The sequence below is a fragment of the Amycolatopsis sp. NBC_01286 genome (assembly GCF_035982555.1).
Taxonomy (GTDB): Bacteria; Actinomycetota; Actinomycetes; order Mycobacteriales; family Pseudonocardiaceae; genus Amycolatopsis.
Window position 1 is genome coordinate 3,783,106 of the sequence record NZ_CP108428.1, and the last position, 57,671, is coordinate 3,840,776.

General features: G+C 71.4%; 50 protein-coding genes and 1 riboswitch (2 of these 51 only partly in view). Of the genes, 35 read left to right on the forward strand and 15 right to left on the reverse strand.

Annotated features, from left to right (window positions below; genetic code table 11):
* Together OG570_RS18345 and OG570_RS18350 are read left to right on the forward strand one after the other, a co-directional pair.
* On the forward strand, positions 1-954 hold the final stretch of the coding sequence (locus tag OG570_RS18345) for an SMC family ATPase (RefSeq protein WP_326957901.1). 1,998 nt of this gene lie to the left of the window's left edge; 954 of the gene's 2,952 nt are visible here — the last part of the coding sequence; its start codon lies beyond the left edge, outside the window; it ends in the stop codon at positions 952-954.
* Between the two features lie 21 nt (positions 955-975).
* The gene (locus tag OG570_RS18350) at positions 976-1,167 is read left to right on the forward strand and encodes a DUF1737 domain-containing protein (RefSeq protein ID WP_326957903.1); all 192 of its coding nucleotides are present in this window, start codon (positions 976-978) and stop codon (positions 1,165-1,167) included.
* Here the strand turns inward: OG570_RS18350 and OG570_RS18355 are convergent.
* The gene (locus OG570_RS18355) at positions 1,164-2,603 is read right to left on the reverse strand and encodes a DNA-3-methyladenine glycosylase 2 family protein (protein WP_326957905.1); all 1,440 of its coding nucleotides are present in this window, start codon (positions 2,601-2,603) and stop codon (positions 1,164-1,166) included. The two genes, OG570_RS18350 and OG570_RS18355, sit on opposite strands and share 4 nt — an antisense overlap.
* A gap of 114 nt (positions 2,604-2,717) precedes the next feature.
* Here OG570_RS18355 and ychF point away from each other — a divergent pair, with 114 nt between their 5' ends.
* The 6 genes from ychF (at position 2,718) to OG570_RS18385 (ending at position 5,983) form a co-directional block, all read left to right on the forward strand.
* Entirely contained in the window at positions 2,718-3,800 is a 1,083-nt protein-coding gene (ychF, locus tag OG570_RS18360) for a redox-regulated ATPase YchF (protein ID WP_326944324.1), read from the forward strand.
* Positions 3,801-3,888: 88 nt separating this feature from the next.
* Positions 3,889-4,470: an ArsR family transcriptional regulator gene (locus tag OG570_RS18365; protein WP_326957907.1), complete on the forward strand. Its 582-nt coding sequence runs from the start codon at positions 3,889-3,891 to the stop codon at positions 4,468-4,470.
* Positions 4,470-4,937: a hypothetical protein gene (locus OG570_RS18370; RefSeq protein ID WP_326957909.1), complete on the forward strand. Its 468-nt coding sequence runs from the start codon at positions 4,470-4,472 to the stop codon at positions 4,935-4,937. Before OG570_RS18365 ends, OG570_RS18370 begins: the two co-directional genes overlap by 1 nt.
* Positions 4,934-5,317 (forward strand): hypothetical protein, encoded by a 384-nt coding sequence (locus OG570_RS18375; RefSeq protein ID WP_326957911.1) that lies wholly within the window; start codon positions 4,934-4,936, stop codon positions 5,315-5,317. Before OG570_RS18370 ends, OG570_RS18375 begins: the two co-directional genes overlap by 4 nt.
* Positions 5,314-5,607, forward strand: a complete 294-nt coding sequence (locus OG570_RS18380; RefSeq protein WP_326957913.1) for a DUF1330 domain-containing protein — start codon at positions 5,314-5,316, stop codon at positions 5,605-5,607. Before OG570_RS18375 ends, OG570_RS18380 begins: the two co-directional genes overlap by 4 nt.
* A 10-nt stretch (positions 5,608-5,617) precedes the next feature.
* Entirely contained in the window at positions 5,618-5,983 is a 366-nt protein-coding gene (locus tag OG570_RS18385) for a winged helix-turn-helix transcriptional regulator (RefSeq protein ID WP_326957915.1), read from the forward strand.
* A 409-nt stretch (positions 5,984-6,392) separates the two neighbouring features.
* Here the strand turns inward: OG570_RS18385 and OG570_RS18390 are convergent, their stop codons facing one another.
* Positions 6,393-6,677, reverse strand: a complete 285-nt coding sequence (locus OG570_RS18390; RefSeq protein ID WP_326957917.1) for a 4a-hydroxytetrahydrobiopterin dehydratase — start codon at positions 6,675-6,677, stop codon at positions 6,393-6,395.
* A 32-nt stretch (positions 6,678-6,709) separates the two neighbouring features.
* Positions 6,710-6,819, forward strand: a riboswitch (TPP riboswitch).
* A gap of 21 nt (positions 6,820-6,840) precedes the next feature.
* Between OG570_RS18390 and OG570_RS18395 the strand changes: the two genes are divergently transcribed.
* The 3 genes from OG570_RS18395 (at position 6,841) to OG570_RS18405 (ending at position 10,576) form a co-directional block, all read left to right on the forward strand.
* Positions 6,841-7,890, forward strand: coding sequence for a thiamine ABC transporter substrate-binding protein (locus tag OG570_RS18395; protein WP_326957919.1), 1,050 nt, complete (start codon positions 6,841-6,843; stop codon positions 7,888-7,890).
* Between the two features lie 110 nt (positions 7,891-8,000).
* On the forward strand, positions 8,001-9,563 hold the full coding sequence (locus tag OG570_RS18400; RefSeq protein WP_326960068.1) for an ABC transporter permease: 1,563 nt from the start codon (positions 8,001-8,003) through the stop codon (positions 9,561-9,563).
* The gene (locus OG570_RS18405; RefSeq protein ID WP_326957921.1) at positions 9,563-10,576 is read left to right on the forward strand and encodes an ABC transporter ATP-binding protein; all 1,014 of its coding nucleotides are present in this window, start codon (positions 9,563-9,565) and stop codon (positions 10,574-10,576) included. The genes OG570_RS18400 and OG570_RS18405 overlap by 1 nt, the downstream gene beginning before the upstream one ends.
* A gap of 42 nt (positions 10,577-10,618) precedes the next feature.
* Here the strand turns inward: OG570_RS18405 and OG570_RS18410 are convergent, their stop codons facing one another.
* Genes OG570_RS18410 through OG570_RS18420 form a run of 3 tightly spaced genes read right to left on the reverse strand, consistent with a single transcriptional unit; the run spans position 10,619 to position 13,556 of the window.
* Entirely contained in the window at positions 10,619-11,497 is an 879-nt protein-coding gene (locus OG570_RS18410) for an ABC transporter permease (RefSeq protein WP_247057573.1), read from the reverse strand.
* Positions 11,494-12,468 (reverse strand): ABC transporter ATP-binding protein, encoded by a 975-nt coding sequence (locus OG570_RS18415; RefSeq protein WP_326957924.1) that lies wholly within the window; start codon positions 12,466-12,468, stop codon positions 11,494-11,496. Before OG570_RS18415 ends, OG570_RS18410 begins: the two co-directional genes overlap by 4 nt.
* Positions 12,465-13,556 (reverse strand): LolA family protein, encoded by a 1,092-nt coding sequence (locus OG570_RS18420; protein ID WP_326957927.1) that lies wholly within the window; start codon positions 13,554-13,556, stop codon positions 12,465-12,467. The genes OG570_RS18415 and OG570_RS18420 overlap by 4 nt, the downstream gene beginning before the upstream one ends.
* Before the next feature lie 144 nt (positions 13,557-13,700).
* On the opposite strand from OG570_RS18420, the gene OG570_RS18425 reads away from it, so the two are divergent.
* From OG570_RS18425 to OG570_RS18435, 3 genes are all read left to right on the forward strand, one after another.
* Positions 13,701-14,417 carry a response regulator transcription factor gene (locus tag OG570_RS18425; protein ID WP_326957929.1) on the forward strand — a complete coding sequence of 239 codons (717 nt, stop codon included), beginning with the start codon at positions 13,701-13,703 and terminating at the stop codon, positions 14,415-14,417.
* Positions 14,417-15,727, forward strand: a complete 1,311-nt coding sequence (locus OG570_RS18430; RefSeq protein ID WP_326957931.1) for a sensor histidine kinase — start codon at positions 14,417-14,419, stop codon at positions 15,725-15,727. Before OG570_RS18425 ends, OG570_RS18430 begins: the two co-directional genes overlap by 1 nt.
* Before the next feature lie 310 nt (positions 15,728-16,037).
* Positions 16,038-16,427 carry a (deoxy)nucleoside triphosphate pyrophosphohydrolase gene (locus OG570_RS18435; RefSeq protein ID WP_247057562.1) on the forward strand — a complete coding sequence of 130 codons (390 nt, stop codon included), beginning with the start codon at positions 16,038-16,040 and terminating at the stop codon, positions 16,425-16,427.
* A gap of 51 nt (positions 16,428-16,478) precedes the next feature.
* On the opposite strand, the gene OG570_RS18440 is transcribed toward OG570_RS18435, so the two are convergent.
* The gene (locus OG570_RS18440) at positions 16,479-17,684 is read right to left on the reverse strand and encodes an IS30 family transposase (protein ID WP_326957933.1); all 1,206 of its coding nucleotides are present in this window, start codon (positions 17,682-17,684) and stop codon (positions 16,479-16,481) included.
* Between the two features lie 67 nt (positions 17,685-17,751).
* The gene (gene trpS, locus OG570_RS18445) at positions 17,752-18,717 is read right to left on the reverse strand and encodes a tryptophan--tRNA ligase (protein ID WP_326944310.1); all 966 of its coding nucleotides are present in this window, start codon (positions 18,715-18,717) and stop codon (positions 17,752-17,754) included.
* Positions 18,718-18,891: 174 nt separating this feature from the next.
* On the opposite strand from trpS, the gene OG570_RS18450 reads away from it, so the two are divergent.
* Positions 18,892-19,191: a YciI family protein gene (locus tag OG570_RS18450; RefSeq protein ID WP_247057558.1), complete on the forward strand. Its 300-nt coding sequence runs from the start codon at positions 18,892-18,894 to the stop codon at positions 19,189-19,191.
* Here OG570_RS18450 and OG570_RS18455 read toward each other — a convergent pair.
* Positions 19,188-19,340, reverse strand: a complete 153-nt coding sequence (locus OG570_RS18455) for a hypothetical protein (RefSeq protein WP_247057556.1) — start codon at positions 19,338-19,340, stop codon at positions 19,188-19,190. The two genes, OG570_RS18450 and OG570_RS18455, sit on opposite strands and share 4 nt — an antisense overlap.
* Before the next feature lie 193 nt (positions 19,341-19,533).
* Between OG570_RS18455 and typA the strand changes: the two genes are divergently transcribed.
* From typA to OG570_RS18480, 5 genes are all read left to right on the forward strand, one after another.
* Entirely contained in the window at positions 19,534-21,459 is a 1,926-nt protein-coding gene (gene typA / locus OG570_RS18460; protein ID WP_326944309.1) for a translational GTPase TypA, read from the forward strand.
* 362 nt (positions 21,460-21,821) lie between these two features.
* Positions 21,822-23,558 (forward strand): ABC transporter family substrate-binding protein, encoded by a 1,737-nt coding sequence (locus OG570_RS18465; protein WP_326960070.1) that lies wholly within the window; start codon positions 21,822-21,824, stop codon positions 23,556-23,558.
* A gap of 284 nt (positions 23,559-23,842) precedes the next feature.
* The gene (locus OG570_RS18470; RefSeq protein WP_326944308.1) at positions 23,843-25,651 is read left to right on the forward strand and encodes an ABC transporter family substrate-binding protein; all 1,809 of its coding nucleotides are present in this window, start codon (positions 23,843-23,845) and stop codon (positions 25,649-25,651) included.
* Between the two features lie 189 nt (positions 25,652-25,840).
* Entirely contained in the window at positions 25,841-26,857 is a 1,017-nt protein-coding gene (locus OG570_RS18475; protein ID WP_247057550.1) for an ABC transporter permease, read from the forward strand.
* Positions 26,850-27,779 carry an ABC transporter permease gene (locus OG570_RS18480; RefSeq protein ID WP_326944307.1) on the forward strand — a complete coding sequence of 310 codons (930 nt, stop codon included), beginning with the start codon at positions 26,850-26,852 and terminating at the stop codon, positions 27,777-27,779. The genes OG570_RS18475 and OG570_RS18480 overlap by 8 nt, the downstream gene beginning before the upstream one ends.
* Positions 27,780-28,160: 381 nt before the next feature.
* Here the strand turns inward: OG570_RS18480 and OG570_RS18485 are convergent, their stop codons facing one another.
* Complete coding sequence (locus OG570_RS18485; protein ID WP_326944306.1) at positions 28,161-29,939, reverse strand: ABC transporter ATP-binding protein; 1,779 nt, start codon at positions 29,937-29,939, stop codon at positions 28,161-28,163.
* Positions 29,940-30,052: 113 nt separating this feature from the next.
* Between OG570_RS18485 and mshB the strand changes: the two genes are divergently transcribed.
* The 3 genes from mshB to OG570_RS18500 are packed head-to-tail and all read left to right on the forward strand — an operon-like array spanning position 30,053 to position 32,074.
* The gene (gene mshB, locus OG570_RS18490; protein WP_326957935.1) at positions 30,053-30,898 is read left to right on the forward strand and encodes an N-acetyl-1-D-myo-inositol-2-amino-2-deoxy-alpha-D-glucopyranoside deacetylase; all 846 of its coding nucleotides are present in this window, start codon (positions 30,053-30,055) and stop codon (positions 30,896-30,898) included.
* A complete protein-coding gene (locus tag OG570_RS18495; RefSeq protein WP_326957937.1) occupies positions 30,895-31,287 on the forward strand; it encodes a hypothetical protein in 393 nt (130 codons plus the stop codon). The genes mshB and OG570_RS18495 overlap by 4 nt, the downstream gene beginning before the upstream one ends.
* Complete coding sequence (locus OG570_RS18500) at positions 31,280-32,074, forward strand: hypothetical protein (protein ID WP_326957939.1); 795 nt, start codon at positions 31,280-31,282, stop codon at positions 32,072-32,074. The genes OG570_RS18495 and OG570_RS18500 overlap by 8 nt, the downstream gene beginning before the upstream one ends.
* Before the next feature lie 9 nt (positions 32,075-32,083).
* Here OG570_RS18500 and OG570_RS18505 read toward each other — a convergent pair whose 3' ends face one another.
* On the reverse strand, positions 32,084-32,788 hold the full coding sequence (locus tag OG570_RS18505) for a site-2 protease family protein (protein ID WP_326960072.1): 705 nt from the start codon (positions 32,786-32,788) through the stop codon (positions 32,084-32,086).
* A gap of 318 nt (positions 32,789-33,106) precedes the next feature.
* On the opposite strand from OG570_RS18505, the gene OG570_RS18510 reads away from it, so the two are divergent.
* Complete coding sequence (locus OG570_RS18510) at positions 33,107-33,394, forward strand: WhiB family transcriptional regulator (RefSeq protein ID WP_247063648.1); 288 nt, start codon at positions 33,107-33,109, stop codon at positions 33,392-33,394.
* 313 nt (positions 33,395-33,707) lie between these two features.
* The gene (locus tag OG570_RS18515; protein ID WP_326957941.1) at positions 33,708-36,986 is read left to right on the forward strand and encodes a glycosyltransferase family 2 protein; all 3,279 of its coding nucleotides are present in this window, start codon (positions 33,708-33,710) and stop codon (positions 36,984-36,986) included.
* Positions 36,987-37,671: 685 nt separating this feature from the next.
* Here the strand turns inward: OG570_RS18515 and OG570_RS18520 are convergent.
* Positions 37,672-38,136 carry a metallopeptidase family protein gene (locus tag OG570_RS18520; RefSeq protein WP_247057535.1) on the reverse strand — a complete coding sequence of 155 codons (465 nt, stop codon included), beginning with the start codon at positions 38,134-38,136 and terminating at the stop codon, positions 37,672-37,674.
* A 79-nt stretch (positions 38,137-38,215) separates the two neighbouring features.
* On the opposite strand from OG570_RS18520, the gene OG570_RS18525 reads away from it, so the two are divergent.
* The 5 genes from OG570_RS18525 (at position 38,216) to manA (ending at position 42,684) form a co-directional block, all read left to right on the forward strand.
* Complete coding sequence (locus OG570_RS18525) at positions 38,216-38,572, forward strand: DUF3499 domain-containing protein (RefSeq protein ID WP_326957944.1); 357 nt, start codon at positions 38,216-38,218, stop codon at positions 38,570-38,572.
* Between the two features lie 80 nt (positions 38,573-38,652).
* Entirely contained in the window at positions 38,653-40,008 is a 1,356-nt protein-coding gene (locus OG570_RS18530; RefSeq protein ID WP_326957945.1) for a phosphomannomutase/phosphoglucomutase, read from the forward strand.
* Positions 40,009-40,097: 89 nt separating this feature from the next.
* On the forward strand, positions 40,098-40,322 hold the full coding sequence (locus OG570_RS18535; RefSeq protein WP_247057529.1) for a Trm112 family protein: 225 nt from the start codon (positions 40,098-40,100) through the stop codon (positions 40,320-40,322).
* On the forward strand, positions 40,306-41,400 hold the full coding sequence (locus OG570_RS18540) for a hypothetical protein (RefSeq protein ID WP_247057526.1): 1,095 nt from the start codon (positions 40,306-40,308) through the stop codon (positions 41,398-41,400). Before OG570_RS18535 ends, OG570_RS18540 begins: the two co-directional genes overlap by 17 nt.
* 54 nt (positions 41,401-41,454) lie before the next feature.
* Positions 41,455-42,684, forward strand: coding sequence for a mannose-6-phosphate isomerase, class I (gene manA / locus OG570_RS18545; RefSeq protein ID WP_326951657.1), 1,230 nt, complete (start codon positions 41,455-41,457; stop codon positions 42,682-42,684).
* Between the two features lie 773 nt (positions 42,685-43,457).
* Here manA and OG570_RS18550 read toward each other — a convergent pair.
* A complete protein-coding gene (locus OG570_RS18550) occupies positions 43,458-46,409 on the reverse strand; it encodes an AfsR/SARP family transcriptional regulator (RefSeq protein ID WP_326957948.1) in 2,952 nt (983 codons plus the stop codon).
* Positions 46,410-46,645: 236 nt separating this feature from the next.
* On the opposite strand from OG570_RS18550, the gene OG570_RS18555 reads away from it, so the two are divergent.
* From OG570_RS18555 to OG570_RS18565, 3 genes are all read left to right on the forward strand, one after another.
* Positions 46,646-47,563 carry a cation diffusion facilitator family transporter gene (locus tag OG570_RS18555; RefSeq protein WP_326957950.1) on the forward strand — a complete coding sequence of 306 codons (918 nt, stop codon included), beginning with the start codon at positions 46,646-46,648 and terminating at the stop codon, positions 47,561-47,563.
* 81 nt (positions 47,564-47,644) lie between these two features.
* Complete coding sequence (locus tag OG570_RS18560) at positions 47,645-49,180, forward strand: amino acid permease (protein WP_326944298.1); 1,536 nt, start codon at positions 47,645-47,647, stop codon at positions 49,178-49,180.
* A gap of 270 nt (positions 49,181-49,450) precedes the next feature.
* Entirely contained in the window at positions 49,451-50,125 is a 675-nt protein-coding gene (locus OG570_RS18565; protein ID WP_326944297.1) for an LPXTG cell wall anchor domain-containing protein, read from the forward strand.
* Positions 50,126-50,191: 66 nt separating this feature from the next.
* Here the strand turns inward: OG570_RS18565 and OG570_RS18570 are convergent, their stop codons facing one another.
* The gene (locus OG570_RS18570; RefSeq protein ID WP_326960074.1) at positions 50,192-52,450 is read right to left on the reverse strand and encodes a hypothetical protein; all 2,259 of its coding nucleotides are present in this window, start codon (positions 52,448-52,450) and stop codon (positions 50,192-50,194) included.
* Between the two features lie 105 nt (positions 52,451-52,555).
* Here OG570_RS18570 and ahcY point away from each other — a divergent pair, with 105 nt between their 5' ends.
* Complete coding sequence (gene ahcY, locus OG570_RS18575) at positions 52,556-54,028, forward strand: adenosylhomocysteinase (protein WP_247057517.1); 1,473 nt, start codon at positions 52,556-52,558, stop codon at positions 54,026-54,028.
* Positions 54,029-54,539: 511 nt separating this feature from the next.
* Complete coding sequence (locus OG570_RS18580) at positions 54,540-54,680, forward strand: hypothetical protein (RefSeq protein ID WP_326957952.1); 141 nt, start codon at positions 54,540-54,542, stop codon at positions 54,678-54,680.
* 58 nt (positions 54,681-54,738) lie between these two features.
* Here OG570_RS18580 and OG570_RS18585 read toward each other — a convergent pair whose 3' ends face one another.
* Both OG570_RS18585 and OG570_RS18590 read right to left on the reverse strand, forming a co-directional pair.
* A complete protein-coding gene (locus tag OG570_RS18585) occupies positions 54,739-56,325 on the reverse strand; it encodes an ABC transporter substrate-binding protein (RefSeq protein ID WP_326957954.1) in 1,587 nt (528 codons plus the stop codon).
* Positions 56,326-56,353: 28 nt separating this feature from the next.
* On the reverse strand, positions 56,354-57,671 hold the 3' portion of the coding sequence (locus OG570_RS18590) for a hypothetical protein (protein ID WP_326957956.1). It continues 542 nt past the right edge of the window; the window shows 1,318 of its 1,860 coding nt (coding positions 543-1,860); the start codon falls outside the window, past its right edge; the stop codon is at positions 56,354-56,356.

A 57,671-nucleotide genomic window follows, 5' to 3' on the forward strand; every position in this document is an offset into this window, starting at 1 on the left:
GTCGCCGAGGCACGGACGGCGGTCACCGGCGCCCGGGAACGGGTCGCGCAGCAACGCACGCTGGTCGACGCGGCGGTCGCGGCCAAGGGCTTCACGTCGCTGAAGAAGGCGCGCTCGGCGATGCTGCCGGACGAGCAGATCGAAAAGCTGGAACAGGGCATCGCCGAGGCGGAAGCGACCGCGGCGGGCGCGCGGGCGCTGCTGGCCGAGCCCGACCTGTTCGGCATCTCGCCGGACGACGTCGCGGACGTCGGCCGCGCGGCCGACGCGGCCCAGCTGGCGCGGGCGCGCGCCGACTCGGCGTACGCGGCGCTGCGCGTCGCGGCTGCCCAGCACGAAGAGCTGACCCGGCTGGCGGGGCTGCTGCGCAAGACGCTCGCCGGGCTGGCGCCGGCCGAAGCGGAGTACGCGGAGCTGCGCGCGCTGGCGGACGTCGTCAACGGGCGCGGGCAGAACAGCCGGAAGATGTCGCTGCGCTCGTACGTGCTGGCGGCGCGGCTGGAGGAGGTGGCGGTCGCCGCCACGCACCGGCTGCGCACGATGAGCCAGGGGCGCTACGCGTTCGTGCACTCGGACGCGGCCGGCGCGCGCGGCACCCGCGGCGGCCTCGGCATCGACGTGCTGGACGACTACTCGGGCACCATCCGCCCGGCGAAGACGCTGTCCGGCGGCGAGTCGTTCCTGGCGTCACTGGCGCTGGCGCTGGGGCTGGCGGACGTCGTCGCCGGCGAGACCGGCGGCGCGCTGCTGGACACGCTGTTCGTCGACGAGGGCTTCGGCACGCTCGACGCCGAGACGCTGGACGTGGTGATGAACATCCTCGACGAGCTCCGCGCCGGTGGCCGGGTGGTCGGGCTGGTGTCGCACGTCGAGGAGCTGCGGCAGCGCATCCCGACGCGGCTACGGGTCCGCAAGGCCCGCACGGGCTCGACAGTGGAGGTGCGCGCGGGCTGAGCACTCGGCCAAGATGAAGCCATGACGGACCAGCCGCCCGAGGGCCTGCCCCGCTACCGCCTGCTCACCGGCCCGGACGACGCGAAGTTCTGCCACCGGGTGAGCGAAGCCCTGGAACTGGGCTACCACCTACACGGCTCACCGGCGGCCACCTTCGACGGCGACCAGGTGATCGTGGCCCAGGCCCTGCTGTGGCGGGGCGAGCAGGGCTAGCAGCTGTTCGCGACAGGTTCCGGCCCCGCCGGATCGGCGCGCCACAGGTACATCCCGGCGTAGGAGCACCACGGCGTCCACTGCCGGGCCCGGTCCGCGAGGTCCGTGATGCCGAGCGCCGCCGCCCAGCGCTGCAACGCGGCGTCGTCGGTCAGCAGGACGTCCGGCGCGCCGAGGACGCGCATCAGCACGTAGTCCGCCGTCCACGCGTCGATCCCCGGGCACGCGAGCAGCTCCGCTCGCAGGTCCGCCGCGTCGCGGCCGACGTGCACGTCCAGCCGGCCCTCGGCCAGCGCCGCCGCGACACCCCGCACCGACGGCGGTCCCGCCGTCGCGACCCGGGCCGCCGTCGGGAACAGCCTCGTCACTACCGCTTCGCCGGGTACCTCCTCGCCGAGGGCGGCCGGTAGATCCCGGCCGAGCAGGGCGCGCAGCAGCAGCTCCTCGCCGTCGACCGCGCCCGGGACGCGGATTCCCGGCACCGCCTCGACGATCGGCGCCAGCGCGGGGTCGGCGCCGAGGACGCGCATGACCGCCGCCGGGTCGGCGTCGAGGTCCAGCAGCCGGCGGACGCGGCTGACCGCGCTGCTGAGATCGCGCAGGTCGGCGAGGTGCAGCTCGCAGCGCACGTGGTCCGGCTCCGGCGTCAGCCGCACGACGCCGGTGCCGTGCGCGAGGCGCAGCGTGCGGGTGTACGTGCCGTCGGTGACGTCTTCGACGCCCGGCACCGCCTGGTCCGCGAAGAAGCGAAGCAGCCCGAAGGCGTCGAAAGGCGGTCTGAACGGCAGTCGCAGGCTGAGCCGCGTCCCGCCTACGTCACCCTGACGTCTACGCCGCGAAGCAGCGAAGGCGCGAAGCTGCGAAGGCGTTGTCGCGAACACTTCGCGGATCGTCTCGTTGAACTGCCGCACGCTGGAGAAGCCCGCCGCGAACGCGACGTCGGTCAGCGGCAGCTCGGACATCTCGATGAGCAGCCGCGCCGAATGCGCGCGGTGCGCCCGGGCGAGCGCGAGCGGGCCGGCGCCCAGCTCGGCGGTGAGCACGCGGCCCAGCTGACGCTCGGAGTAGCCGAGCCGCCGTGCGAGGCCCGGGACGCCTTCGCGTTCGACCGTCCCGTCGGAGATCAGGCGCATCGCCCGCGCCGCCAGGTCGGCGCGCAGGTTCCAGTCCGGCGACCCGGGCACGGCGTCGGGGAAGCAGCGGCGGCAGGCGCGGAAGCCGTTGGCCTGCGCGGCCGCCGACGTCGGGTAGAAGCGGACGTTCTGCTCCTTCGGCGTCGACGCCGGGCACGACGGGCGGCAGTAGATGCCGGTGGTGCGGACCGCCATGATGAACTGGCCGTCGAAGCGCGGGTCGCGGGCGGTGACCACGCGGTAGCAGCGCTCGGCGTCGCGCCAGAGCGCCGGGGCCTCGGCGACCGCCGTGTTCGGAACCATGAATCCCACCCTGCCAGCAGGTCAGCGCCGCGGCTGGCGGGAATCCGACACGGCGTTCGGCCTGGTCGTGAGCCCTGGCGGCCGCCGCGGACCGGCCACGTAGACTTCGGGGTCGTGAGCCTCACCCTCGGTATCGTCGGTCTGCCCAACGTCGGCAAGTCCACCCTGTTCAACGCGCTGACCCGCAACGACGTGCTCGCCGCGAACTACCCGTTCGCGACGATCGAGCCGAACGTCGGCGTGGTCCCGCTGCCGGACCCGCGGCTGGACAAGCTCGCCGAGCTGTTCAAGTCGGAGAAGACCGTGCCGGCGGTGGTGTCCTTTGTGGACATCGCGGGCATCGTGAAGGGGGCCTCCGAGGGCGCCGGGCTGGGCAACAAGTTCCTCGCGAACATCCGTGAGGCCAATGCGATCTGCCAGGTCATCCGCGTGTTCGACGACCCGGACGTGATCCACGTCGACGGCAAGATCGACCCGCTGAGCGACATCGAGACGATCAACACCGAGCTGATCCTCGCCGACCTGCAGACGCTCGAGAAGGCCGTCTGGCGCCTGGAGAAGGAAGCGCGGACCAAGAAGGAAGCGAAGCCCGCGCTCGAGGCCGCGCAGAAGGCGAAGGAAATCCTCGACAGCGGCCGCACGCTCTTCTCCGCGCAGAAGGACGTCGACCTCGAACTGCTTCGCGAGCACAGTCTCCTGACGACGAAGCCGTTCCTGTACGTCTTCAACGCCGACGAAGGCGTCCTCACCGACGAAGCCCGCCGCGAGGAGCTGACGAAGCTGGTCGCGCCGGCCGACGCGGTCTTCCTCGACGCGAAGGTCGAGCAGGAGCTGCTGGAGCTGGACGACGAGGAGTCCGTGCGCGAGCTGCTCGAGTCGGTCGGTCAGCCGGAGCCGGGCCTGTACTCGCTGGCCCGCGCCGGGTTCCACACGCTCGGCCTGCAGACGTACCTGACCGCGGGCCCCAAGGAGTCGCGCGCCTGGACGATCCCGCAGGGCGCGACCGCCCCGCAGGCCGCGGGCGTCATCCACACGGACTTCGAGCGCGGTTTCATCAAGGCGGAGATCGTCTCATACGCCGACCTGATGGACGCCGGCTCGATGGCGGCGGCGCGGGCCGCGGGCAAGGTCCGCATGGAGGGCAAGGACTACACCATGGCGGACGGCGACGTGGTGGAGTTCCGCTTCAACGTCTAGATCTGTGTCGGCCCCACGTCGTAGGTTGGCCGAGTAGCGGCTTGTTGCTGGTTGTTACTTTCATTGGGCGCAGGATATACTGCGTCCAATGAAAGCTTCGCCGAGCTTGCTGCCCCTCCTGCGTTCGCGCATGCAGGGTGAGCTGCTCGCGCTCGTGCTCCTGCACCCGGATCGCGAGTACAGCATCACCGAGCTCGCCGAGGCCTGTGGTGTCACGCCCACCGCCGTCTTGCGTGAAGTCGAGCGGCTGACCGGTGGCGGGATCCTGGAAGACCGGCGGGTGGGCCGCAGCCGGCTCGTCAAGGCGCGCACCGACACCCCGCTCTACCCGCCCCTGAGCGAGCTCATCGCCGTCACCTTCGGGCCGATGCCGCTGCTCGCCGAGGCCCTGTCCGGGCTGGCCGGCGTGCGCGAGGCCTACATCTACGGCTCCTGGGCCGCGCGCTACAACGGTGAACCCGGTCTTCCGCCCGGCGACGTCGATGTCCTCGTCGTCGGTTCGCCCGATCCGGACGCGCTCTTCGACTCGGCGGAACAGGTGTCACGGCGGCTGGGGCGCGAGGTCAACGTCCACCGGGTCTCGCCCGAGTCGTGGGCGGCGAGCACCACCGATCCGTTCCTCACCAGCGTGCGTGAGCGTCCGCTGGTGAAACTCAGCCAGGAGACCTGATGCCGCAGTGGAACCAAGGCCGTGAACGGATCGACGCGTTCCTCGCGCGCGGCGCCATCGAGCACGTTCCGGCGTCGCGGGAGGCCGCCGAGGCCGAGCTCGTCAGGGCCCGTACGCACCTCGCGTCGGCGCGGCAGCTGCAGGACACGGATCCGGAAGGTGCCTACACACTGGCCTACGACAGCGCACGGCGTGCGCTGGCCGCCGTCCTGCAGAACCAGGGGCTGCGGGTGACGAGCCGGGGTGGGCACGTCACCGTCTACGAGGCGGTCCTCGCGCAGCTGGACCCGCCGCTGGGGCCGGTTTTGCGGCCCTTCAACCGGATGCGGGTCCGGCGCAACGAAGTCGCCTACCGGTCTTCGGAGGCGCCCTCGGTGACCGCGGAGGACGTGACGGCCGACGTGGCGAAGGTCGAGGCCCTCATCGAGGTCGCCGAGAAGGCGATCCCGAACATGCCACGCTATTGACCGCCGAACGCCGGCCGCTCACTCCGCGCGAGAGAGCGGTCCTGGACCTGCTGCTGGCGACGGACTTTCCCGGTGCCGCGGAACTTCGCGCCCAGGCGCGCACGGCCGAGGTGACCGGCCGCTGCCCGTGCGGCTGTCCCACGATCGACCTCGCCGTCGACGAAACCGTGACGGTGGCCGAGGTCGAGAGCCGGGTGGCCGTGGACGTCGACGTGGCGGACGGCGGGCTCATCCTGTTCGTCGACGAAGGCCGCTTGTCCGGCCTCGAATACTGGAGCGTGGCCGACGAGACGCCTGTCGAGTTCCCGCCGCCGGCGGAAATCCGGGTAGTGACAGCACCAGGTGACGGCTCCGGAGTTCTGCCACCCTCGGAACCGTGAGCGTCTACGTCATCTCCGAAGTCGAGATCCTCGATGAAACCGCAGCCCAGCGCTACCGCGAACTCGCCCAAGCGTCGATCACGGGGTACCAGGGGCGCTACATCGTCCGCGGCGCGGCACCGGATGCCCTCGAAGGCGACTTCGACGAACACAAGCGCGTCGTCCTCGTCGAGTTCCCGGACCGTGAGACGGCCGAACGCTGGTACGCCTCCGCCGAGTACGCCGAAGCGCTCGAGCTGAGCAAGACCGCGCTGCGACGGCGGTTGCTGCTCGTCGACGGCGTGGCCTAACGTCGGCTGGGTGGAGCCGCTGACCGCTGATCTCTTCGCGCCGCAATGCCCGTCGGCCGACACGCCGTTCCGGATCGGGGACAAGTGGGGCGGCATGGTCGTCTTCTGCCTCGAAGACGGGCCGCGCCGCTTCTCCGAGCTGCGCGTGCCGCTCCGGAACGTCAGCCCGAAGGTGCTCACCGAGACGCTGCGGTCCCTGGAGCGCGACGGGATGATCACCCGCAAGACCTACGACGAGAACCCGCCGCGCGTCGAGTACGCGCTGACGGACTTGGGCCGGACCCTGTTCGAGCCCATGGACCGCTGCCGCGAGTGGGCGGAGAAGTACCTGCCGAGCCTGCGAGAAGCCCGGCAGGCCTACGACCGGGCGGACTAGCCGAGGAGGCCCATCATCGCGATCGTGATCAGCACGACGGCGGTCGCGAGGGCGTTGATCCAGGCGCGCTGGGTGGCGGTCAGGGCGGCGGTGGCGGGGGTGCTGTTCATGGCGTTTTCCCTACGAGCGGGCCGATGCTTCCGCGGGTTCAGCGCGTTGACCATGCCGAGTGTTAGCAGCTGTGACGAAGCTCACCCGATCATGCCGCTGACCAGCAGAAACGGCACTCAGCCGTCCGAGTGACGGTGGCTGCGGACGGTGAACCAGAGCACCCCGCCGGCCGCGGCCACCATCGTCGCGAATGCCACTGTGCCCACTACGATCGCCTGCGTCATATCTGCCTCTCGGTGCGAAGTCCTTTACCGAGAGACGCCGAACGCGGGCTTTCGTGCACTCAGAGTAGCCGGGATCACAGTCCGTCGAGGGTCTCGTTGATCTGCTTGGCCAGCGCGAAGTCCTTCTTCGTCAGCCCACCCGCCGAATGCGTGCTGAGGTGGAAGGTCAGCGTGCGCCAGCGGATGTCGATATCCGGGTGGTGGTCGGCGGCCTCGGCGAGCACCGCGACGCGGTCCACCACCTCGATCGCCTTCGGGAAGCTCGGCAGCTCCACCTCGCGCCGGATGACCTCGCCCGTGCGCACCCAGCCGTGGAGCAGGGCCCGGTCGGCCTCGTCGTCGCTCAAGATTTCCGTCATGGCTCCATCGTCCAACGTCCTGGACTAAGGTGCACGGTTGCCACGGGAGTCCGGTGAGCCGGGCTGAGAGGCGGGGTGACCCGCGACCGTTAGCACCTGATCCCGGATCATGCCGGCGAAGGGAGGGCTTTCCCTCCTCGTCCGGCGAAGTGCAGGAGGGTAGATGAAACGCAGTGCTGTTCGCGCCGCGACGGCCATCGCCGTCGTCAGCGTCGTCACAGCGGCGTGTTCGCTGTCGGACGGGTCCGGTGACGCGAAGCAGACGCCCACCGTCACCCTGGTGACGCACGACTCCTTCCTGGCGCCGCAGGAGGTGCTCGACGCCTTCCAGCAGCAGTCGGGCATCAAGATCTCCGTGCTCAAGCAGGGCGACGCCGGTTCGCTGACCAACAAGCTCGTGCTCACCAAGGCGAACCCGGTCGGCGACGTCGCGTACGGCGTCGACTCGACCTTCGCCTCGCGCGCGCTGGCCGAGGGCGTCTTCGAGCCGTACACCAGCCCGGAGGCCGACCGCGGGCCGCAGCGCTACGCCGTCGACCCGGAGCACCGGCTCTCGGCGGTCGACGTCGGCGACGTCTGCGTCAACGTCGACACGAACTACTTCACGGCCAAGGGGATCCCGGCGCCGGAGTCGTACGACGACCTGGCCGACCCGAAGTACAAGGACCTGCTGGTCGCCGAGGACCCGGCGACGGCGTCGCCCGGGCTCGCGTTCCTGCTCGGCACCGTCGCGAAGTACGGCGAGGCCGGCTGGAAGGACTACTGGACCAAGCTGAAGGCCAACGGCCTCAAGGTGGTCAGCGGCTGGGAAGAGGCCTACACGAAGGAGTTCTCGGGCTCCTCCGGCAAGGGGCCGCGGCCGATCGTCGTCTCGTACGCGTCGTCGCCGGCCGCCGAGGTGGGCGACGACGGGAAGCCGCGGACGAAGGCGCTGCTCGACACCTGCTACCGGCAGGTCGAGTACGCCGGGGTGCTGGCCGGCGGCAAGCAGGAGGAGAACGCGCGCAAGGTCGTCGACTTCCTGCTTTCGCAGCAGTTCCAGGCGACAGTGGCGGCCAACATGTACGTCTACCCGGCGCGCCAGGGCGTCGACCTGCCGGCGGGCTGGGCGCAGGTCGCGCCGCTGCCGCAGAAGCCGCAGGCGCTGACCGCGGACCAGGTGCAGGCCGGGCGTGAGAAGTGGATCGGCGAATGGCGCACGCTCGTGCAGTGACATCCGGGCCTCCGCCCCGGGCCGGGGGCTCCGCCACCCGGAGCCCCCGGAAAGCAGTGGTCGTAGCGCCACCGCAGACCGCACGCGGCATCGGCCTGGCGCTGCTCGGGCTGGCCCCGATCGGTTTCCTGGTGGTGTTCTTCGCCTGGCCGGTGCTGGCGATCGTCGGGCGCGGGTTCGCCGCGGGCGGGCTCGACGTCGTGCTGGGCGACCCGCAGACCTGGCGGCTGGCCGGCTTCACGGTGGCCACCGCCGCGGGCTCGACGGTCGTCGCGGTGCTGGCCGGGCTGCCGGTGGCGTTCCTGCTTTCCCGGGTGCGGCTGCCCGGCGTCGGCCTGGCGCGGACGGTGGTGCTCGTGCCGTTCGTGCTGCCGACCGTGGTGGTCGGGCTGGCGTTCCGGGCGCTCTGGCCGGACGGCGGTGTGCTGCCGATCGTGCTGGCCAACGCGTTCTTCAACGTCGCCGTCGTCGCGCGGACCGTCGCCGGGCTCTGGGCGCGGCTGGATTCGCGGACGTCCGACGCCGCGCGGGCGCTCGGCGCGTCACCGTGGCGGGCGTTCCGATCGGTGACGCTGCCCGCGCTGGCGCCCGCGATCGCGTCCGCCGCGGCTGTGGTGTTCCTGTTCTGCGCCACCAGTTTCGGCGTCGTGCTGATCCTCGGCGGCGCGCGGTACCGGACCCTGGAAACCGAGATCTACCTCCGGACGGTCGACCTGCTCGACCTCTCCGGAGCGTCGGCGCTTTCGCTGATCCAGTTCGCGGCGGTCGTCGCGGCGCTGGTCGTCGGCGGGCTGGCGCGGCGGCGCAAGGAAGGCGCCAAGATCGGTTCCGGCGCTGCGCGACGCCCGCGCGGTGGTGAGTGGTGGGTCGTCGGCGCGGCGGGCGTGGTGCTGGCCCTGCTGCTGACGCCGATCGTCGCGCTGCTCGCCGAGTCGGTGTCCACTTCGGACGGTTGGAGCCTCGCGGGGTACCGCGCGCTCGCGGGCACCGGCGAGAAGGGCGCGTTGCAGGTGTCCGGCTGGGACGCCGCGCTGAACTCGCTGAAGGTGGCGATCGACGCGACGCTGCTGGCGCTGGTCGTCGGCGTGCTCGCGTCGGTGGTGCTGGTGGCGCTGCGCCGGTCGCCGGCGCGGGCCGCGCGCGGGCTCGGCGAGACGCTCGACGCCGCGCTGATGCTGCCGCTCGGGGTGTCCGCGGTGACCGTCGGGTTCGGGTACCTCGTGACGCTCGACGCGCTGCCCGGCGACCTGCGGACGTCTCCCTACCTGGTGCCGCTCGCGCAGGCGCTGGTGATCATCCCGCTGATCGTGCGGATGGTGCTGCCGGTGCTGCGCTCGGTCGACGTCCGGCTGCGACAGGCCGCGTCGACGCTCGGCGCGAGCCCGCTGCGGGTGTGGCGGGAGATCGACCTGCCGCTGACGCTGCGGCCGCTGGTCGCGGCGGCGGGGTTCGGGTTCGTCGTGGCGCTCGGCGAGTTCGGCGCGACGAGCTTCCTGGCGCGGCCGACGTCGCCGACGCTGCCGGTCGCGATCGCGTCGCTGATGGGGCGCCCCGGGGAGCTGAACAACCAGATGGCGTACGCCGCGTGCGCGTTGCTGATGCTCGTGACGGTGCTGGCGGTCGCGCTGATCGACCGGCTCGGGGCCGCGCGTGGCCGGGTGGGAGAGTTCTGATGGCGTTGTCGGTGCGGGACCTGACCGTCCACTATGGATCGTTCGTCGCGGTGCGCGACGCCCGGCTGGACATCGCCGACGGCGAGGTACTGGCGCTGCTCGGCCCGTCCGGCTCGGGCAAGTCGACGCTGCTGCGCGCGATCACCGGGCTGGAGCCGTCGGCCCGCGGCACGGTCAGCTGGGACGGCGAGGACCTCGGCGCGGTGCCGGTGCACCGCCGCGGCTTCGGCTTGGTGTTCCAGGATGGCCAGCTGTTCGGCCACCGCGACGTCGCCGCGAACATCGCGTTCGGCCTGCGGATGCACGGCGTCCCGCGGGCCGCGTGGGCGGGGCGCGTCGCCGAGCTGCTGGAGCTGGTCGGCCTGTCCGGCTTCGAGCGCCGTCGGGTGACGGAGCTGTCGGGCGGCCAGGCGCAGCGGGTCGCGCTGGCCCGCGCGCTGGCGCCGGAGCCGCGGCTGCTGTTGCTGGACGAACCACTGTCCGGTTTGGACGCCGGGTTGCGCGAGCAGCTGGCCATAGAGCTGGCGGACCTGTTGCGGCGCAGCAAGATCACGGCGTTGCTGGTGACGCACGACCAAGAGGAGGCGTTCACGCTGGCCGACCGGGTCGCGGTGCTCGACGCCGGCGAGGTCCGTCAGGAGGGCGCGGTCCGGCGCGTGTGGCGCAACCCGCTGGACGACGACGTGGCCCGTTTCCTGGGGGTGACGTCGTTCGTCGAGGGAGTTGCGACGGGTGGCGTGGTCCGGACTCCGCTAGGTGACGTGCCGGCACCGGATGTCGACGACGGCCCAGTGCGGCTGGGGCTGCGCCCGCACGCGCTGCGGGTTGCCGGCTCGGGTGTGCCGGGCGAGGTCGTGGCGGCGGTCCACCGCCGCGAGCACGTACGGCTGGTGGTCCGGCTGGCGGAGTCCACTGTGGACGCGGTCGCCCCGGCGGCGACGGACTTCCGGGCGGGGGACGAGGTCCGGCTGGAACTGGACCCGGACGGTGTGGCGCTGGTCGGCTTGTCGTGAGTGTTTAGGGCGGTTCTAACCGCCCTAAACACTCACGACGGGTCAGCCGTCGCGGGTCGAGAGTCGTGCGTAAGCCAGCGACAGCCCGATCACGATGTAGCAGCCCGCGCGCAACGCGCCTTCGCCCAGCATCTGTGTGCCCATCGGGTCCTGTAGCACCTCCGCCGGTGCCAGCGACCAGTTCTGCGTCAGCAAGAACGGGTGCAGCCAGTCCAGCGACGTCAAGAACCCCAGGATCGTGAACACGATGTCCGCCGCGAGCACGGACGCCACCACCAGCATCGGGTGTTCCGTCCAGCTGGAGATCGCCAGCGCCACCGCGCCGACCGCCCACAGCTGCAACACGACCCAGCCCGCGACCAGCAGGATCCTGGCCAGTGCGCCGCCCACCGACAACGTGGTTCCCGACAGCGTGAACAGCGAGTCCGTGCCGTTGATGATCAGGCCGGTCACCACGCCCGTGAAACACATCGCCAGCACCGAAACCACCGACACCGTCGCGACGCCGAACGCCTTGACCGCCAGCAGCCGGCCGCGGCCGACCGGGGCGATCAGCCAGCCGCGCAGGGTTCCGTGGGACGTCTCGCCCGCGATCGCGTCCGCGCCCGCCATGGCCGAGGCCAGCGGCAGGAGCAGGGTCAGCGTCATCACGATCGCCGCGATCGGCAGCACGAAGGCGTTGTTGACGGCGGACGCCAGCAGTGCGCCGCCGCCGTCGTCCGGGCCGCCGCCGGACTGCGCGTCTTCGCTCACCAGCGTCAGGCCGATGCCGATCACCACTGGGATCAGCGCCAGCAGGCCCAGCACGGCGAGCGTGCGCGGCCGCCGGAAGATCCAGCGCAGCTCCGCGGCCAGCAGCCGGGGCAGCGGCACCGAGTCGTGGCCCGTGCGGACCGCCGGTGCCTCGAGAACCGCGGTCATTCCGCCCCCTCCGTCAGTCGCGCGAACAGGTCTTCCAGGCCGGTGCGCGCCCGCGTCGCCTCGTGGACCGCGACCCCCGCGCCCACCAGGACCTGCAGCACCCGCGGCGCCTCGGTGGCCGTGAGGTCGGCGCGGATCCCGTCCGGCGTCAGCCGCGCGCCGATCCGGTTCTCCCGCAGCACTTCCACGGCCTGCTCGGCGTCCGGCGTGCGGACCAGCAGAGCCGCGTTCCCGGACTCCAGCAGCTCCGCCAGCTCGCCCTGCGCGACGACGTTCCCGGCCTGCAGCACGGCGACGTGCGTGCAGGTCGCCTCCACCTCGGCCAGCAGGTGCGACGACACCAGCACGGTGACGCCCTCGGCGTGCAGCTCGGCCACGATCCTGCGGATCTCCCTGGTACCAGCAGGGTCGAGACCGTTGGTCGGCTCGTCGAGCACGACCATCTTCCGCGGCACGAGCAACGCCGAAGCGAGGCCGAGCCGTTGCTTCATGCCGAGCGAGTACCCCTTGTACCGCCGTCGCGCGGCGACGCTCAGCCCGACGCGTTCGATCGCGGAGTCGACCGCGAACGGGATCCCGGATGACGCCAGCCGCGGTTCGGCCGCGGCGAAGCGCAGCAGGTTGTCGCGGCCGGAGAGGAACGGGTGGAAGCCCGGCCCCTCGACCAGCGCGCCGACGTCCGGCAGCGCGTGCGCGGCGGCGTCGGGCATCTTGCGGCCGAGCAGCTCGACCTCGCCCTCGGTCGGGCGCACCAGGCCCAGCAGCATCCGGATGGTGGTCGTCTTGCCCGAGCCGTTCGGCCCGAGCATCCCGACGACCGCGCCTTCGGGGATGTCGAGGTCGACGTGGTCCACCGCGACCGTGCCGCGGTAGACCTTGCGCAGCCCCCTGGTGCGCGCGGCCAGGGGAACCGCCGGGGCGGACGTCTCCGTGGAGACGTCCGCCCCGGACTCGACAGCCGTACTGGTCACTTCTGACCCAGCGCTTCGTACAGGACCTGCTCCGGCACCGCACCGGCGGCGAACCGGCCGTCGTCGGTCAGGATCGCGCTGCCCACCTTCGTGGTGATGAGGTGGCCGCTGCCCCAGGTGCCGCTGACCTTCTTGGTGAACCGGTCGAGCAGGGCCTGCGGGTCGGCGTTGCGGCCCTGGCGGTCACCCTGCTGCTTCGGCGCCGCGTTCAGCGCGTCGGCCGGGATCGTGCCGGTGATGACGGTGTCCCAGCCGTCGCCGACGACCTTGGTCGCCTGCTTCGCCTGCTCGGCGAGGTCCTTGTCCTTCTGGTCGACGGTCGGCGTCTTCTCCTGCACCTTGGCGCCCTTCGGCGGGGTGAAGGTGAAGAGGTCGGCCGGCTGCTGGGTGAACTCGATCTGGCTGAACGCGACCTCGAGCGCCGGCGACGTCGTCCCGTTGCTCAGCACCGAAACCCGCAGCGGCATCCGCGTCTGCGAGTCGACGGCCACGCGGATCTCACGCAGCAGCGTGCGCTCGCTCGGCTTCGGCGTCAGGACCAGCTCGTAGGCCGGGCGATCGGCGACGGTCGCGGTGCCGTCGACCGACACCGTGCTGCTCTCGCGGACCTTCGCCAGCAGCTCGGTGGCGGTCGCGACCGGGTCGGCCGTCTTCTCGCTGCCCGCGCCCTTCTGCTTGGCCACGTCCGCCGGGATGGTCACCTTGGTCGCGGTGTTGGTCTTGGAGCTGTAGTCCCAGACGGTCGTCCCGTCGTGGACCACGGTCTCCTGGCCGGTGCCCTGGGTGACGGCGAGCCGGCTCTTGCCCGCGCCGTCGGTGAAGATGTGCGCCGAGTCGATGTTCAGCGCGGACGCCCCCGGGATCGCGTTCCCCACCGCCGGCAGGCCGAGGTCGTTGCTGACCTTCAGCGTGCCGTCGAACGCGCCCGGCTTCGCCTGCATGACCGACTGCACCAGGTCTTCGGCGCTCACCTGCGGCAGTGCCGGCTTGTCGTCGGCGCTGGCCGGCATCGCGATGACCGCGAGCCCGCCGACGCCGAGAGCGGTGCCCACGACCGCCGCGGTGATGCCCTTCGTCTTCGTCTTCATGCGTCTCTCCCTGTGTTCCCGAGCTCAAGTGTGCTCGGCTCCCGGCACCGACGCTTCCCTCTCGAGGCTGAGATACCCCTGAAGGTTCTCCCTCCGCGGCTGAGATCGTGCTGAGAGATCCCGCGGGACCTGCGCAAACCCGCCATGATGAGACTCGTGAAACCTCGGGTGCTGGTGGTCGACGACGAGCTGGGCGTGCGGAAAGCACTGCAACGCGGGCTGCGCGCGGAGGGGATGGACGTGGTCACCGCCGCGGACGGCCCCAGCGGGCTGCAGCTGGCGAGCACCGGCTCGTTCGACGTCGTGCTGCTCGACATCATGCTGCCCGGCTTGTCCGGTTACCGCGTGCTGGAGCGGCTGCGCAAGGACGGCGTCACGACGCCGGTGCTGCTCGTGTCGGCCAAGGACGGCGAGGTCGACCAGGCCGACGGCCTGGACCTGGGCGCCGACGGCTACCTCGTCAAGCCGTTCTCCTTCGTGGTGCTGGTGGCGCAGGTCCGCGCGACGCTGCGCCGCGCCGGGCCGGACGCCAGCCGCGGCACGCTGCGGCTCGGCGCGCTGGAGGTCGACCGCGGGCTGCGTCAGGTGCACTGGAACGGCGAGGAGGTCGGGCTCAGCCCTCGCGAGTTCGCGCTGCTCGAGGTGCTCGTCGGCCGCGCGGGCACGGTCGTCACCAAGGACGAGCTGCTGCGCGCGGTCTGGGGCGAGGAACAGGCCGTGACGCGCAACCTCGTCGAGGTGTACGTCGGGTACGTGCGGCGCAAGCTCGACGCCCTCGGCGCCGGCGCGCTGCTGCGGACCGTGCGCGGGCACGGCTACCTGGCCTCCGACGCGCAGATCGACGAGGTCATCACCCCGTGATGACCTGGTGGCGCGGGCGGTCCCTGCAGGCCCGGATCACCGTGCTGGCCGCGACGATCACCCTGGGCTGCCTACTCGGGCTCGCCGCGCTGGCCGCGGCCAAGCTCTCGCCGTTGCTCATCGACTCGGTCGACCGCGAGCTGACGGGCGCGCTCGCCCCGGCCAGTGCCGAGGTGAGCGCCGGGCGCGCGCTGCCGACCACCGCCCCGGTGACGGTCCGGGTGCTCGACATCTCGGGCACGCCGGTCGACGGCGGCGCGCCGAGCGGGCTCAGCGGCGCCGACGTCGGGCTGCTCAAAGCAGGCCAGCCGGTGCAACAGGACGGCGCCCGCTACCTCGGCGCGGTCGTCAGCACGCCGGACGGGACACAACGGCTGGTCGTCGCCGGTGCGGGTCTGGTCGGGTTCTCCGCCGCGGTGCACTACGGCGGGGTGTGGCTGGTGGTCGTCGCGTCGGTCGGCGCGCTGGTCGCGGGCCTGGCGACGTGGCTGGTGGTGCGCCTGGCGCTGCGTCCGGTGGCGCGGATGCGCGGCACGGTGCGGGCGCTGCCGCCGGGCGCGCGGCTGCCGCTGCCGGACTCGCACGACGAGCTGCGCGCGCTGGCGGAGGAGTTCAACGCGCTGCTGGAGCGCCAGGAACAGGCGAGCGAACGGCTGCGGCGCTTCACCGGCGACGCGGCCCACGAGCTGCGGTCGCCGGTCGCGTCGATCCGCGTCCAGGCCGAGGTCGCCGTCACCAACCCCGATCCGGAGCTGTCCCAGGAGACGCTGGGCGACATCTTGACGGAGGCCGAGCGGCTCTCGTCCCTGCTCGACGGCTTGCTGTCGCTGGCCCGCTCGGACGCGGGGGAGGTGCCGCCCGCGGAGCCGGTCGAGCTGGTCAGCGAGGTCCGCGCGGCGGTCAGCCGCCTCCCGGCGGGCGCGCCGGAGACGCGGGTGAGCAACGCGGTCGCGCAGGCCTGGGCGTGGGCGGCGCACGGCGAGATCGAGCTGGTGCTGGACAACCTGCTGCGCAACGCCTGCCGCTACGCGCGCGGGGAGATCGTGGTGTCGGTGCTGGCGTCACGCTCATCGGTGCGGGTCGTGGTCGACGACGACGGCCCGGGCATCGCGCCGGAGCACCGCGAGAAGGTCTTCGACCGCTTCTACCGGGTGTCGGACGACCGGGCCCGCATCACCGGCGGCACGGGCCTGGGGCTGGCGATGGTCGCGGAGACGGTCCGCCGTCGTGGAGGGCGAGTCCAGGTGGGCGAGTCCCCGGACGGGGGCGCGCGGTTCCAGGTCACCTGGCGTGCGGCGCCGGTCTCGTGAGTGGTAATTCGGGTTAGAACCCTCATTGCCACTCACGACCGATGCGCGCGGCTGGTGGGAGGGCGCGCCAGGGGGACGGCTTGCGTTCTCGGAGGGTCGGTCGGCGTGCCTGGACGGTCGGCCTCCGTGCCCGGAGGGTCGGTTCGTGTGCCCAGACGGTCGGCTCGTGTGTTTGGAGGGTCGACACGTGTCTGGAGGGTCGGTTCGTGTGTCTGGGGGGTCGGCTCGCGTGTCTGGAGGGTCGGCTCGCGTGTCTGGAGGGGCGACACGGGTCGGCCCGGGTTCGGGCTTCCGGGTAGATTCCGGGGCTGTGAACGGTGTGATCGTGGGTGCCGCCCTGGTGCGCGACGGGAAGTTGCTGGCCCAGCAGCGGGCCTGGCCGCCCGGGCACGCGGGGCAGTGGGAGCTGCCCGGCGGGCGCGTCGAAGACGGTGAGTCCGACGCCTTCGCCCTGGCTCGCGAGTGCAGCGAGGAGCTGGACGTCGTGATCGAGGTCGGGGAGCGGGTCGGGCAGGAGATTCCGCTGCCCGGGGACAAGGTCCTGCGGATCTACGCGGCTTCGCTGGTCTCGCCGGGGGACGAACCGCGCGCGGTCGAACACCTGGCCGTGCAGTGGCTCGGCCCGGACGACCTCGACGACGTCGACTGGCTGCCCGCCGACCGCATCCTGCTCCCGGCCTTCCGCCGGCTGCTGACCTAAAGCCGTGAAGGACTCCTTACCGGCCGTAAGAGCCGGGAAGGAGTGGCGGATTCACGCGGTGGTTGCAACACCTGGTGTTTGTTGATCTGACAGTAGCTTCGTGAGGGCCTCGGTTGGTGTCCGCCAGCCGAGGGTCTCCCGAGGCCGCCCGTTCAGCTCCTCCGCCACCCGCACCAGATCATCCGCGCTGTGCTGGGACAGGTCGGTGCCTTTGGGAAAGTACTGCCGGAGCAGACCGTTGGTGTTCTCGTTGCTGCCGCGCTGCCAGGGCGAATGCGGATCGCAGAAGTAGATCTGCAACCCCGTGTCCAGGGTGATCTTCCGGTGATGGGCCATTTCTTTGCCCTGATCCCAGGTCAGCGAGCCCAGCAGCAGCGGCGGCAACGTCTGGATCATGTCGGTCATCGACGCCGCGACCGTGGCTGCGTCCCGCCCGTGGGGCAGGTGCAGCAGCATCACGAACCGGGTCGAGCGTTCCACCAGCGTCCCGATCGCGGACTTGTTGTCCTTGCCCAGGATCAGGTCGCCTTCCCAATGCCCCGGGACCGCCCGGTCGGCGACTTCGGCGGGCCGCTCGGCGATGTTGACCATGTCCTGGATCCCGCCCGAGGGGCGTTCCCGCCGGGTCTGGGCCTGCCGTCGTGGCATCCGCAGTGCCCGCCCGGTCCGCAGCGCACTGGTCAGTTCCCGGCGCAGCGCGCCCCGGCCCTGCACATACAGCGACTGATAGATCGTCTCGTGCGACACCCGCATCTCCGGCCGGTCGGGAAAGTCCAGGACCAGTCTCTCGGAGATCTGCCGCGGCGACCACTTCCGGGTCAGCCCGTCCTGCACCGCCGCCCGCAGCACCGGATCGGCGCGCAGCTTCGCGGTCTTGGGTCGTTTCGCGCGTTCCTCGGCCGCGTGCTGGGCACTGCTGGCCCGGTAGTGGCCGGTCAGGCCGGTGTTGCGGGACAGTTCCCGTGACACTGTCGAGGCCGGCCGGTCGATCGTTCTGCCGATGGCGCGTGGGCCGTGACCTGCGGCTTTCAGACAGGCGATCTCTTCCCGCTCGGCGATGGTCAGCCGGACCGGCCCGGGCTGGTGGGGTGCGTTGCTGATCACCCCGCCAGCTTGGCGGAACAGCCGCCCGCCTGTGGCGGGGGCGAAACCGGCCGCTTGCGCGGCCGGTTTCGCGGTCAGGCCTGCCCGGATCTGCTGCCAGAACAGCAGCTGCGCCGAGCGTGGTAGCCACCGATGGGTTCGTACCCGTGTCATCGCAGTTCCACCCTTCGCTGGGCGGTGTTGCAACGACTCCATGACTCCGAGAGTCCTTCACGGCTCTTCAACTCGCGCCGATCATCCGCAACGCCGCCGACAGCCGGTGCGAGCCGCGCTCGGCGGCCCGGGCCGCGCCCGCCTTGCGGACGCGGTCCAGCTCCGCGACGTCGCCGAGCAGCGTCGACGCGCGTTCGCGGATCGGCCGCAGCTGCTCGATCACCGCGTCGGCGACGGCGTCCTTGACCTGGCCGTACGACGAGAACTCCTCGGCCAGGTCCGCCGGTGAACCGCCCTGGCAGGCCGCGAGGATCTCCAGCAGGTTCGCCATGCCCGGCCGGGTGTCCGGCGCGTGCACCGGCACCGAACCGCCGTCGGTGACCGCGCGGCGGATCTTGCGGCGGATCTGGTCGGGCTCGTCCAGCACGAACACCACGCCGGCGACGTCATGGGTCGACTTCGACATCTTGCGCGTCGGGTCGGTGAGGTCCTTCACCCGCGCCCCGGCGGGCGGGAGCACGGCCTCGGGCACGGTGAACACGTCGCCGTAGGTGCCGTTGAACCGCTTGGCCAGCGTCCGGGCCAGCTCGACGTGCTGGCGCTGGTCCTCGCCGACCGGCACCTCGTTCGCGCCCTGCAGCAGGATGTCGGCGGCCATCAGCACCGGGTAGGTCAGCAGCGACAGCCGCACCCCGGCCTGGCCCTTGGACTTCTCCTTGAACTGGATCATCCGGGCCGCCTCGCCGTAGTTGCAGGTGCACTCCAGGACCCAGGTCAGCGCGCCCAGGTCGCGGGCGAGGTCGGACTGGACGAACACCCGCTCGGGGTCGATGCCGGCGGCGATGAGGACGGCGAGCTGCTCACCCGCCAGGGATCGGAGTTTGGCGGGGTTGTGCGACGTCGTCATGCCGTGCAGGTCGGCGACGAAGTAGAGGTCGTCGGCGCCGCCCTCGGCGGCCCAGCGGCGGACGGCCCCGAGGTGGTTGCCGAGGTGGACGTGACCGGACGGGGTGATCCCGGACAGCTTGCTCATCGTGGGTCCTTTTCGACGGGGACCACCCCGGCGAAGGCACGAAAAAGGCCGCCCGTCCGGGGCGGCCGCTGCTGGTTTTCAGCGCAGGGTCAGAGGGCCGCCGATGGCGGCCACCACTGGGACGTCTGCGCGTGCATGCGGTGACTATATCCGAGCGGGTCTACCGTTGTAACCATGTTCGTCGTCGTGCTGACCTACACCGCCCCGATCGAAGAAGTCGACCTGGCGCTGCCGGATCACGTGGCGTGGCTGGAGGCGCAGTACGACCGCGGGCTCTTCCTCGCGTCCGGGGCGCGGAAGCCGCGCGTCGGCGGCGTGATCATCACGCGCCCGATGTCCCAGGGGAAGCTGGACGCGATCCTGGCGAGCGACCCGTTCGCGGTGCGGAAGCTCGCGAAGTACGAGGTCATCCCGTTCTCGCCGACGAAGACCGCGCCGGAGCTGCGGGACCTCAACGAAGCGATCAACCGTTAGGCCGCCAGGTCGAGCTTCGCCTTCTTGAGCGCGAGCACCGGGCACTTCTTGCACCGCGGCTTGGACCGGCAGCACTTCTTCTTGACCTTGCCGGCTTTCATCAGCTTGCGCACGACCTTGCGGGGGTCGTCCGGCGGCTTCTTGCCCACGCCTGCGCTCCTCGGATCGACGTCGCTGTCCGGCCCTCCAGATTAGGAGAGCCTAACCGATCTTGGGGCGTGGGGCTCCTCACAATGGGGGTGCAGGTATCCTTGGTGAGGTCCGCGTGTGACCAGAGCCGGTCACAGGATGCCTGACGGGCTTACGCGGCCACCCACACCTTTGAAGTTCAGGAGTCTCCGCGTGCCCGCAGCCAGCGCTACCGTCGAAACCGGCCGGCCGACCGGTAAGACCCGGCCCGACCTGCGCAACGTCGCGATCGTCGCCCACGTCGACCACGGCAAGACCACTCTGGTCGACGCCATGCTCCGGCAGTCGGGCGCTTTCGCCGAGCGCGCCGAGCTCGTCGACCGCGTGATGGACTCCGGTGAGCTCGAGCGCGAAAAGGGCATCACCATCCTGGCGAAGAACACCTCGATCCACCGCGAGACGCCCGAGGGCTCGGTGACGATCAACGTCATCGACACCCCCGGCCACGCGGACTTCGGCGGTGAGGTCGAGCGCGGCCTGGCGATGGTCGACGGCGTCGTCCTGCTGGTCGACGCCAGCGAGGGCCCGCTCCCGCAGACCCGCTTCGTGCTCCGCAAGACCCTCGAGGCCAAGCTGCCGGTGATCCTGCTGGTCAACAAGGTCGACCGGCCGGACGCGCGGATCGCCGAGGTCGTCGAAGAGACCCACGACCTGCTGCTGGACCTGGCCGGCGACATCGAGGACGCCGACCTCGACGCCATCCTCGACCTCCCGGTCGTCTACGCCTCGGCGCGCGCCGGCAAGGCGAGCCTCGCGCAGCCCGAAGACGGCGGCATGCCCGACAGCGAGAACCTCGACCCGCTGTTCGACACCCTGCTCCGCCACGTCCCGCCGCCCGCGGCGGACCTGGACGCGCCGCTGCAGGCCCTGGTCACGAACCTCGACGCGTCGAACTTCCTCGGCCGCATCGCGCTCATCCGCATCCACGCCGGCCGGCTCCGCAAGGGCCAGACCGTGGCCTGGATGCGCGAAGACGGCACCGTGCAGAACGTCCGGATCTCCGAGCTGCTCGTCACCGAGGCGCTCACCCGCGTCCCGGCGACCGAGGCCAGCGCGGGCGAGCTGGTCGCCATCGCCGGCATCCCCGAGATCACCATCGGCGACACCCTCGCCGACTCCGAGACGCCGGTGGCGCTGCCCCGGATCACCGTCGACGAGCCCGCCATCTCGATGACCATCGGCGTCAACACCTCGCCGCTGGCCGGGCGCAACGGCGGCGACAAGGTCACCGCGCGGCTGGTCAAGGCCCGCCTCGACGTCGAGCTGATCGGCAACGTCTCGATCCGCGTGCTGCCGACCGAGCGCCCCGACACCTGGGAGGTCCAGGGCCGTGGCGAGCTGGCGCTGGCCATCCTGGTCGAGCAGATGCGGCGTGAGGGCTTCGAGCTGACCGTCGGCAAGCCGCAGGTGGTCCTGCGCACGATCGACGGCAAGCTGCACGAGCCGTTCGAGCGCCTCTACATCGACTCGCCGGAAGAGCACCTCGGCTCGATCACGCAGCTCCTGGCGTCCCGCAAGGGCCGCATGGAGGACATGAGCGGCAACGGCACCGGCCGGATCAAGCTGGTCTACGTGCTCCCGTCGCGCGGCCTGATCAGCTTCCGCACCGACTTCCTCACCGAGACCCGCGGCACCGGCATCGCGAACCACGTGTTCGAGGGCTACTTCCCGTGGGCGGGCGAGATCCGCACCCGGCACAGCGGCTCCCTGGTCGCCGACCGGACCGGCCCGGTCACCGCGTACGCGATGATCCAGCTGGCCGACCGCGGCTCGTTCTTCGTGGAGCCGGGCGCCGACGTCTACGAGGGCATGGTCGTGGGCGAGAACCCGCGCTTCGAGGACCTCGACATCAACATCACCAAGGAGAAGAAGCTGACGAACATGCGTCAGTCCTCCGCCGACGTGATGGAGACGCTGGCCCGGCCGCGCAAGATGGGCCTGGAAGAGGCCCTGGAGTTCTGCTCGGTCGACGAGTGCGTCGAGGTGGCCCCGGAGGTCGTCCGCGTCCGCAAGGTCACGCTGGACATCAACACCCGGGCCAAGGAGCGCTCGCGCGCCAAGAGCCGCGACAACGTCTGATCCGATACGCGAAAAGGGCCTTCCGGCGAGTTGCCGGGAGGCCCTTTTCGCGTACGCGGTGACCCTGTGTCCGAAACACCCCGGCCCAGCGTCACCGAATTCGAGTATCTTCTCCTTATATCTTTATAGGCGTCCCGCCTGGTGTTCACCTCCGCCCGGCGCCGTCTCGTGTCCGGGCCGTGTTCGTTCCGCCGTTCCGGAACGGTCCGGGAACCCGGACGGTGGTCCGCGCGTCCTTTTCCATAGCGCCACGATGGGGCGCCGGACCCGGCCGATCCGGGTATGGGAATCTCGGTTCCGGCGGCGGTGGTGGTCATGGGAACATGGCTGACCCGATCGGGGAGAATCCGGAAGGACTGGGCGTGCGGGTGAATCGCAAGGCGGGGCCGGTACTGGCACTCGCGGCCGTGGTGCTCGCCGCTTGCTCGAACACCCCACCACCGCCGGTCGTGTCGTCGTCGGTGGCGCCGGCCTCGACCACCGGCAAGACCCCGTCGCAGATCGTCGTCGGCGTCGACGACGTGCTCGGCGGGTACAACCCGCACAACCTCGCGGACTCCTCGCAGGTGACCTCGGCGCTCTCGCAGCTGCTGCTGCCCTCGGTGTTCCGCCAGAAGGACGACGGCAGCACCCAGCTCGACAAGAACCTGATGAAGTCCGCCGCGGTGCTCTCGCAGCAGCCGTTCGTCGTCGCCTACGACATCCGGCCGGACGCGTCCTGGTCCGACGGCGCGCCCATCGCCGCCGAGGACTTCGACTACCTGCGCACCCAGATGCGCGACCAGCCCGGCGTGATCGGCCCGGCCGGCTACCGGCAGATCACCGACCTGCAGTCCCGCGAGGGCGGCAAGCGCGTCGAGGTCACCTTCGCCAAGCCGTACCCCGGCTGGCAGACGCTGTTCTCGGACCTGCTGCCCGCCCACCTGCTCAAGGACGCCCCCGACGGCTGGCGCGGGGCCCTGGCCACGAACTTCCCGGCCATCGCCGGCCCGTTCTCGATCAAGAGCCTCGACACCGCCCGCGGCGAGGTGATCCTCGAGCGCAACGAGCGCTACTGGGAGAAGCCCGCGGCGATCGACCGGATCGTGCTGCGCCGCTCGGACCAGAACACCCTGCTGGCCGCGCTGCGCAGCGGCAACGACCAGTTCGCGCTGGCCCGGACCACCGGCGACGAGCTCAAGCTGCTCGGCGAGCTCGGCTCGGCGGTCCAGCTGCACACCGTGGCCCGGCCGCTCGTCGCCGACGTGCTGCTGCGGCCGGTCAGCGCCACGCTGCAGGACGCGCAGGTGCGGGCCGGGGTCGCCGCCCTGCTGGACCGCACGAAGCTGATCACGGAGGGCGTCAACGGCGGCCCGTCGGCGGCGCTGCACGCCGACGCCCAGGTGAAGGCGCCGTCGGTGGCCGGGTACACCGCGACGATCCCGCCCGGCCCGCCGACCGCGCCCGACGTCGCGAAGGCCGAGGAGTCGTTGAAGGCGGCCGGCTACACCAAGACCGCGGGCACCTGGCGCAAGAACGGCAAGGCGCTTTCGCTGGTCATCGCCTCGCCCGGCACCCAGGAGCCGTACGCGTCGATCGCCAAGGAGCTCACCAGCGAGCTGGCCGCGCAGGGCATCGAGGTCAACGCGATCACGCCGCAGCCGCGGGACCTGTTCAGCGGCCTGCTCGCGATGCCGGTCGTCGGCGGGGTCCAGCAGCCGGCCGGTGACTCGGCGGGCAACGTCGGTGTCGACATCGCGGTCGTGCCGCAGGCGGTCGGCGGCGACACGGCGTCGGTCCTCGCGTCGACCTTCGGTTGCCGGCCCGAGCAGACGGCGACGGGGGCGGACACCACGAAACCGGTCGTTCCGGGCAATTCGGCGGGCTTCTGCGACGCGGCGCTGCAGCCGTCGATCGACGCCGCGCTGTCGGGCGCCACGCCGATCGCCGAGGCCCTGACCACCCTTGAGCCTGAACTTTGGCGTCAGAACGTGGTGATTCCGCTGTTCCAGATGGCTGACACCCTGGCGATCGGTTCGGGCATCTCGGGCGTCACACCGGGTCCCCCCATGGTGGGCCCGTTCGGGTCGGCCGTGAACTGGACTCGCGGCCCGAAGTAATCAGTCGGCTACGCATTCAGTACTACCGAGTGATCTTTACCGACGCCTTCGGGTGGGGGGCATTGATTCCATGAGGTAACCGTCGTATTTCTGGATGTCCACTGGAAGTCACCCTTTGGTCACGATCGACCCTGAACTGGTGACTGTCGGTGCTTTTCCTTTCTAGCGTGCACCCGCAGTGCGCCAGTTGAGTGTCGCTTGGCGTGTCGTAGGCTCCGGCCCAAACCGGAGCGGTGTGGGTCCTTGTCACAATTCAAGGGCTCAGTGCTAGGAGGGCACACTTCATGAGGAGAACCAAAGCAGTCTCCGCCTTGTCGCTCGTCGCAGGCGCCACGCTGCTGCTGAGCGCCTGCAGCGGTGGTGATTCGGGCTCGGGTAGCACCGACACGAACGGGTCGTCGACCGACGTCAAGGCGATGGCTGTCGGCAAGGCCGAGACCGGTGACTCGTTCAAGCTCGCGGACGTCAAGGGCTGGGACGGCACGGTCACGGTCGGGATCGACGACGGCTATTCGGGGTACAACAACAACACCCCGGACACGAACAGCTCGTACAACACGTACATCTTGACCGCCGTCATCGAAGACTCCTTCGTCCTCGACGGCAACAACAAGGTGCTGCTCAACAAGGACATCCTCGACTCGGCCGACGTGACGACCAAGGACCCCCAGGTCGTCACGTACAAGATCAAGCCGAACCTCAAGTGGTCCGACGGCGAGGCCTACAACTGCAAGGACTTCTACCTGGCGTGGCTCGCGCAGAGCGGCCAGGCGAAGGGCGCGGACGGCAAGAACCCGTTCAACGCCGCCTCGACCACCGGCTACGACAAGATCAAGACCGCCACCTGCAAGGACGACCTGACCCTCGAGACGGACTACAGCGAGCCGTACCTCGACTACAAGGGCCTGTTCAGCGGCGTTGCGGTGCTGCCGGCGCACATCCTCGAGAAGGGGACCGGCATCCCGGACATCTCCAAGCTGGCGCCGACCGGCGACCCGGCCCTGGTGACCAAGGCCGGCGACTTCTGGACGAACAAGTGGAAGGGCTTCGACAAGGCGCTCATGCCGGCGTCCGGCCCCTACATGATCGATGCGTTCGACGCCAACCAGAAGGCCGTCACGCTCGTCAAGAACCCGAACTGGGCGGGCGGCAAGGGCGGCCCGAGCAAGATCATCGTCCGGGCCATGGAAGACACCAAGGCCATGGCGACCGCGCTGCAGAACGGTGAGATCGACGTCGCGGCGTCGACCCAGCCGGACGCCACCGCGGCCCAGACGATGAAGGGTCTCTCGGCCCAGGGTGTCACCTACGGTTCGGCTCCCCAGCTGACCTACGAGCACCTCGACCTGCAGTTCAACCGCATGTTCAAGGACGACGCGCTCCGCAAGGCGTTCTTCGAGTCGGTCGACCGCAAGGCGATCACGGACAAGCTGCTCAAGGAAGTCCAGGCCGACGCGGCCCCGCTGAACTCGATCGTGTTCTTCCAGGGTGAAGAGGGCTACACCGACCTGTACGGCAGCAAGGCCGGTCTGGGCGCCGAGGCGGCGGCGAAGACGCTGACCGACGCGGGCTGGGTCAAGGGCGGCGACGGCATCTTCGCCAAGGGCGGCGTGCGCGCTTCGTTCAAGATCACGCACAACCAGAACGCGCGCCGCAGCCAGACCGTCGAGATCATCATCTCGCAGGCCAAGGCGGCCGGTATCGAGGTCAAGGACGAGACCGACGCCAACTTCCTCAAGGGTGGCCGCGTCTCGACCGGTGACTACGACATCGCCCTCTTCGGCTGGTCGTCGGCTCCGTTCAAGTCGCAGTCGCGGTCGATCTACGTCTGCCCGACCAACGGTGGCGACCAGAACTACCAGAACCTCTGCGACCCGAAGATCGACGACGCGTTCAAGACCGCGGTGAGTGCCACGGACGAGACCGTCAAGACGCAGAGCTACCAGGCCGCGGACAAGGCGATCGCGGACAAGTACGCGACCATGCCGCTGTTCCAGACGCCGTCCATGTGGGCGTTCAAGGGCATCGACCGCGTGTACATGCAGTCGTACAACGGTGTCCTGTGGAACGCCGGCGAGTGGGAGAAGAAGTAACGGGGCTCGCCCTGACGCTTCTTTCCCCTCGCTCCAGATGACCTGGGAGGTACCGGGGCCCGGCCACGAGCCGGGCCCCGGTACCCACCGGAAGTAGCTGTTGACCGTAGGGTTACCACCACTACGGTAGACAACCGGGTAGCGGTCCAGCGCACTTCTGACGACCAGGCCCGGATGAGGAGCAGTTCGTTGAACCTGGTGATCTACATCCTTCGCCGTCTGGCGATATCGATTCCCGTCCTGCTGGTCGGGACCTTCTTGTCGTTCGTGATGGTCGCCGCCACCGGTGACCCGCTGGGCGAGATCCGCAACAACCCGCTGATGAGCAAGGACGCGATCGACGCGCTCTCCCACAAGCTGGGGCTGGACCAGGGCGTCATCCCGCGCTACTTCACCTGGCTCGGGCACTTCCTGACCGGCGACTGGGGCACCTCGATCGCGCAGGGCAACGCTCTCGCGCCGGTCGCGCCCAAGGTCACGGCCGCGTTCGCCGTCACGCTCAAGCTGGTCGTCGGAGCCGAGATCCTCGCGCTGATCATCGGCATCATCGTCGGTGTGCTGGCCGCGGTGAAGCAGTACTCGATCATCGACTACATCGCGACCACCCTGGCCTTCCTGCTCTTCTCGATGCCGATCTTCTGCGTCGCGATCGTGCTGAAGCGCTACGCGATCGAGATCAACGGCTGGGTGCGGGACCTGGGCCTGTCCGACGTCCTCGGCAATCCATGGCTGCGCACGATCAGCCCGGAGCAGCTGAAGACCGACGGCGTCGGGGACTTCATAACCAGCACGGTCGGCGCGTACCTGCTGCCGACCCTCTCGATCATGGCGATCAGCTTCGCCGCGTACAGCCGCTTCCAGCGGGCTTCGATGCTCGAGGTCATGAGCTCGGACTACGTGCGCACCGCGCGCGCCAAGGGCCTGGCCAACGGCCGGGTCATCTTCCGGCACGCGTTCCGCAACGCCCTGATCCCCGTGACCACGCTGTTCTCGGTGAACTTCGGCTCGGTGCTCGCCGGGGCGATCATCACCGAGACGGTGTTCAACTGGCACGGCATGGGCACGCTGCTGGTGGAAGCCGTCACGAAAAACGACACCCAGGTGCTGATGGGCTGGCTCGTGGTCATCGCCTCCAGCGTGGTCGTCGCCAACCTGATCGCCGACCTGATGTACGGCATCCTGGACCCGAGGATTCGCGTTGGCTGACTTGAACTCACTTCTCGCGAGCGAAACCGCGACGGCCGACGGCACGCTGCCGCCGGAGGCCCTGCCCGAGCCGCGGAGCCAGGGCAGACTGGTCCTGCGCAAGTTCCTGCACCACAAGCTGGCGATGGCCTCGACCGCGGTGCTGGTCCTGATCATCGTGCTCAGCATCCTGATGCCGATCTTCTGGCCGCACAGCTACGAGGACAGCTCCTTCCCGTCCTTCGCGAAGCCGAACGGGGACTTCCCGCTGGGCACCACGCAGGTCGGCAAGGACATGGTGTCGCAGATCCTGCGCGGCACCCAGTTCTCGCTGCTGATCGCGCTCACGGTGTCGATCCTGTCGACCTTCGTCGGCGTCGTCCTCGGTGCACTGGCGGGCTACCTGCGCAGCTTCACCGACTCGGCGATCTCGCGTGTGACGGACCTGTTCCTGATCATCCCGCAGATCGCCGCGGCGGCCATCCTCGCCAAGGTGTTCGGCGGCGGTGCCTGGTACATCGTGGCGCTGGTGCTGGCGGCCTTCGGCTGGATGCAGATCGCCCGGATCACCCGGGCCGAGGCGATGTCCCTGGCCCAGCGCGAGTTCGTGGACGCGGCTCGCGCTTCGGGCGCCGGCACGTTCCGGATCATCTTCAAGCACCTGGTGCCGAACATGGTCGGCAGCATCACGGTCAACGCGACCCTCGCGGTCGCGCAGGCCGTGCTGGCGGAAGCCGCGCTGTCGTTCATCGGCCTCGGTGTCCAGCTGCCGGACACCTCGCTCGGCCGCGTCATCCTGGAGAACTACGCCCAGCTGCAAACGCGGCCGGCGCTGTTCTTCGGGCCGTTCATCGTGCTCGTGCTGATCTCACTGACGATCAACTTCATCGGTGACGGCCTTCGAGACGCCTTCGACCCGCGACAGCGGAGAATGAAGGCCTGAACGCACACCGCGGGGGTGACCGGATTCCGGTCACCCCCGCGGTCGTTTTGCGGAGAGTTCGTGACGCCGAGCACCGCCTCGGCCTCGACCAGCCCGTCCCCGCGCGGTGCTTCACCTGGCTCGGCAACTTCCTGCTCGGGTGACTGGGGCATCTCCGTCGCGCAGGGCAACTGTCCATCATGGCCATCACATTCGCCGCTCACAGCCGTTTCAGCGCGCGTTGATGCCGGGAAGGTCCTGGACCGCCGACTACGTGCGCACAGCGCGCGTCGATCGGCATCCTGTGGCCCCGCAGCCGCGTCGGCTGACCCCACAAGGCCCGGAAACGCCGAAGGCCGCCACCCGAGCCGGGTGGCGGCCTTCAGCTTGTCTCGGAGAGCGTCAGTCGGCGACCGGCGCCAGCCGGCCCGCTTCCCAGGCCGCGCGGCGCTCGGCCTGCAGCACCGGGTCGGCGACCGGGGCCGCCGACAGCAGGCGCCGGGTGTACTCCTGCTGCGGCGAGTGCAGCACCTGGTCACGGGTGCCGACCTCGACGAGCTTGCCGTACTGCATCACCGCGACGCGGTCGGCCAGCAGGTCGACCACGGCCAGGTCGTGGCTGATGAACAGGCACGCGAACTGCAGCGACTGCTGCAGGTCGAGGAACAGGTCCAGCACGCGGGCCTGCACCGACACGTCCAGCGCCGACGTCGGCTCGTCGGCGATCAGCAGCGCCGGGTCGAGCGACAGCGCCCGGGCGATCGCGACGCGCTGGCGCTGGCCGCCCGAGAGCTCGTGCGGGTAGCGGTTCATGTAGTGCCCGCCCAGCTCGACCTTGTCGAGCAGCGAGCGCACGCGGGCCGAGAGCTCCTTGCCGGCCAGCACCTTGTGCAGCACCATCGGCTCGGCGATCGACTCGCCGATCGTCATCTTCGGGTCCAGTGTGGACGCCGGGTCCTGGAACACGATCGAGAAGAACCGGCGCAGCGGGCGGATGTCCTTCGCGGACATCGTCGTGATGTCACGGCCCGCGATCGCGATGGTGCCCTGGGTGGCCCGGAGCAGGCCGACGGCGCAGCGGCCGACGGTCGACTTGCCCGAGCCGGACTCGCCGACCAGGCCGACGATCTCGCCCTTGGCGATGGTCAGCGAGACGTCGTCCACCGCGCGGTTCTTGCCCTGGCCGCGGCGGCCCGGGTACTCGAGGACCAGGTTCTTGATCTCCAGGGCCGGCGCGGCCTCTTCGATCACGGCCTCCAGCTCGGCGTCGGCCAGCCGGATGTCCTCGGCGATCTTGGCCGCCTCGGTGCTGTCGGCGTCGATCCCGGTGTCGAGCAGGCGACGGCCCTCGGGGCGCTGGCCCAGGACCGGCACCGCGGCGAGCAGCCGGCGGGTGTAGTCCTCCTTGGGCGAGGCGAACAGGTCGCGCACCGGCGCCTCTTCGACGATCTCGCCCTGGTACATCACGATGACGCGGTCGGCCATGTCGGCGACGACGCCCATGTCGTGCGTGATCAGCACGATCGCGGTGTCGAGGGTGTCGCGCAGCTTGCGCAGCAGGCCGAGGATCTCCGCCTGCACGGTGACGTCGAGCGCGGTGGTCGGCTCGTCGGCGATGATGACCTGCGGGTCGCAGGCGATCGCCATGGCGATGACGACGCGCTGGCGCAGGCCGCCCGAGAGCTGGTGCGGGTACTGCTTGAACCGCTGCTCCGGGTTCGGGATGCCGACCATGTCGATCAGCTCGACCGCGCGCTTGTCGGCGGCGGCCTTCGAGATGTCCTGGTGCGACCGCAGGGCCTCGCGCAGCTGCCAGCCGACCGTGTAGACCGGGTTCAGCGCCGTCATCGGCTCCTGGAAGATCATCGCGACCTGGTTGCCGCGGATCTTCTGCATGTCCTTCTCTTTGAGGTCCGCCAGGTTGCGCTCACCCAGGCGGAGCTCGCCGGCGATGCGGCTGGTCTTGGGCAGCAGGCCCAGCACCGACATCGACGTGACGGACTTGCCGGACCCGGACTCACCGACGACGGCGACGATCTCGCCGGGCTTGACGTCGAACCCGATGCCCTTGACCGCGTCGACGACGCCGTCCTCGGTCGGGAACGAGACGCTCAGGTCGGAGATGGACAGAACGGATCCCGACACGTCGGCGACGTTCGCCGAAGTTGCTTCAGTGCTCACCAAGATGCCCTTCGTGGGGGTACAGACCATCGCGACGCGGCGGTCGCGACTCGCGCGAGGATAACCGAGGGTGTCCCCGACTTGGGTCGGAGCACGGGAATTACGCTCAACCCGTGATCTCTCCGGTACCGCGAAGACTGCTGCTCGTCCACGCCCATCCCGACGACGAGAGCATCACCACCGGCGCCACGATCGCACGATACGCCGCCGAGGGCGCCGAGGTGACCGTGGTGACCTGCACGCTGGGTGAGGAAGGCGAGATCGTCCGCGAGCTGCCGGAGCTGGCCGGGCTGGGGGCCTGGGCCGCCGACCAGCTGGGCGGTTACCGCGTCGCCGAGCTGAAGGCCGCGTGCGCCGCGCTGGGGGTGTCGCGACATCGTTACCTGGGCGGGATCGGCCGGTGGCGCGATTCGGGCATGGCGGGCACGCCGGCGGCGTCCCACCCGCGGGCGTTCACGGGCGGCACCATCGAGGAGCAGGCCGCGCAGCTGGCGGCGGTCCTCGACGAGGTCCGGCCGCAGGTCGTCGTCACCTACGACGCGTTCGGCGGTTACGGCCACCCCGACCACATCCGCGCCCACGAGATCACCATGGCCGCGGCGCCGCGGGCATCGTCGGTCGCCCGGGTGTTCCACACGGTCGCGTCGCGTGACGACGTCCGCGCCGGCCTCGCCGAGCTGCGGGCCGCCGGGACGTCCCGCTTCCCGGTGCCGCCGGACGCCGAGCTGCCGGTGACGCCGGACGAGGAGATCACGACGGTCCTCGACGTCGCCGCGCACCTGCCGGCGAAGCTGGCGGCCCTGCGCGCGCACGCGACGCAGCTGACCGTCGTCGAGGGCGCGGTCCCGCACTTCGCGCTGACCAACGAGCTGGCGCAGCCGATCCCGGCGCGCGACTGCTTCGTGCTGGCCCACGGCCCGGCCGAGGGCGCGGCCGGCGACCTGTTCGGTGGACTGTGACCACGCCGGACCGGTTGACCGGGACCCAGATCGCGTTCCTCGCGCTGCTCGCCTTCGACGCCGTGCTGCTGGGCGTGCTGGAGCTGTTCTTCCTGCCGCTGCGGATCGGCGTCGTCCCACTCCCGGTGACGGTGCTGGTCGGCGCGGTGACGACGCCGTGGCTGGTATCGACCACCGCGAAGCTGGTGCGGCCGTCTCTTTCGTGGGTACCCCTCGTCGTGTGGGTGCTCGTCGTGTTCGGGTTCGGCATGCTGGGTCCGGGTGGTGACCTGGTGCTGATCCAGGACTGGCGAGCGCTGCTGCTGCTCGGTGCGAGCGCGCTGCCCGGCGCGATGGTGCTCGGCGGTGGGCTGGGCCGTGCGGCGGGAAGGAAACCGGGACGTGGCTGAGGCGATTTCCGACAAGCAGGTCGTGGCGGTGCTGCGGCCGTTCGTCCGGGCGTGCGGCCCGATGCTGGACGCGCTGCGCGAGTCCGACCCGTTCGGGCTGCAGGCGCGCGACCGGCGCGAGCACGATGATCTCGCCGAGGTCGAGTCCGGGCTCAAGGCGAAGCTGATCCACGGGCTGACGTCGGTGAAGGTCCCCGGCACGGCCGCGTGGGGCCGGATGACCGGCTACGACCGGTCGAGCTGGTGGATGAACCGCGTCGGCCGGTTCACCGCGCTGCTGACGTCGATCCCCGGCCTCGGCGGCGCGCTGGCCGACCGGCTGCCGGTGCAGGACACCCTCGGCGCGGCGTCGCAGGGGCTGCTGCTGTGCGCGATCGCGGGCGAGTACGGCGTCACGGACGTCGGCACCCGCGTGCGGCTGATCGCGTCGGTGCTGTTCGAGCGCGACATCGACCCGGATCTCGCGGCGGGCAAGCACGCGGAGCACGACGAAGCCGCGGAGGCGGAAGAAGCCGCGAGGCTGACCGAAGAGCTGACGGCGTCGGAGAAGAAGCACGGCAAGGCGACGGTCAAGGCCGCCGCGGGCACGCTGTGGCGCCTGGGCCGCGGCCTGATCGGCATCACGGGCGAGCTGGAGAAGCGGCCGCGGGGCAACTTCGTACACCGCGCCTTGGGCATGCTCCCGGTCGTCGGCGCGGCCGGCGACTACCTCGGCGAGCGCTCCGGGCTGAAGGAGGTCTGGAAGCGGGCGCACACCTGGCTGACGGAGCAGGCGCCCGCCCGCTGACCCGGCGCGTCAGTTCCAGAAGCGGAAGACGCTGGCGCCCGCGCGGGCACCCTCTTCGAAGCCGCCCAGGCCGTTGTAGATCCAGAACGCGCCGTCCCACAGAGCCGTGCTCGCCGGGGTGAAGAACCAGAGGATCGCGAACAGGATGATCGGCGCCCACGGGCGGACCTGCGCGCCGAACGCGCGGGCCTGCGGCGGCAGGTACGGCTCGATCGCGCCCCAGCCGTCGAGGCCGGGGATCGGCAGGATGTTCAGGATGAACGTCAGGATCTGCAGCAGCGCCAGGTAGGACATCGCGACGACCAGGCCGCCCGCCATCGGCACCAGCGCCACCACGAGCGCCAGCGCCGCGCCGACCGCGAGGTTGCTCAGCGGGCCGGCCAGCGAGACCCACGACGACGTCCCGCGCGAGCGCAGCGCGCCCCGGTTGATCCAGACCGCGCCGCCGGGCAGCGGGATGCCGCCGATGATCAGGAAGATCAACGGCAGGACGATCGACAGGACCGGATCGGTGTACTTCCGGACGTCGAGCGTCAGGTAACCCTTGTGGGCGACGCTGGCGTCACCGCCCCGGTAGGCGACTATCGCGTGGCCGAACTCGTGCAGCGACAGCGACGCCACCCAGCCGGCGGCGACGAAGATCACGACGCCGGCGATGAGGAGTGGATCGCGATCGCCGACCAGGACGGTGGTGACGTCGCCGAAGGCGGCCATCACGCCACCGGCGACGGTGAGGGCGAGGATGCCGAGGAAGACCGGGCTGGGGCGCGTCGCTGACTTCTGCACGCTTCCAGTCTTCCGTATGCCCGGTGTGAAGTTACCGGCGTGTCCCCTTGCGCGATCGGGCCGAAGGGTCCCCCGAACTCGCTACTCCGCTTGACCTGACCGCACTACACGGGTGTAATCACAGTGATGTCATTCGTCGTCGAGGGGACGACGGGTGTCGTTTCACCACCGCCAGCCTGGGGAGTGCTAGGGAGCGAGGAGGCGGACGTGCGGTTGGAAGCCGATGGTAAGGAATGGGGGCACGTCATGAGTTGGGGCGAGATCCCGGAGCAGGCTCTGGGAGATCTCACCGAGCTCATCGATGCCACCGAGGAAGAGCAGGACTGGCAGGAACGCGCTCTGTGCGCGCAGACGGACCCGGAGGCGTTCTTCCCGGAGAAGGGCGGCTCCACCCGTGAAGCCAAGCGGATCTGCCTGGGTTGCGAGGTCAAGGACGAGTGCCTTGAGTACGCGCTGGCCAAGGACGAGCGCTTCGGCATCTGGGGCGGTCTGTCCGAGCGGGAGCGCCGGAAGCTGAAGAAACGCGCAGTTTGAAGCGTGTCCGAGGGGTGAGTTGCGTCCGCGGAAAGCGCGAACCGTGCTCGCGCTTCAAGTGCCTTCTGGGGGTGCAACCCCCAGACCCCGCCCGGGGGCACGTCCCCGGACCCCCGCTGTAGCCGGCTTGCGTGGATCAGCCGGCTCGGCGTTGGGTCACGGGCTGGGTCTTGGCCGGCTTGGCTTGTGTGATGCGCCCACGCAGTTCCACTGCGTGGGCGCTCTGCATTGCGCACGGCGTGGGTTCACCATCGGGTGACGGACCGGGGCCGTAGGGTGGCCGCACCGACCGCCGCCTGATCAGGAGCGTTTGTTGCCCCGCACCGTCGCGCCGCCCGCCCTGCGCACCGCGCCCGTTCTGGCCATTGTGGTCTGTCACAACGGCGAAAACTGGCTGCCGCTGGCGCTTTCCTCGTTGCGCCGCAGCACCGTCGGTCCCCGGCACGTGCTCGCCGTGGACACCGGATCCACCGACGCGACCCCGCGTCTCCTGGCCGCCGCGGCCGACCCGGGCAGTGATCCCGACGCACCTCCGGTGCTCTCCGGCATCGTCACGCTTTCGAGTGAAACCGGCTTCGCCGCCGCGGTGGCGGCAGCCGTCGACCACGCCACCGAGCGCTGGGGCGACCCGGGCGCGTGGCTCTGGCTGCTGCACGACGACTGCGCGCCCGAACCCGACTGCCTCGACGAACTCCTCAAAGTCGCGACGGCGCAACCGTCCGCGACCGTGCTCGGCGCGCTCGGGCTCGACTGGACGGACCCGCGGCTGATCGTCGAAGCCGGCCTGTCGACCGACGCGTCCGGGCACCGGCAGCAGGTCGCCGCGACCGGCGACGACCCGGCCGAGGTGCTCGCCGTGCCCAGCGCGGGCTCGCTCGTGCGCCGCGACGCGTGGGACTCCCTCGGCGGGTTCGACCAGGATTTCCCGTTGCTGCGCGAAGATCTCGACTTCGGCTGGCGCGCGAACGCGGCCGGCGGGCTGGTGCTGTCGGTGCCGGCCGCGCGGGTGCGGCACGCGCGCGCCGTCACCACCGGCCAGCGGCCCGCCGACGCCGTCCCCGCGTCGCTCGCCGCCGCGAACCGCGCCCACGGGCTGCGGGTGTTCCTGGTGAACTGCTCGCCGTTTTCCTTCTGGCTGGGGATGATCCGGCTCCCGCTGCTCTCGGTGCTGCGCGCGCTGGCCTTCGTCCTGCTGCGCCGCACCGGCGAGGCGCGGGCGGAGTTCGCGGCCGCCGCGTACCTCCTCAGTGGACGCGGCGGATTGCGCGCCGCCCGGGCGCGCCGACGGCGGAATCCGCGGCCTGGCACGGTTCGCGGCCTCTTCACCGGACGCGGGACGCGGCTGCGCAACGCCGTCCGCGCCGGCGTCGTCGGCCTCGTGCGCCGCGGTGTGGAGAACGACGTCGCGCTCGGGACGGTTCCTGAAACCGTCGAAACCGAGTCCGCGTGGGTGACGCCGGAAGCGCTCGACGCGCGCGAGAACCGTCCGGTCGGGCCGGACGCGCTGCCCGCCGGCGCGTTGCGCGGGGTCAGCTCCCGCGGGTCCGGGCTGCGGCGGCCGGGCACGCTCGTCGCCGTCACGCTGCCGGAAACCGTGGCGCCGGAACCGGAAACCACGGAAACCACCGAGGAGTCCACTCCGGCGCCCGAGCCGGAGATCGTCTTCGTCGAGGTGAACCGCCGCCGGGTGCTGGGCGCGACGATCTTCGCGCCGCCGGTGGTGCTGCTGGTCGTGATGACGGCGCTGGGGTTGTTCGTCAACCGCGCCCGGCTCGGGCTCGACCTGTTCGGGGGCAAGCTCCTCCCGGTCGGCGGGCTGGGGGAGCTGTGGACGTCGTACCTCACGCCGTGGCACGCGATCGCGGGCGGCACGGGCGCGCCCGCGTCGGCGACCGTGCCGGTGCTGGGCACGCTCGGCGCGGTGTTCGCGCCGATCGGCGGCCCGGCCGCGCTGGTCGCGATCCTCTTGCTCGGGGACATCCCGCTGGCGGCGCTGAGCGCGTACGTGGCGACGCGGCAGCTTCGCGTGCGCCGGTGGGTCCGCGCGGTCGTCGCCGCGACGTACGCGCTGCTGCCGGCCGCGACGGCGGCGGTGGCGCAGGGCCGGCTCGACGTCGTCGTGGTGCACCTGGTGCTGCCGCTCGTCGCGGCGGGCATCGCCGGGCTGCTGGTCCGCGCGGACCAGCGGTGGCTGCACGTGTCGGCGCTCTCGGCGTTCGGCGTCGCGCTGCTCGGCGCGTTCTCGCCGCTGGCGCACGGGCTCGCGCTCGCCGGGCTGCTGATCGGGTTCGTGGTGCTGCCCGCGCCGACCGGGCTGGCGCGGCGGATCGCGTCGGTCGGGATCGTCGTCCTGCTGCCGCTGGCGCTGCTGCTGCCGTGGCCGACGGTGTTGCTGAAGCACCCGGAACTGCTCGTGCAGGGACTGGGCGGCGCGGCTTCGGTGGTGTCCGGCACGGATCTCGCCGGGCTCGACCCGGGCGGGCCGGGCGCGTGGCCGATCGGCGTCGCGGTGATCGCGGCGGCGCTGGTGGCGATCGTCGTGCGGCCGACGAAGCTCGCCGCGGGCGGGCTCGCGCTGGGGGTGCTGGGCGTGGGCGGCCTGGTGCTGGTCCGGCTCGTCACGGCGACCCCGATGCAGGGCGGCGCCGCGGCGCACGGCTACGCGGGGGTGCCGCTGCTGATCGTCGGCGCGGGGCTGCTGTGGGTCGTGCTCGGTTCGTGGCAGCGCGGCGGTGCGGCCGGGGTGCCGTCGACGTGGCTGCCGAAGGTGTCGGCGATCGCCGGGGTCGTGGTGTTCCTAGCGCTGGCCACCGGCGCGCTGGCGGTCGGCGGCCAAGGACCCCTGCGCGCCGGTGAGCGTCCTGCGCTCGCACCGGAGGTCACGGCGGAGCTGGGCGCGTCGGGCCGGTCGGTGCTGGACCTGGCGCCGGACGCGACCCGCCAGATCGCCGGCCGCCTGCCCCACTACGGCGACGACGAGCTGGCCCCGACCCCCGCCACCCCGTCCCGGCTCGCGACGTGGCGCCGTGATCTCGGCCAAGGCGACGCGGCTGCGGTGCAGCGCACTTTCGCCGCCGCGGCGGCGGCGGGCGTGGAGTACGTAGTGCTCCCGCCGGGCGTGGACCCGCAGGCGTACCCACCGCTGGCGAAGGACATGGTCTCGATAGCGGCCCCGACCTCCGACGGCCGTGGTGTGCTGCGCCTGTTGTCACCGGCGGGCCAGGTGATCCTGATCTCCCCGGAGCAGGCGAAGGCGGCGGTCACGGGCGGCGGCGCCCCCGGGAACGCCCCGGGTGTGGCCCCGGTCCAGGCGGGCCTCCCGGACGTCCGGGTCCGGGTATCGGAGGGCCCGACGGGCCGGTTGCTGGTGCTGGCGGCGGAGCAGGAAGCGGGCTGGAAGGCCTCGGTGGGCGGCAAGAGCGTCCCGATCGTCCCGGCGTGGGGGCACCAGGTCGCGGTGTCGGTGCCGCCGACGACATCGGAGGTGACGGTGGAGTACCCGGGCACGGAACGGAACCTGCTGCTGCTGGCCCAGCTGGCGGCGGTGCTGTTCACCCTGCTGACGGCGGTCCCGGCCCGGCGCCGCAGCTGAGCTTGATGTCCCGGTCGGCGCGGTTTCCCTTCGGACACGAACGGCCCGCTGGCGCCGCTTCAGGCACGAGTGGCCCGTTGGCGCTGCTTCGCGCACGAGTGGGCCGTTCGTGCTGTTTCGGGCATGAGTGGCCCGTTCGTGCGGGTGTAGTTGTAAGCGCGAGTGGCCCGTTGGCGCCGTTTCGGGCGCGAGTGGCCCGCTCGCGCTGCTTCGGGCACGGGCGGGTCGTTGGCGTTGCTTCGGGCGCGAGTGGCCCGTTCGTGCTGTTTCGGGCGCGAGTGGGCCGTTGGGTACGGGTGTGGTTGTGGGCGCGAACGGCCCCTTCGCGTCGAGATGGGTGCGAGTGGCCCGTTCGCGCGGCGGTCATGCGGGGGCAGCGATGCGATCGCGGGGGCCGTTGGCGTGGCGTGGGGGGTGGGCGCGAGAGGGCCATTCGTGTCGTGATGGGTGCGACTGGCCCGTTCGCGCGATGCGGTGATGTGGACGCGAACGGCCCGTTCGCGTCGAGAAGGCCGCGAGTGGGCCGTTCGTGCGGCGCGGTGAGGTGAGCGCGACTGGCCCGTTCGTACCCGAACAAGCACGACTGGCCCGTTCGCGCGGCCGAGCCACAGATGCGAGTGGGCCGTTCGTACCCGAACAGGCACGACTGGCCCGTTCGCGCGGCCGAACCACAAGCAGGCCCGGCCTACTCGCCTTCGATGACGTCCGGTTCCACGCCGAGGTACCCCGCCACCTGCTCCACCAGCACGTCGTGCACCAGCTCGGCCAGCTCCGACGGGTCCTTCGCGCGCGCCTCCAGCGGTCGCCGGTACAGCACGATCCGCGCCCGCGTCGGCATCCCCGTGCGGTCCACCCCCGCCGGGACCAGCCTCGACAGCGGTACCGCGCCGTCGTGCAGGATTCCGTCCGCGGGGGCGTGGCCGTTCTCGCGGACCTCGGGCACGTCGTCGACCGCCACGTCCAGCTTCGTCAGCTCGTGGCGCCAGCGCGCTTCGATCGGTTCGAGCGCGTCGAGCACCAGCGCGTCGAACCGCTCCGCGCGGCTCGCGGCGGCGGGCAGGGTCGCGGGATAGAGCGTCCCGCGCAGGCCCCGGCCGTGCCGGTCCCGTCGCAGGCGCCGCCGTTGTCGGTAGTCACGAGCCGTCGCCACCCCGGAAGTCTATGCGGTCGGCGCGTCTCAGCGCGTGTCGCTCCTACGTCCTTGCGGCGACGCGCTATCGTTTCCGATCGTGCGGAGCGTACGGAAGTGTTCGCGTACCGGCTGTCTCGAGCCGGCTGTGGCCACGCTGACGTATGCCTACAGCGACTCCACCGCCGTCGTCGGCCCGCTGGCCACCGCCTCCGAGCCCCACTCGTACGACCTCTGCGAAGCCCACGCGCTGCGGCTGACCGTCCCCAAGGGCTGGGAAGTCGTCCGGCACGAAGGCGCTTTCGCCGCTCCGGACCCGTCGGCCGACGAGCTGACCGCGCTGGCCGAGGCCGTGCGCGAGGCCGGCCGGTCCGACAAGCCCGTGCCGCCGGTCACCGAGCCCGAGGGCCCCTCCGGGCGCCGCGGCCACCTCCGGGTCCTGCCCGGCCGCGCCTGAGCGCGTAACCCACCTCCGGCGCCGGTAGGCTTTCCGCGCGGCGCAGCGGGCGCCGGGACGACTATTCGCGGGGAGACGGCGTGCCAGACCTTTCGGGCATCGTGAAGGCCTACGACATTCGCGGCGTGGTCGGCGAGCAGCTCGACGCGGACCTCGTCCGCGACTTCGGTGCCGCGTTCGCGCTGCTCATCAAGCCCGAGGCCCCCGCGGTGGTGATCGGCTACGACATGCGCGACTCGTCGCCGGGGCTGTCCGCGGCCTTCGCCGAGGGTGTCACCTCGCAGGGCCTCGACGTCGTCAGCATCGGCCTGGCGAGCACCGACCAGCTGTACTTCGCGTCGGGTTCGCTGAACCTGCCGGGCGCGATGTTCACCGCCAGCCACAACCCGGCCAAGTACAACGGCATCAAGATGTGCCGCGCCGGCGCGTCGCCGGTCGGCCAGGACACCGGGCTCGCCGAGATCCGGGACACCGTCGAGCAGGGCGTGCCCGGCTTCGAGGGCCAGCGCGGCACCGTGTCGGAGCGGGACGTCCTCGCCGGCTACGCCGCCTACCTGCGCAACCTCGTCGACCTGTCCGGCAACCGGCCGCTGAAGATCGTGGTCGACGCCGGCAACGGCATGGGCGGGCACACCGTCCCGACCGTCTTCGACGGCCTGCCGATCGACGTCGTGCCGATGTACTTCGAGCTCGACGGCAGCTTCCCGAACCACGAGGCCAACCCGCTGGACCCGGCGAACATCGTCGACCTGCAGGCGAAGGTGCGCGAGGTCGGCGCGGACGCGGGCGTGGCCTTCGACGGCGACGCCGACCGCTGCTTCATCGTCGACGAGCGCGGCGAGCCGGTTTCGCCGAGCGCGATCACGGCGCTGGTCGCCGTGCGCGAGCTGGCGAAGGACCCGGGCGGCACGATCATCCACAACCTGATCACGTCCAAGGGCGTGCCGGAGATCGTCGCCGAGCACGGCGGCAAGCCGGTCCGCACCCGCGTCGGGCACTCGTTCATCAAGGCCGAGATGGCCCGCACCGGCGCGATCTTCGGCGGCGAGCACTCGGCGCACTACTACTTCCGCGATTTCTGGCGCGCCGACACCGGCATGCTGGCGGCGCTGCACGTGCTCGCCGCGCTCGGCGAGCAGGACGGCCCGCTGTCCGACCTGACCAGCGCGTACTCGCGCTACGCGGCGTCGGGCGAGATCAACTCCACGGTCGACGACCAGGTCGCCAGGATGATGGCCGTGAAGGACGCGTTCGGCGTCAAGTCCGGCGTCGAGATCGACGAGCTGGACGGCCTCACCGTGCAGCTGCCGGGTGGCGCCTGGTTCAACCTCCGCCCGTCGAACACCGAGCCGCTGCTCCGGCTGAACGTCGAGGCCGCCAACGCCGAGGCGGTGCAGGCCCTGGTGGAAGACGTCCTCGCGATCATCCGCAGCTGATCCCGTCCCGGGGGTGAAGAGCCGTCAGGACCGAACTGTGTCCGAAACTGTGCTCTTCACCCCACCTCATCGCGTGGTATGGAGGAACCATGGCCCTCACGCTCGACGTCCAGCTCCTCGAGATCCTGGCGTGCCCGTCGCCCGATCACGCCCCGCTGCGTCCCGGGACGCCGGGCGACCCGGAGGCCGACGCCCTGACCTGTACCGAGTGCGGCCGGGTGTACCCGGTCCGTGACGGGATCCCGGTGCTGCTGCTCGACGAAGCGACCGGTGGCCCCGCTGAAAGCGAAGCGTCCGATGCCGACGGTGCTTGACGACTCGCTGCTAGACGACCCCGCGCGCCTGGCCGAAGCCGACAGCGCGGGGTTGCTCCGCGCCGCCGCGATGGCGGGCGCCCAGGTGCGGGCGACCACCGAGCTCGCGGCCGAGCTGGACCTGGCCGAGCGGCTCGACGTGGGCCGGCCGCGCGCCGTCGTGCTGATCGACCGGCCGGGCGTCAGCCGCACGCTCACACGGCTGCTGGCGGCGCTGCTGGCGCCGTCGTGCCCGGTGCCGGTGGTCGTCGCCGAGGTGGTGCCGAGCTGGATCGGCGCGCTCGACGTCGTCTTCGCGCACACCGACGACCCCGGTGACCGCGAGCTCGCCGCCTCGCTGGAGCGGGCCGCGCGCTTCGGCGCGTCGGTGGTGCTCTCCGCGCCGGCGGAAGGCCCGGTGGCCGCCGCCGTCGCGGGCAAGGGCGTGCTGCTGGCGCCGCGGATCCCGGTGCCGCCGGAGCTGGCGTTCCCGCGGGGCCTGGCCGCCGGGCTGCTCACGGCGAACGCGCTGGGCCTGCTGGTCGCCGACGTCCAGGTGCTGGCCGACCAGCTCGACCTGGAAGCCGAGAAGGACTACCTGGCCCGCGACTCGTTCGCGAACCCGGCCAAGGCGCTCGCGCTGCGGGTCGCCGACCGCGTGCCGCTCCTGTGGGGGCTGGACCCGGTCGCCGTCGCCGTCGGCGAACACGCTGCGCACGCGTTCGCGGCCCACGCTGCTACCGTCTGTGACGTCGAGGATTTCCGTCAGGCGCTGGCGCGCCCCGCATTGCGGCGGGCGGCGCAATCGAGTGGCGCGGAGCGTGACATCTTCGCCGATCCGGACGATCCATCAGGTGACATCCCTACCCGGGTGCTGCTCCTCTCGGTGCGAACCGGTCCGGCCACGGACGCGGCGCGCTTCCAAGCCGAGGATCTGCTGCCGGGTGCGGACGTCATCGCCCCGGCCGAGGAGTTCGAGGCGGACGAAATCGTGCGGGCCGCGGTGCTGGCGCTGCGGTTCGAACTGGCGGCGGTCTATCTCGGGCTGGCGGCGGGCAGCATCGGCGGCGCGGGCCGCTTCGAGCCCGTGACGGCGTGAGACCCGCCGAGCACCGGCTCCGGCCGGTGCCGAAGGAGTGGAGTTGAGGTGACAGTGGAGCTGCTGCGCAACGCGGTGCGGCCCTACGCCTGGGGATCGCGGACGGCGATCCCCGAGCTGCTGGGCCGCCCGATCCCCGCGCCGCACCCCGAGGCCGAGCTGTGGATGGGTGCCCACCCGGGTGACCCGTCGCACGTCATCGGTCCCGACGGGACCGAGCGGAACCTGCTGGAGCTGGTCGAAGCCGACCCGCTGAACCAGCTCGGCGAGCGCTGCGCGACGCGGTGGGGCGGGCGGCTGCCGTTCCTGCTGAAGATCCTCGCCGCGGAGGAGCCGCTGTCGATGCAGGCGCACCCGTCGGCGGCGCAGGCCGCGGAGGGGCACGCCCGCGAGGAGAGGCTGGGCATCCCGCGGGACGCGCCGAACCGCAACTACCCGGACCCGACGGCGAAGCCGGAGCTGGTCTGCGCGCTGACGGAGTTCCACGCGCTGGCCGGGTTCCGCGAGCCGGGGCGCACGGTCAAGCTGCTGAAGGCGATCGAGACGCCGGGGCTGGCGAAGTACACCGGCCTGCTCGAGGCGCAGCCGGACCCGTCGGGCCTGCGGGCACTGTTCACGACGTGGATCACGCTGCCGCAGTCGTCGCTCGACGCGCTGCTGCCGGAGGTGCTCGACGCGTGCGTCCGGCACCTGAGGGAGCACGGCGAGTTCACGGCCGAGTGCCGGACGATCCTGGAGCTGGGCGAGACGCACCCGCGTGACGCGGGCGTGCTGGCGGCGTTGCTGCTGAACCGCCTGACGCTGCGCGCCGGCGAGGCGATCTACCTGCCGGCCGGCAACCTGCACCTGTACCTGCACGGCACGGCCGTGGAGATCCTGGCGAACTCGGACAACATCCTCCGCTGCGGTTTGACGCCGAAGCACGTGGACGTCCCGGAGCTGCTGCGAGTGGTCGACTTCGCCTGCGGCGAGATGCCGGTCCAATGCGGCGACGGCGGCGACCGCCTGGCGGTGTATCGCACGGACGCACCGGAGTTCGAGCTGTCGCGCGTCGAATGGTCTTCGGGCCAAGACGACGAGCTGACGGTCGACAGCATCGGCCCGCAGATCCTGCTGTGCACGGCGGGCGACCTCCTGGTGACAGCGGACGACGGCGAGAAGGTGGAGCTGCGCCGCGGCCAGTCGGTCTGGCTGCCGGCCGCCGACCCACCGGTGCGGATCCGCCCGCTGGACGGGACGGGCGCCCAGCTGTTCCGCGCGACGGCGGGAAACTGCGAGGACTGATTTCGCCGGAAAGCCACCAGGATTCCGTGGTCCTGGTGGCTTTTTCGTGCGCGGAGTGGGGCGTGCGTTCTGTGTGCGTTCCGTGTGGCGGGGTTCGCCAGTATCGGTTGTAGGGGTGGTCCTGGAGCCTCGTGCTGTCGATTTCCGGGGAGGAGCGGGAGGTCTCGGACGCTGCTGGGGGTGACGCCGGTCGGTTGCCCGGCGTCGGTGAGCGGGGGCCTCGGGTTCTGGCGGGGGCGTGGTCACGCGGGGAGGCGTGGCTGCGGTCGGGAGGTCAGCAGGGGGCGGGTCGCGTGGGGAGGCGTGGCTGCGGCTTGCCGGGTCGGGTAGTGCTGCAAGGGAGTGCGGGTCGCGCGGGGAGGTGCGGCCGCGGGGTTGCAGGGGTGGTGAAGGTTGCGGGTCGTGCGGGGAGGTACGGCTGCGGCTGCCCGGCTCGGATGGTGCCGCTCAGTGTCGCCGAGGGGGTCTTGCCCTGGTGTCGTGCGGGTGGGCGTGGTCACGCGGGGAGGCGTGGCTGCGGTTGCCCGGTGGGGGTGGTGTCGCGAGGGGGCGGCACCACCCCGCTTCGGCCCTTCAGCAGCGGGGTGAAAGCTCCGCAGGCCTGTGAAAGTCCAGCGGGCGCAAAAGCCCCGCCGCCTGTGAAGGCTCCGCAGCACGTGAAGTCCCTACGGGTGCGAAGGCTCCGCGGGGCGTGAAAGCTCGTGGGTGCGAAAGCTCCGCGGGGCGTGAAAGCTCCGAGTCTGCGGCTTGCGGGTCCGGCGCCGACTTGTCCGTCAGACCGGCTCGGTGAGTGCCAGCAAAGCCCGCCGAAGGGTTGCTGCGCTGGCGTCGCGTGGTTCGGTCAGTGCCGCCGCCTCCGTCGTTGCCTCGGCTGCCGCTGGCTTGTCGCCCGTCGCCTCGTAGGCGCGGTGCAAGACCAGCCATGTGAGGCTCGTCGCGGGGCGGCCGCCCATCTCGCGGAACTCGTCCAGGCACGCTCGCAGCACCGGGATTGCCTGTGCCGCACGGCCTTCGCCGATCCAGCTTGCCGCGATTGCTCGGGTGCACGACAGCTCGCGTGGCCGTTCGTCCAGCTCCCGGGCGAGGTCGCGGGCCGCTTCGAAGGCCTCTACCGACCGCCGTCGCTCGCCTCGGGACGCTTCGATCGCTCCCAGCGTGCGCAGGGACTTCGCGAGCGACGATCGGGCCGGTGTTGTCCGCAGCAGCGTCACCGATTCCGTGATTGCCGATGCGGCTTCACCAGGCCGTCCGCTGAGGAGGAGCGACCACGCGACGCCGTGCAGGGCGATTCCCAGCTCTCGTGGCTCGGCCGATTTTCGGGCCAGTGCAACAGTTTCCTCGTCGACGGCTAAGGCGTCGACGACCCGGCCTAGCCGGTGCAAGGCGGCCGACTCCGCGGCTCGGACCCAGCTCAGGTCGGCCGCGTCACCGTCCACAGTGAACAGCTCGCGTGCGTGTGCGGCGGTGTGCAAGGCCTCCTCCGCGCGGCCCAGCCCGATCAGGCAGTGCGCCAGGTTGGCCGACACCCAGGCGTGGGTGCGGCGATCGCCGTGCTCCTCCAGCTTCTTCGCGCATTCGCGGTAGCCCGCCGCGGCCTCCTCGTACTGGCCGCGGGCGTGGCGCAGCAGCGTCAGGTTGGCCTCGGCGATCGCCGCCAGCGGGCGGTCTTCGCCCGCGGCCGCGAGTACCGTCTCGTACCCCGCGCGCATGTCGGCGTAGTGCCCCTGCAGGTACAGGTACCCGCTGAGCCGGTCGAGCAGGAGCAGCGCGTCGTGCCGGCGGCCCAGCCCGCACAGCGTGCCGACGAGCAGCAGGAGGTTCGCGCGTTCGGCGGCGAACCAGCGCTCCGGCCGGGCCAGCAGCCGCTCGACCAGCTCGGGTGGCAACGGCTGCGCGGGTGCTTCCCGGGCCAGCGCCGGCATCGGCACGGTGCGCGGCAGCCGCGCCGCCGCCGTGTCGGCCAGGGCGAGCGTGGCCGACAGCACCGTGCGCAGGCCGCCGCCGTCCGGGGCGTCGAGCTCTGTTGCGTAGAGGCGGACGAGGTCGTGCAAGCGGTAACGGCCTTCGCCGGTCTCGTCCGGGCCACCGGACTCCAGCAGGCTGGCCTCGACGAGCTCTTCGACGGCCTCGTCGGCCCCCGGGTCGTCGATCAGCGCGGTGACCGCCCAGGCGGGCAGGTCGAGGTTGGTGCAGCGGCCGATCAGCCGGAACGCGCGCCGCGTGAGCGGGCGGAGGCCGTCGTAGCTGAGCGCGATGCTGCCGCGGACGCCCAGGTCGCTGACCGTCAGCTCGTCGAGCCGGCGGACCTCGTCCTCGAGCCGGTCGGCCAGCTCGGCGAGCCGCAGGTGCGGGCGGATGGCCAGCCTGCTGCCCGCGATCCGCAGCGCCAGCGGCAGGTGGTCGCAGGCCGCGATGATGCGCGCGGCGTCGGCGGGTTCCCGCGCCACGCGGCCGCCCGCGAGCCGGGTCAGCAGGCTCGCCGCGTCGGCGTCCGGCAGCGGCCCGAGCGGCAGCCGGTGCGCGCCGGCCAGGCCGCTGAGCCGGCGCCGGCTCGTCACCAGGACGGCGCAGCCCGGCGTGCCCGGCAGCAGCGTCCGGACGTGCTCGGGGTCGGTGGCGTCGTCGAGCACCACCAGCACCCGGCGGTCGGTGAGCCGGCCGCGGAACACCGCCGCGCGGGCGTGGACGTCGTCCGGGATGGCCGGGCCGGTGACGCCGAGCGCGCGCAGCAGGTCGGCCAGGACGTCACCGAGGTCACGCGGGCCGGACGGGACGTACAGCTGGCCGTCCGGGAACCGCGCCCGCAGCCGGTGGGCGGCGCGCACGGCCAGGGTGCTCTTGCCCGCGCCCGGCTCGCCGCTGAGCACCGCGACGGGAACGCCGTCACCGCTGCCCAGTACTCCGGTGAGTTCCGCGACTTCGGCGTCCCGGCCGGTGAAGTCCGCGACGTCCGGCGGCAGCTGGCACACCGGCCAGACCGGGGCGGGCAGCCGCGGCACCGGATCCTCGCCGCGCAGCACGGCCGCGTGCACCCGGCGGGCTTCGGCGCCCGGTTCGACGCCCAGCTCCTCGATCAGTGTGGTCCGCAGCCGCCGGTAGATCTCGAGCGAATCGCCCTGCCGGCCGGCGCGGTGCAGCGCGGTCATCAGCTGCGCGGCCAGCCGTTCGCGCAGCGGGTGCTCGGTGATCATCGCCTGCAGCTCGCCGGTCAGCTCGCCGTGCCGCCCGGCGGTCAGCTCGGCGTCGACGCAGTCCTCGAAGACGGCGAGCCGCTCGGACTCCAGCCGCGCGACGTCGGCCTCGAGCCGCGGCACGGGCAGCCCGGCCAGCACCGGCCCCCGCCACTGCGCGAGCGCCCGCCGGTAGTGCTTCGACGCGGCGACGGCGTCCCCGGCCCGCTTCCCCTCGGCGGCGGCCGCCCGGAACGCGAGCAGGTCCAGCTCGTGCGGCTCGGCCCGCAGCCGGTAGCCGAGCGGCCCGTGCTCGACGCGCAGGCCGTCGATCCGCTCGCGCAGCCGCGAGAGGTAGGTGTGCAGGTTCGAGGCGTACGACTTCGGCGGCCGTTCGGGCCACAGCGCTTCGACCAGCACGTCGACGTGGACGTGCTGGTTGGCGTTCAGCAGCAGCACGGCCAGCAGCGTGCGCTGCCGGGCTCCGCGCAGCACCGGCCACTGGCCCGGCGGGCTTTCGATCGCGAGCGCACCGAGCACGGCGAAGTACGCCATGTCACCTTCCTGGACGGGCGAGCAGGGAGGGCCACGGTAGCGGAGGGCACCGACAGAATCGGGCGCGATGCGGCCCGGGACAGGGAGCCGTCCAGGCTCCGGCCCCGACGGCGTCCGCCGGGCCGCGCACCCCGGCCGCTGCCATCGGCTGAGTGAAATCGCGGCCGGTGGGGACCCGCCGGCGGCTCGCCTATTACGCTCCACCCGGACATTCAGGACCTACCCGGGGAGCGGTCGTGTCAGCTGGAGGCGGAACCAAGGCGATCATCGCCGCGCTGGGAGCCAATGCCGGGATCGCGGCCGCGAAGTTCGTCGGCTTCCTCGTCACCGGGTCGTCGTCGATGCTGGCCGAGTCGGTGCACTCGCTGGCCGACACCACGAACCAGGGCCTGCTGCTGCTCGGCCAGAAGACGTCGAAGCGCGCGGCCGACAAGGAGCACCCCTTCGGCTACGGCCGCGACCGGTACTTCTACTCCTTCATCGTCGCGCTGCTGCTCTTCACCCTGGGCTCCGCCTTCGCGATCTACGAGGGCATCCACAAGATCGGCGAGCCGGAGCCGCTGTCGTCGCCGATCGTCGCCGTGATCATCCTGCTCGTCGCGGTGGGTCTCGAGGGCTACAGCTTCTACACCGCCGTCGGCGAGTCGAAGAAGATCAAGGGTGACGTCAGCTGGTGGGGCTTCATCCGCCAGGCCAAGGAGCCGGAGCTGCCGGTCGTCCTGCTGGAGGACGCCGGCGCGCTGCTCGGTCTCGTCCTCGCGCTGCTCGGCGTCGGGCTGTCGGTGGTCACCGGCAACCCGGTCTGGGACGGCGTCGGCACCCTCGCCATCGGCCTGCTGCTCGGCGTCATCGCGATCATCCTGATCGTCGAGATGAAGAGCCTGCTCATCGGCGAAGGCGCCAACCCCGGGGTCCTCGCGACGATCGTCGACGAGCTGGCCGCGGGCAAGGTCGAGCGCGTCATCCACATCCGCACCCAGTACCTCGGCCCGGACGAGCTCCTCGTCGCGGCGAAGCTCGCGCTGGTGCCCGGCCTCGACACCGCCGAGGTGGCCACCGCCATCGACGACGCCGAGGCGCGCGTGCGCTCGAAGGTGCCGGTCGCGAAGCTCATCTACCTCGAGCCGGACCTGGACCGCAGCCTCGCGAGGTAGCGCTTTCAGCGAGCCGACCACGGCGTGACCCGTTAGGGTGACCTACTGCGAAACACCCAGGCCAGCCGCAGGAGGTCAACCGTGCCCGGAACGGGATTGTGGCGCACCAAATCCATCGAGCAGTCCATTTCGGACACCGACGAACCGGACACCAAGCTCCGGCGCAACCTGAGCGCCTGGGACCTCACCGTGTTCGGTGTCGCGGTCGTCATCGGCGCGGGCATCTTCACGCTCACGGCGCGCGCGGCCGGTGACTACGCCGGCCCGTCGGTCTCGCTCGCGTTCGTGTTCGCCGCGATCGCGTGCGCGCTGGCGGCGCTCTGCTACGCCGAGTTCGCCTCGACCGTGCCGGTCGCGGGCAGCGCGTACACGTTCTCCTACGCCACGTTCGGCGAGTTCATGGCGTGGATCATCGGCTGGGACCTGATCCTGGAGCTCGCCGTCGGCGCCGCCGCGGTGTCCAAGGGCTGGTCGGTGTACCTCGAAACCGTGCTGAGCTACCTGTTCGGCAAGGGCGCCAAGACGACGTTCGACATCGGCAGTGTCACGGTCGACTGGGGCGCGCTGGTCGTCGTGGCGATCCTCACGACGCTGCTGGCCGTCGGCACCAAGCTGTCCTCGCGGGTGTCGATGGTGATCACCGGCATCAAGGTCGCCGTGGTGCTGTTCGTGATCATCCTCGGCATCTTCTACATCAAGGGCGCCAACTACACGCCGTACATCCCGCCGGGCTCGACCGGCGGCGCCGGCGAGACCGGCGTCGACCAGTCGCTCTTCTCGCTGATCGCGGGCGGCGCGAGCAGCTCGTACGGCGTCTTCGGCCTGCTGGCCGGCGCCTCGCTGGTGTTCTTCGCGTTCATCGGGTTCGACATCGTGGCGACCACCGCCGAGGAGACGAAGAACCCGCAGAAGTCCGTGCCGCGCGGCATCTTCGGCTCGCTGATCATCGTCACCGTGCTCTACGTCGCGGTCTCGCTCGTGGTCGTGGGCATGACGTCCTACAAGGACCTGGCCACCTCGGCCGGCGACGGCAGCCACAAGACGCTCGCCACGGCGTTCTCCGCCAACGGCGTCGACTGGGCGGCCAACCTCATCTCCTTCGGCGCGCTGGCCGGCCTGACCACCGTCGTCATGGTGCTGATGCTCGGCCAGGTCCGGATCATCTACGCCATGTCCCGCGACGGCCTGATGCCGCGCAGCCTGGCGAAGACCGGCGGGCACGGGACGCCGAAGCGCGCGACGGTCATCGTCGGCGGCCTGGTCGCCCTCGCGGCGACGTTCTTCCCGGCGGACAAGCTGGAGGAGATGGTCAACGTCGGCACGCTCTTCGCGTTCGTGCTGGTGTCGGCGGGCGTCCTGATCCTGCGCCGGACGCGCCCTGACCTGCCCCGGGCGTTCAAGGTGCCGCTGGTGCCGCTCATCCCGATCCTGGCCATCCTGGCCTGCCTCTGGCTGATGCTGAACCTGACCGTGCTGACCTGGCTGCGGTTCATCGTGTGGATGGTGATCGGCGTGGTCATCTACTTCGCCTACAGCCGCCGGCACTCGTTGCTCGGCAAGCGTCAGGCCGATGGTGTCGAAGGCGTCGAATCGTCGGCCAAGCCCTCCGGGAGCTGATTCACCCACTCTTTCGTGGTGCGCCCCGCCGACCTGCTTTCCGCAGGTCGGCGGGGTTTTTTTTCGGACCGGTGCAGAACGGACGTCACGAGACGATCTTGCTTTTGGTGCCCAAAAGGGGACCCCGTGTAGCGAGGCGAGTGACGTGCGATACCTTTCGATCCTTCGTGTGCCACTGACGGGTGAGTTACAACAGTGTGATTTCACGCTCAGTGGTGCCGCGATCACAAATTTTCCAAGGTGTCCCCCCGCCTGGCACAGGAGTTCTGAATGCGTAGTCGTACCCTCCGCGGCTCGGCCGCGATCATCGCGCTCACCGCCGCCGCCCTCATCGGCACCGCCGGTTCCGCGCTGGCCTGCCACAGTGACGACAACCGCCCGCACCCGACGCCCGGCAAGGCCACGCCGTGCGCCGAGGGCACCGACCTCGGCCAGGGCGACGTCGTCGCCAAGATCACGAACAACCGCCTGGCCATCACCAAGGTCAACGAAGGCGTCACGGTCAAGCGCATCGTCGTCATCGGTGGCGACGACGGCTTCAACGACTACACCCCGGGCGCCCGCGGCCTGGACAAGAACGCCCCGTGGACCGACCTGCGCGCGCCGTTCAGCCGCAACGGCCACCAGGCCGGCATCGAGAAGTGGTACCTCTGCGGCTCGAAGACGGTCACCAAGCCGACCGAGACCACGACGGCGCCGACCAAGCCGGCCCCGACGACCGAGGCCACGAAGCCGAGCGCCCCGGCGACCTCGGACACCTCGGTCTCGCCGACCAGCTCGACCGCCCCGGCCGTCGTGCCCGCGGGCAACGAGTCCGGCACCGGCGGCGGCCTGGCCAACACCGGTTTCGACAACATGTGGCTCGTGTGGATCGCCGCGCTGCTGATCCTCGGCGGTGGCGGCCTGCTCGCGCTGCTGAAGTTCCGCCGCAAGGCTTCCGAGTGAAGCTGAGCTAGCCCGAAAGTTCCGTGAAGGCCCCCTTACCGGCTCAAGATGCCGGGAAGGGGGCCTTCACGGCTTTCCGGGGAAGTCCGGGAAGAGCAGCCCTTGTACGCCGCCGTTCGGTTTGCCGAGCCCGGCCGCCATCGCGACGGCGTGGTCCCACTCCGCGTCGACGACGTAGTCCTGGTGCCTGAGCACCCCCGGTGCCCAGCGGTGCCGCCCGGTCGGGCCGCGCAGCGGGTCCGGCAGCCAGTGGTCGCCGCCCAGGATGAGGACGCCGTTCTCGTCGGCCTTCGCCTTCAACGGGCCGCAGCCGCCTTCGGCCAGGAAGCCGACGCCGTACAGCTTCCGGTCGGAGACCTCGTGCCGCCACGTCGTCACACCGCCGCCGAAGATGTCCGTGCCGCGGCACAGCGCCCGCCACCGGCCGTCGAGGCTTTCGAAGAGCTGCTCCAGCGACTCCTGCGGCAGCAGCGCGGGGAACGCCCGCTGGTAGCCCCACTGCAGCGGTGAGCCGGCGGTCAGCACGCCGACGCGTTCGCGGTCGGTCTCCGGCAGTTCGGCCGCGAGCCGCGCGGCGGCCATGACCGTGAGCAGGCTGCCGAGGTTGTAGCCGGACAGCACCACCCGCGTCCCCGGCTCCTTGAGGTGCTCGCGCACGCGCGCGGCCAGTTCGGGGACGACCTTCAGCGCGTAACACGGCGGCACGGTCGGGTGCGCCGCCCGCGGCCAGAAGCAGACGAGGTCGGCGAGCGCTCCGAGGTGCCGGCTGCGCTGCGGGGTGCGCGCGGCCGTGTAGACGACCCGCAGCAGCCCCGCCGCCAGCGCGCCGAGCGCGACGACGCCGATCGCCGACAGCGGCCCGAACCAGCCGGGGACCAGGCCGAACCCGAACCGCAGCACCAGCAGCGCCGCGCCGCCCGCCGACATCGCGGACGCCACGGTGAGGGCCAGGTGGTGCAGGTGCCGCCGTTCCCACGCCGACCGCGCCCACGCCGCCGCGGCCTGGGCCTCCTGCTGGGCGTCGTGCTCCATCAGCCCGACGATCGCCGGGATGCCCCGCCGCAGCCGGCGCACCGGGACGGCGACCGCGAAGCCCAGCAGGGACAGCACCGCCGCGAGCGCCAGCCCGGCGCCCCACAGGACCGTGACCAGCAGGTACGTGTCAGGCACCTGCAGGAGGCCGGCCCCGGAGAGGCGTCGGACGGCTTCCGCGAGCCCGGCGCCGAACCCACCGCCGAGCAGCCCGGCGAGCGCGAGCACCGGCGCGGCCGCCCAGCCGCCCGCCCACGGCCGCAGCCGGCGCGGCTTGTGCTTCCAGGTGGGCCGGGCCAGCAGCGCGGCCGGGGCCAGGAACAGGGCGAACAGCACGGTCACCGCGACCAGCGACGCGCCGAGGCCCTCGACGACGCCGTTGGTCCCCGGCAGCCGGCCCGGGCCGGGGCGCAGCCGCACCGCCGCGACGACGACCAGCAGCACGGCGAACGCGATCAGGCCGCGGCGGGCGATCCGGCCGGTGTCCGTGCCGATCGCCGCGGCGACGACGGCGGCGAGCACCAGCGCCAGCGTGGCGATCCAGACGACCAGGTCGAAGACGGCCCCCGGCACCCGGAACGGGCCGCCGAGCAGCAGCAGCGCGACCGACGCGAGCGCGGCGACGGTGTGCAGCCCGCGCAGCGCCGGTGTCCCGGAGCCGGTGCGCATCCGCAACGGGCCTTCGACGCGGTCGCTCTCGGCGTGCACCGCCCAGCTCGCCGACGAGATCCGGTGCAGCACGAAGATCACCACGAGCAGCGGGAGGACGCCGACCACGATCCGCGCGGGCAGCGTGCGGAGGTTGTCCGGGATCGCGGGCAGGCAGCCCGAGCCGGGGGCCAGGCACTGCGCGGCGAACAGGTCGAGCGCGATCGCCGCGAGCTGGCCCATCAGCAGCATGGTGAGCAGCAGGGCCGCGACGCGCAGCAGGCCGCGGCACACCGCGCCGAGCAGGCGGGGGAGGCGGCGCCCGGGCGGGACCGCCGGCAGCATCCAGAACGCGACGTTGGCCAGCGAGAACGGGAACAGCAGGGCCCAGGTCGCCTTCGCGGCGCCCCCCGACGTCATGCCGTGCCAGAGGTAGCCCTCGAGGGTCCGCGGGATCGACCGGCCCAGGGCCGGCAGCACCGGTCCCGGCGCCGGCCGCCGCAGCCGGTCCGCCGGGCGGATCACGCGGCCCAGCCCGTCGCCGGCGACGTCGACGGTCGCGACCGCGTCGAGCAGGGTCTCGCCGCTGGTGCCCACGAGGCCGGCGACGCGGATTTCGACGACGCGGGTGTCCGGGCCGGGCATGGGCACGGTGAAGGCCTCCTGAGCTGCTGCGAATCGCTTTCTAGGGAAGGTCGAGCGGACAACGGTAGTGTTCGGTAGTCATCGAGTCTTGGAGGAATCGCCACTATGACCCCCGAAAGCGTTGCCAAGCGGCACGAGACCCGCAACGGCATCGAGTTCGCCGTCGCCGACCTCGATGCCGCCGAATTCGGCCGCAAGGAGATCCGCCTCGCCGAGCACGAGATGCCCGGACTGATGGCGCTGCGGCGCGAGTACGCGGAGGTCTACCCCCTGCGCGGGGCGCGGGTCTCCGGTTCCCTGCACATGACCGTCCAGACCGCCGTGCTCATCGAGACGCTGGTGTCGCTGGGTGCCGAGGTGCGCTGGGCGTCCTGCAACATCTTCTCGACGCAGGACCACGCGGCCGCCGCCGTCGTCCTCGGCCCGAACGGCACGGCCGAGGAGCCCAAGGGCGTCCCGGTCTTCGCCTGGAAGGGCGAGTCGCTCGAGGAGTACTGGTGGTGCACCGAGCGGATGCTCACCTGGGACGGCGAGGGTCCCAACATGATCCTCGACGACGGTGGCGACGCCACCATGCTCGTCCACAAGGGCACCGAGTTCGAGAAGTCGGGTGTCGTGCCGGCCCCGGACGAGAACACCTCGGACGAGTTCCGCGTGTTCCTCGAGCTGCTGAAGGCGTCGGTCGCTTCGGACACCGGCAAGTGGACGAAGATCGGCGAGGGCATCCGCGGCGTCACCGAGGAGACCACCACCGGCGTGCTGCGGCTGTACCAGCTGGCCGCGGCCGGTGAGCTGCTGTTCCCGGCGATCAACGTCAACGACGCCGTGACGAAGTCGAAGTTCGACAACCGCTACGGCATCCGCCACTCGCTGATCGACGGCATCAACCGCGGCACCGATGTGCTGATCGGTGGCAAGGTCGCGGTCGTCTGCGGTTACGGCGACGTCGGCAAGGGCGCGGCGGAGTCGCTGCGCGGCCAGGGTGCCCGCGTCATCGTCACCGAGATCGACCCGATCTGCGCGCTGCAGGCGGCGATGGACGGCTACCAGGTCCAGACGCTGAAGAACGCGCTGCCCAACGCCGACATCGTGATCACGACGACCGGCAACAAGGACGTCGTGCTGGTCGAGGACATGGCCAAGATGAAGCACCAGGCGATCCTGGGCAACATCGGCCACTTCGACAACGAGCTCGACATGGCGGGCCTGCAGCGCTACCCGGGCATCCGGCGGATCACCATCAAGCCGCAGGTCGACGAGTGGATCTTCCCGAACGGCAACACGATCATCGTGCTGTCCGAGGGGCGCCTGCTCAACCTGGGCAACGCGACCGGTCACCCGTCGTTCGTGATGTCGAACAGCTTCTCCAACCAGGTGATCGCGCAGGTCGAGCTGTTCACCAAGCACGAGGAGTACGACAAGGAGGTCTTCCGCCTCCCCAAGAAGCTCGACGAGAAGGTCGCGAAGATCCACCTCGACGCGCTCGGCGGCGAGCTGACCAAGCTCACCAAGGAGCAGGCCGAGTACATCGACGTCGACGTCGAAGGCCCGTTCAAGGCGGACCACTACCGCTACTGAGCCTTTCGGCAGGTCAGGCCGCCCCGGACGTGTCCGGGGCGGCCTTTCTGTTGCGCGGCTTGAAGCCGAGGGACGCAGCATGAACGACCTGGTCACCGAGGCCCTGCGGGGCGTGGTGGCGCAGGGGAAGCCCGCTGGAACGACGCGATCGCCTCGTCGCCGAAGGCAAGCTGCTCGTCTTCGAACCGGAGGGCGAGGCGCCGGGGCACGACAAGCTGGAAGAAGTCTCGCGCGGCTGGGGCACGGCCGTCGGCGAGGCGCTCGACTGGACGCGAGGTGACCGCTTTCTACGCCGGCACGAGTGCCGTCGTCGGGGCCTACCTCACTGACGAGGCCGATCACGTCGAGCTGCGGAAGCTGCTGATCGACGGTGGGCACCTCGCGCTCACCAGCGAGCTGACCCGGCTGGAGTTCGCGAGCGCGGTCACCGCGGCCCAGCGGACCGGGCGCATCCCGGACGCCGAGGAGTTCCTGCACCAGTTCGACCAGGATTCGCGAACGGTGCTACCCGGTGCGCACCCTCGACGCGATCCACCTGGCTGTGGCGATGCACGACACGGCGGAGCTGACCGGCGGCGCGCCGGTGACCTTCGTGACCCGGGACGATCGCCAGGCCGAGGCGGCCAAGGCCAACGGGTTCGAGGTGCTGTGAGCGGCGGACCCGCATAGCCCGTTGTCCCGCCGGCGGGAAACCGGCGGCGCGTCCCCGGTCAGCAGGTCGCCGGGTCTCCCGGGCCCGCCGGCACGCTTGTCGTGCGGGCCGGGCGGGATCCGGTCGCCGGTGGCAGGGGACAGACCCGGACCACGGGCGGGCCGGCGTCGGCCCGGTTGCCGCTGTTGTCGAACGTGATCATGCCGCCCGCGCCGCGGACCGCTTGGCCCGCCGCGGAGAAGCCGCTGATCGCCGTGTTCACCTGGCTGCGCTGGACCGGTTTCGCGGCCGGCAGGGTGCGCAGGGCTTCGGACACCGTGACCGTCGAGTCGTAGGCGTTGACCGCCCAGCCGTCGTCGATGTCCGCCAGGTCGAACCCGGCGCCGGTGAAGGACTCCTCCAGATCGGCGAACCCGGGGTTGTCCGGGCGCTTCTTGTCGGCGCCCGAGACGAGCGTCGTGAGCAGGCGCACCTTGCCGGTGGCGAAGCTCGCCGACCGCACGGCGCGGACCCGCAGGTCCTCCAGCATCGGGTTGTCCTCGACCGCGCGGAGCCGCTGGCCGTCCGACGTGCTCACCACGGCCACCGACGTCGCCGCGCACTGCCCGCTGCCGAACGCCTCGTCGAGGCTGAACAAGAGCCGGGCCAGGTCGCTGCCGCGGGCGATGTACACGACGGTGACGTCCTTGGCCGTGCCGCAGATCCGCCTCGCCGTCTGCAGCACCGTGCTGGACTCGTCGGCGTCGAACTTCACCTCCGTGACGTCGCCGCCGAACCGGCGCTGCACCATCGGCAGCGCGGTGCAGGTGTACGGGTCGGAACCGCCGGTGGGCACCATGATGAAGTCCGGCCGCGCGGTCACGACGGCGGCGAGCCGGTCGATCTGCACCCGGTTGCGGTAAGCGACGCGGTAGAAGTAGTCCCGCCCGATCCCGTGCTGGTAGGTGATGTCCGGGTCGCACGAGTCGAACTGCGGCTGGTCCTCGCGCGAGCCGGTCTGGTCGAAGCCCTCCGCGGTGATCACGTCGGACACCATCGGGATCTTCGCGCCGGCGAACAGGTCCGCGGTCCGGGCCGCCTGTTCCTGGCTCAGGCCCATCCCGACGACCGCGACGACGTCCGGCCGGTCGGCGAGCGCCTGCGCGACGTCGAGTCCTTCGCTGTCCGGGCCGTACGCGCCGATGTTCGCGACCACCAGCCGCATCGGGTGCACGCAGCCGGTGCCGTTGGCGTGGCGCTGACCCGCCGCCATGCCTTCGAGCTCGTGCACCGCGCGCCCGCCCGTGTAGCGGTCGGTCATGGTCACCAGCACGCCGACGGTCACCGGCGTGCCGTCCGGGTCGCAGCTGTCGGCGGCCGCGTCGTTCTGGTGGTCGATCGTCTGCAGCACCGGGGCGAACCGGTCGAGGCCGAAGGCGTACGAGCCGTCGGACAACCCGACGCACTCGCCGGCGGCGGACCAGGCGGCGGTACCGGGCCAGCCGTCGTTGCAGGTGGCCAGCCGGCCGAGGTCCTGCCGGAAGACGACGACGCCGGTGGCGGTGACGGCCAGCAGGACCACGAGCCCGAGCCGGAGCCAGTCGATCCACAGTTTCGGGAAGCGGTCGGCACGGGGCACGACCACCCAGCGGTAGCGCGAGGGCAAGGTGGGGTCCTTCCGGGAGGTGGGGCGGTCAGCGCCGGGGCCACATGAGGAACGGCGGCCGCTCGTCGCCGTACCCGGCCAGGTGGGTGAGGCTGTGCGAGGCGAGGGTCTGCAGGGTCTTGCGATTCCACGCGGAGGTGAGGCACGGGTCGTGGAGTGCGGGGAACACGCCGAGCAGCACGACGATGTGGTCCACCGGAGTCGCGGGCTGCTTCGGACCGCAGACGGCCGCGAAGTCCCGTTCCCGGGGGTCCGGGGTGGCGGTGACCTCGTCGAGCAGGGTCAGCCAGTCCGCGGCCCGCAGCTCCCGCAGGAGGCCGGCCAGCTCCTTGGCCACGACCTCCTTGCCGCTCAGCAGCCTTTCGTGGTGCAGCCGGCCGGCCGGGTCGTCGGGCCCGGCGCGGTCCCGCAGCTTCCGGAACACCGCCGTCCAGCCGGTCGCCGGGTCGTCGCGGGCGGCGAGGAGCCGCAGGCCGGCGTACCGGGCCAGTGGGTGCAGGCGGCCGCCGTCCGCTCCCGGCGGCGACCACAACGTCGGTGACGTGAACACGGGGGAGCCGATGCCGATCGGGTGCGGCAGCAGCGGGAGCAGCCCGTCGGCTTCGCGCCGATCCCGGGCGCCCGACAGGGTCACGAGCGCCTCGAACTGGGGCTCGTCGACGTCCTTGCGCGCGCTCAGGCCGCGGGCGAACGGTTCCAGCAGCCGGTGTTCGATCGGGACGTCGCCCGGTCCGCGGCGGCGCAGCAGGCCGTCGAGGTCGTCGGCCAGCTCGGGCGCGGCGACGAGCGCGCGCAGGACGATGCCCGTCCCCTCCGGGTGGCCGTGGGTGAGGTGGTGGGTGATCAAGCCGTACCGGCGTCCGCCACCCCAGTCGAAGCTCTGGGCCAGCAGGCAGACCTCCTCCTGGCCGAGGTCGGCCGCCGGCACCCGCACCCACGGCCGGGCCGGGCCGGCCGCACCCGCCCAGCCGGTGTCCGCGGTGAGCACGTCGGCCAGCGCGCCGGCGGAGGCGACGGCCACGTTCACCGGGTCCGGCAGGCCGGCGCGCGTGGCGGCCAGCCCGGCCCGGACGCGGAGCAGCGAGCCGATGAAGGCCGACGGGCCGGGCAGGTCGGCGTCGTCGATGAGCACGAGCACGTTCGGTGCGGTGCCACGGGCCGACTCCCAGCTGTGCCGCAGGTCCGCGAGCAGGGCCGCGACCAGCAGGTCGGTCACTCCTTCGCGCAGGTCGGCACGGTCACTGCGGGCCCGGTTGCTGAGGTCGATCAGGATCTGGGCGGCGTTGTAGCGGAAGCCCTTGTCCTGGTGGCCGAACCAGGCCACGAGGCCGTCCCAGTCGATCTGC

Excerpts from the sequence above, each read along its gene's own strand:
- OG570_RS18540 (WP_247057526.1), top strand. The coding sequence starts at position 40,306 with ATGCCGACGGTGCTTGACGACTCGCTGCTAGACGACCCCGCGCGCCTG.
- OG570_RS18550 (WP_326957948.1), bottom strand. The coding sequence starts at position 46,409 with ATGGCGTACTTCGCCGTGCTCGGTGCGCTCGCGATCGAAAGCCCGCCG.
- OG570_RS18425 (WP_326957929.1), top strand. The coding sequence starts at position 13,701 with ATGATGAGACTCGTGAAACCTCGGGTGCTGGTGGTCGACGACGAGCTG.
- ahcY (WP_247057517.1), top strand. The coding sequence starts at position 52,556 with ATGACCCCCGAAAGCGTTGCCAAGCGGCACGAGACCCGCAACGGCATC.
- OG570_RS18535 (WP_247057529.1), top strand. The coding sequence starts at position 40,098 with ATGGCCCTCACGCTCGACGTCCAGCTCCTCGAGATCCTGGCGTGCCCG.
- OG570_RS18370 (WP_326957909.1), top strand. The coding sequence starts at position 4,470 with ATGCCGCAGTGGAACCAAGGCCGTGAACGGATCGACGCGTTCCTCGCG.
- OG570_RS18420 (WP_326957927.1), bottom strand. The coding sequence starts at position 13,556 with ATGAAGACGAAGACGAAGGGCATCACCGCGGCGGTCGTGGGCACCGCT.
- OG570_RS18390 (WP_326957917.1), bottom strand. The coding sequence starts at position 6,677 with ATGACGGAAATCTTGAGCGACGACGAGGCCGACCGGGCCCTGCTCCAC.
- OG570_RS18410 (WP_247057573.1), bottom strand. The coding sequence starts at position 11,497 with ATGACCGCGGTTCTCGAGGCACCGGCGGTCCGCACGGGCCACGACTCG.
- OG570_RS18395 (WP_326957919.1), top strand. The coding sequence starts at position 6,841 with ATGAAACGCAGTGCTGTTCGCGCCGCGACGGCCATCGCCGTCGTCAGC.
- OG570_RS18355 (WP_326957905.1), bottom strand. The coding sequence starts at position 2,603 with ATGGTTCCGAACACGGCGGTCGCCGAGGCCCCGGCGCTCTGGCGCGAC.
- OG570_RS18450 (WP_247057558.1), top strand. The coding sequence starts at position 18,892 with ATGTTCGTCGTCGTGCTGACCTACACCGCCCCGATCGAAGAAGTCGAC.
- OG570_RS18505 (WP_326960072.1), bottom strand. The coding sequence starts at position 32,788 with ATGGCCGCCTTCGGCGACGTCACCACCGTCCTGGTCGGCGATCGCGAT.
- OG570_RS18430 (WP_326957931.1), top strand. The coding sequence starts at position 14,417 with ATGACCTGGTGGCGCGGGCGGTCCCTGCAGGCCCGGATCACCGTGCTG.
- trpS (WP_326944310.1), bottom strand. The coding sequence starts at position 18,717 with ATGAGCAAGCTGTCCGGGATCACCCCGTCCGGTCACGTCCACCTCGGC.
- OG570_RS18350 (WP_326957903.1), top strand. The coding sequence starts at position 976 with ATGACGGACCAGCCGCCCGAGGGCCTGCCCCGCTACCGCCTGCTCACC.
- OG570_RS18510 (WP_247063648.1), top strand. The coding sequence starts at position 33,107 with ATGAGTTGGGGCGAGATCCCGGAGCAGGCTCTGGGAGATCTCACCGAG.
- OG570_RS18570 (WP_326960074.1), bottom strand. The coding sequence starts at position 52,450 with ATGCCCGGCCCGGACACCCGCGTCGTCGAAATCCGCGTCGCCGGCCTC.
- OG570_RS18440 (WP_326957933.1), bottom strand. The coding sequence starts at position 17,684 with ATGACACGGGTACGAACCCATCGGTGGCTACCACGCTCGGCGCAGCTG.
- OG570_RS18470 (WP_326944308.1), top strand. The coding sequence starts at position 23,843 with ATGAGGAGAACCAAAGCAGTCTCCGCCTTGTCGCTCGTCGCAGGCGCC.
- OG570_RS18405 (WP_326957921.1), top strand. The coding sequence starts at position 9,563 with ATGGCGTTGTCGGTGCGGGACCTGACCGTCCACTATGGATCGTTCGTC.
- OG570_RS18365 (WP_326957907.1), top strand. The coding sequence starts at position 3,889 with ATGAAAGCTTCGCCGAGCTTGCTGCCCCTCCTGCGTTCGCGCATGCAG.
- OG570_RS18565 (WP_326944297.1), top strand. The coding sequence starts at position 49,451 with ATGCGTAGTCGTACCCTCCGCGGCTCGGCCGCGATCATCGCGCTCACC.